This window comes from Coleofasciculus sp. E1-EBD-02 (genome assembly GCF_040218245.1).
Lineage (GTDB): Bacteria > Cyanobacteriota > Cyanobacteriia > Cyanobacteriales > Coleofasciculaceae > Coleofasciculus.
Genome location: NZ_JAVJQN010000153.1, coordinates 1 through 41,246 on the forward strand (window position 1 = coordinate 1; position 41,246 = coordinate 41,246).

Consider the following 41,246-nt stretch of genomic DNA (forward strand, 5'->3'; position numbering starts at 1 on the left):
ATGGATATAAGTCCAAAGGGCAGTTGCGAAAAACCCCTGAGCTTCGACAGGCTCAGCTACCGCGTAGTCTCAGGGGTAGGAAGCAGAAACTCAAATCGTGAGGTTTGGGAATCCCTCGTCTCCGGCGAGGGAGGATGTCAAGCACGAGATTTTTCCGCTAACCGTCCAAACCACTCCAGGACAAGGTATGCTGAAAGACTGATAGTGTCATGCTTGCCTTATGCCTGTGCTGAACTCTGCCCCAGCAACCAATTTTCCCCTAACGGCTGTCGTGGGGCAAGAAGCGATTAAATTAGCGCTGCTGTTGGCGGCGGTTGATCCGGGATTAGGAGGAGTCGCGATCGCGGGACGACGGGGAACGGCTAAATCCGTGATGGCACGCGCCCTTCACGCCTTACTCCCGCCCATTGAAGTGGTCAAGGGTTCCATTTCTAATTGTCATCCCAATTATCCTCAAGAATGGGATGATCAGCTTTTAGCCCAAGGCGTTACACCAGAAACCGTGGAGACGGAAATTATCCCCGCGCCCTTTGTACAAATCCCACTGGGGACAACCGAAGATCGCCTCTTAGGTTCCGTGGATGTGGAGAAATCAGTCCAACAAGGGGAACCTGTGTTTCAACCCGGACTCTTGGCACAGGCACATCGGGGGGTGTTATATATTGATGAAATCAACCTCCTGGATGACCAAATCGCCAACCAACTGTTAAGCGTTCTCACCGACGGGCGCAACCAAGTTGAACGGGAGGGGATGAGTTTTCAGCATCCCTGCAAACCTTTATTAATTGCCACCTATAACCCCGACGAAGGACCCCTGCGGGAGCATTTACTGGATAGAATTGCCATAACCCTATCTGCCGATGGGGTATTGGCACTGGATCAGCGAGTGCAAGCCGTCGAACAAGCGATCGCGTACACGAGTTCACCCCAAGCCTTTCTCGGTCAATATAACGAAGACATCGATAACCTGAAAACTGATATTATCCTGGCACGGGAATGGCTCAAAGACGTGCAAATTACATCTGACCAAATTGCTTATCTGGTTGAAGAAGCCCTGCGCGGTGGCGTTCAAGGGCATCGGGCGGAACTCTTTGCCGTGCGCGTCGCCAAAGCCTCAGCCGCCCTAGATGGGCGTCAAACCATCAGTGCTGACGATTTGAAACGCGCCGTGGAATTAGTGATTGTCCCCCGTTCTACCATCGTCCAGACCCCACCAGAGGAACCGCCACCGCCACCTCCACCCCCACCGCCCCAAGATGAGTCGTCTCAAGATCAAGACGAACCCGAAGATCAGGAGGAAAAAGACGAGGAACAAGAACAAGAACAAGAACAAGAACCCCCCAGCATCCCCGAAGAATTCGTCTTCGATACCGAGGGCGTAGTTCTCGACCCCAGTGTCCTCTACTTCGCTCAAATGGCGCAGCGACAAGGAAAATCGGGAACGCGCAGCATTATCTTCTCCGAGGATCGGGGGCGCTATGTCAAGCCGATGCTTCCCAAAGGTGCAGTCAAGCGCATCGCCGTTGATGCCACATTACGGGCGGCTGCACCCTATCAAAAAGCCCGCCGAGAACGCCAGCCGAATCGCAAAGTTATCGTCGAATCGGGGGATATGCGTTCCAAACGCCTCGCCCGGAAAGCTGGGGCGTTGGTCGTATTTTTGGTGGATGCGTCGGGTTCCATGGCACTCAACCGGATGCAATCGGCGAAGGGTGCAGTGATGCAACTGTTGACCGAAGCCTATCAAAATCGTGACCAAGTATCCCTAATTCCCTTTCGCGGCGAACAGGCTGAGGTGTTATTACCGCCTACCCGTTCCATCGCCTTAGCGCGGGGGCGATTAGATCGGCTACCCTGTGGTGGCGGTTCCCCCCTGGCACATGGATTAACCCAGGCGGTGCGCGTCGGTACGAATGCCAAAATGTCGGGAGATATCGGTCAAATCGTGATTGTGGCGATTACCGATGGACGCGGGAATATTCCCTTAGCCCGTTCTCTGGGTGAACCCCTACCCGAAGGCGAAAAGCCGGATATTAAAGGGGAATTATTGGAGATAGCCGCAAGAATTCGGGCAATGGGGATTCAGTTATTGGTGATTGATACCGAAAACAAGTTTGTCTCCACAGGGTTTGCAAAGGAATTAGCCAAGCAAGCCGGAGGGAAATACTATCATTTACCCAAAGCCACAGATAAAGCCATTGCGTCAATGACAAAGAATGCGATCGCGGATATGAAATCCGGGTAATTGTGCGATCGGGGAGCATCATCATGTAGGGGCACGGCATTGCCGTGCCCTTACCCCATATTACTGCCCCGCTAACCCACGATGGCGGCGTGGCACACCTTACTTGATGAATTAATCATTAGTCGCGAAACCGTAGGGGCGCAAAGACTTGCGCCCAATTCAATGGTGGAATAGACTTTAACATTGAAAAACGTAAGTAGTCGGACAAAAGAAAACGGCACTGTACTAAGTTTTGTAAACAAGCCTCAAACCCTTACAAAGGACGAATAAGCCCTCATCTCCTGCCAAAAGCCATGGCGAATCTATTAATTATCGAATCAGGCGGTAAGGTCAAAAAACTCAAATCCATTCTCGGTGCTGGCTGGACGGTTAAAGCCAGTATGGGTCACGTTCGGGAATTAGCCGATGATGGTGAAGATTCTCTGGGATTTGATTTGGACGGTTCCCACATCCACTGTCGCTATGTTCCCCGGAGTAGTCAAGCCAAGAAAATCTTATCGGAATTGCGTGGTGCTATTCGCCAAGCTGACCGAATTTACCTGGGGACTGATCCTGATAGAGAAGGGGAAACCATTGGCTGGCATTTGACCCAGGCTTTGCGATTGAAGAATCCGTTACGGGTGACCTATACCGAGATTACCAAAGCCGCCGTCGATCGCGCGATCGCACATCCGAAAACCCTTGATTCTAATTTAGTCGCCGCCGGACGCGCCAGGGATTGTTTGGATAAGTTGGTGGGATATAAAGGGAGTCGATTAGTCTGGCGCTTGAATAACGGCTGCAAGTCCATGGGACGAGTGCAGAGTGCGACACTGCATCTATTGGTGAAGCGAGAACAAGAGATTTTGGCATTTAAACCCCAGGATTATTGGGTCGTCTGGGTGGAGTATCAGGAGGGATTTAAAGCTGTTTACGCAGGTCGAACTTACCCGCAAACGGCGCAACGGCGGAATTCGAGGGATAAAAATAAGACTCAACCGGATGATGCGGGAGAGGAGACGCCAGTATCAGAGGGGACGCGGGTACTCTCTCAGGAAGAAGCCGATCAATTAGTTGCGATCGCACGGTCTCATTCTCATCATGTTGTCACAGTCGAGGGAAAAACGGTTAAGCAATCTCCCCCCGCCGCCTTTATAACTTCTACGCTTCAACAATCTGCTGGTGCGAAACTCAAGCTGAATCCAGAAGTGACGATGAAAATTGCCCAAAGCCTCTATGAAGCTGGGCATATTACCTATATGCGGACGGATTCGGTGGCGTTGTCTCCAGAGTTTTGTCAGGCGGCGAAACAGTGGCTTTTACAGCATGACCCGGATAATGTACCCTCTAGAGTAGCTGCCCATCGCTCTAAATCCGGGGCGCAAGAAGCCCATGAAGCGATTCGTCCGACCCATGTTGAACGCACACCAGAACAATTATCGGTTCAACTGACTAGGGATGAGGCAAAACTGTATGATTTAATTTGGCGTCGCGCGATCGCAACTCAGTGCTGTCAAGCTCAATTGTCTAAAACTCGGATTATCACCCAATCGGGGGATGTATTCTGGGAAGCCAGAGGACAAGTGTTACTCGTACCCGGTTATACTCGTTATTGGCATAATATTGCCGCCGATTCCCAATTACCACGAGTACAGCCAGGACAACCGCTTACCTTAGATAACGCAGGTGCGGATAAGAAACAGACGCAGCCACCCCCACGTTACAGCGAACCTAAACTTGTGCAGGCGATGGAACGGTCTGGAATTGGTCGTCCTAGCACTTATGCGCCGACAATTAAGACATTGAAAGCGCGTAACTATGTGCAGTTAAGTAAAGGGAAATTGCAGCCAACCCAACTGGGGATGGAACTAGATGCATTTTTGGCACAGGTGTTACCGGATCTAATTCAGCCAGAATTTACCGCTAAGATGGAATCGGATTTAGATGCGATCGCGTCTGGGAAATTGGATTGGGAGTGTTATTTAACCGGGTGGAATCGAGATTATTTTGCTCCGGCGCTCAACTCGGCATTTTCCCAAGTCCCAGAGATAGCCAGTCAAACTCAGTGTACCCCCAAGGGTGAATCGAAACGGCGTCCGAGAACGGAACCCACGGATTATTCCTGTCCTAAATGTCAGCATCGGATGACCAAAGTATTTTCTACCTCGAAGAAGCTAAAAGCCGATCATTTCCTCAGTTGCGATAATCGTGAGGGGGGATGTGGGGCGGTAATGTTTTGGAATGGGAAGGTTGGGGCGTATGAGTTACCCCGTTCGGAACGTCCCGTAGCCGCCAAACCCACCAAGCCAGCCAACTTAACCGAATATGCTTGTCCCAAGTGTGGCAAGCCGTTGGAGTTGTATGAATATGAGAAAGAGGGTCAAGCGAAGAAGATGCTGCGTTGTGCAAATCCCAAGTCTCGTCAGGGGAAATGTAAAAATGTGGCTTATTTTTGGACGAAAAAGGGGACGTTTTGGAGTCCCAAGTTGGGCGAGGTGAAAAAGTGACAGAGGATGGCGATGCAGGGCTTGCTGTATTAAGGCGGAAACTATACACTACAAGAGTTCAATCCATTTTTCGACAAAAAGTGCTTTCGTTTTGACACCTAGAGCGCCGATCTACTAATAGTAAAGAGCCTGATTTTCCGTTGAGGATGAGCGCCAGAATGACCGTTTTGCGTTATAGCTGGGATTACTGGACTGGCGCTCTAGATGGGCGATCAGCTTATTTTTTATTTGTCCAAAGTCCAAATTAAAGTGACATACCCCCGCCTCCAGTCATTACTGTTTCTCCAGTGGGCTGCGAGAATCTTTGTGATGGCTCGACAGTCACTACAATTGAAGAGTTACCTGACATGACATTATCTAACGGGATTTCTACGAATACTTTTCCTTGAGGGTCAGGCTTAAATTCACCACAGTAAATTTTTTTCCCGTCGGCAGTTGCCCACAATCGATAAATTTGTCCTTTGGGTAAGGGATCTAGATTTTGGAGTGTTAATACTGCCACCTCAGAGTTTGGTACAATCACCATACTTCCAGAGGCTTGAGGGATTGCATTCGTTCCTTTGAGGGATACCAAGCGGCTACTAGGCTGACGAAGTAACGCGATCGCTTCCTTGTAGCGCGATAGTTCAGCACGAGCAGCAATTACCTCTTGATGTAAGCGATAGCTATATATACTGAGTCCAACTATAACAGAAGCAGCAACACTTCCTGCAACACTAAGCCAAGCTTTTGGTCTTCTCCGAAGTCGGTTTGATACTCTTGCCGTTGAACTCGTATCGCTATCTCTAGCCACTTGTAAAATCTGAGACCCTAAACTTGCAGGAGGCGAAGTTTCCGGTAAAGATAAAGGAAGCAGTGCCAACGTTTTCTGCAAGTGGCTCACTTCAGTCGCTAATTCTGGATGAGATTCTAATAACTGATTAACTGAAGCCACTTCTTCTGGAGTCAAATCGCCAAGGACGTAGCTGGCTAATCGTTCGTTTAATTCTTCAGAGTCTTGAAAGTCTACCATCGCTGTTCCACCAAATCTTGCAATAGTTGTCTGAGCTTTAACAAGCCCTTGCGCTTGTAAGTTTTTACGGTTCCTATCGGCATATTCAAGTCTTGGGCAATTTCTGATTGACTTAAGCCGTCATAGTAAGCCATCTCCAGAATCTGCCGATGATTGGAAGGCAGTTCAGAAAGTGCCTCGCGGACGCGGCTCGACATTTCTTCCAAGGAAGCCTTATCCATCAACGTACTCCAACTTTCAGGCGGAAGGCTGCGAGTCCATCGTTGAAGACGCTGCCACTGGGCTTGCATCTGACGGTGGCGGTCAATTGCTTTTGAGCGGGTTAAAGTTAATAGAAAAACCAGCATAGAACCTCGCTTTGAGTCATAATTACCTCTACGCCTGAGGGCGAGAAAGACTTCTTGGGTTAGGTCTTCAGCTTCTTGTTGGTTGCCTAACATCCGCATAGCGGTGCGGTAAACAACCTCTCCATAGCGTTCGTAAAGGATACCCAAGGCTAACAGGTTCCCCGATCGCAACGCTTGAAATACCTCGGCATCCGTTTGGTTGGATAGCATCATTTAAAATCATTAGTCTTGACATAAAAACCGAAGCATAGTATTAGTTTGCGTCATTGACTGCCGTTTTTGCTCGATTCAAACCTCAAACCTATTGAGCTTGAATTTATTAGTGATACGAGGCTGACGCTCAAAAGGATTTACTCAGGTGGAGTAATTCATCGTGTTGAAGCGCTTGGTGACGAACCGACAATTAGCTTCAACCTGTATGGTGAAACAAACTACGAACAGCGATTTGAGTTCGATCCAGTTAACTGTACTGCTAAGACTTTTTAGGTTAGAGGATGTCCTTTCATGACCGATAAATACGGTTGATATCCGAGGAACTTAACTGATGGGTTGGCATATCTAGCACGAGTTCTCCGGCTTGAATACCCAGAATGCGATCGCTATACTGTTTTGCCAGTTCCACTTGATGAAGATTGCACACAATGGTAAGTCCCTCCTGAGTGCACAGCGATCGCAACAAACCCAAAACAATGTGAGCCGTTTCTGGGTCAAGACTAGCAATGGGTTCGTCTGCTAGAATTAAACGCGCCCGTTGTGTTAAAGCCCGAGCGATCGCCACTCGCTGCTGCTGTCCTCCCGACAAGCGATCGGCGCGTTGAAATGCGACATCCAGTAGTTGCACTCGCTCTAATGCTGCCATGGCTTCATTTAACAAGCTGATGGGAAAAACTCCCAGGAAACAGCGCCACAAGGGTAACTCCTGCAAGCGTCCCCCAAGGCAATTTTCCAAAGCACTGCGGCGACGTACTAAATTAAATTGCTGGGCTACCGTAGCAATTTGAGTGCGGCTATTACGCAAATCTTTGGCGGAACAGTTAGTTAAATCCTGTCCCTGAAACCATACTCGCCCCCCATCAAGTTTCACCAGTTGGAGAATGCACCGCAGCAATGTCGTTTTCCCTGCACCAGAAGGTCCCAAAATTGCGGTAAAGGTGTGGGGTTCGATACAGAAACTGATATCTTTGAGGGCAAGTGCGCTACGGTTGTAAGACTTGGTGAGGTTTTCAACAACAAGCATGATTTTTACATTAACCCAAATCAAGAGTGAAATTTATGCAAGTCAAAGGAATTATACGCGGCAAAACCATTAAACTTTTAGAAGCGCTTCCCGTTCCCGATGGACTGGAATTTTTTATCGAAATCCCCGATAACCTATCCCCTGAACCAGAAGGAAAATGGGAACAGATATAAGCTATCATCGGAGCGTGGAAAGATAATGAGAAAATTGCCGAAATTTTTAATTAAATAGATAGAGGACGTCATTCATAATCTCATCAACATAATAAATTTACAACTTAAAAACTGGTTAGATTCTTGAAATAAAGGCAGAATTACTTGACAATCAATTTAATCAATCCACTCCTCGATAAATTTTGCTTTCTTACGCCAATCGCTTTCGCAAATAAGCACTGAGGGCATCAATTAAACTCACCATCGCTAGAATCAAAATCAAAATGGTAGCAAGTCGGGGAAAGTCTAGTAATTTCAAACTAACCAGTAGTTCGTAACCAATGCCGCCAGCCCCAACAATACCCAAAATTACTGAGGAGCGAACGTTAAATTCCCACAGATATAAGCTAATACCAATGAGTCCCGGCATGGCTTCAGGCAAGACAGCAAAGGCAAACGTGCGGATGCGGTCAGTTCCTGTGGCTTCAATCGCTTCAATGGGTTCCGGGGGAATGGTTTCTAGGACTTCCCCATAAAGTTTTGCCATCGAACCAGTGGTGTGAAATGCGACTCCCAAGACACCTGCAAAGGGTCCCAAGCCGACAATGGAAACGAAGAATAGCGCAAAAATTGCTGTATCAATTCCCCGCAAAAGATTTAAAACAAACCTCAGTGGAGTTGCTAGTAATGGTAACGGCGTGATGTTTCGGGCAACTAAAATGGCTAAAGGAACTGCAACCATAATCGCTGCGCCTGTACCAACAATTGCGATCGCTAAGGTTTCCCAAGTCGCTGTTAAAAAGGACGGGAATTCCGAGAAATCGGGGGGCCACAACCTTGTCAGCCATTCCCCCATGCGCGGTAATCCTGCCCAGAATTCCTTAACAGAGACTTCGGCGGTTTGGAGGCTGGCGACTAGAACCGCTATAGCTAGCAGTCCCCAAAATCCGCGTTGCAGTACGCGCCATAGTCCGCCACGTCGGTTACGTTCAGCTTGCAAAATCGCCTCGTAGTCAGACGGGTGATGCTTTTGGTGTACAGTTAATGGTGTTCGTTTCGTCATTCTAATTTGCCCACCAACTTACCAGCTTCCCGAATCGGTTCGTAATTGCTGCCGTCGGATGCCACAAAACCCGTGTAATTTTCTGGTAATAATTCCTGCGTTTGCTGTGGGGATAGGTTCACCAAGGAATTTTGCAGTTCAGTTTTGATATCCTCTGGTAAGCCACCCCGAATCGCAATCGGGTCATTGGGTAAAGGCTCAGATTGCCAGATAATCTTGAGATTAGATGTATCAATCCGCCCCTCACTTGCCAACACATCCAAGTTGCGGTCATAATCTGAGGCAATATCCACCTGTCCGCTCATGACTGCGATCGCTTGCGCTGCATGGCTAGCTCCTTCACTGTAGTCAAAGACTTCTTTGGGATCGATGCCGCGACGCTCAAATTCTGCGGTAGGAATCAACCAGCCTGAGGTGGAACCCACATCGGCAAGACTCAGTTTCAATTTTTCCCCTGCTTGACTCTGAGCGATTGCCTCCTCCAGGGTATCGAATGGGGCATCAGCGCGAGCCATTAACACAGAATAGTAAGTGGGTTTGCCTTTATACTTAACCGTGGCGATTGCCTCAATGGACGGCTCATTGTGATTGGCAAGCACGTATCCCCATGGACCCAACCAAGCTACATCTAAGGTACGCGATCGCAAGGCTTCAGAAATTCCAATCCAATCCTCCGTAACTATTACCTTAGCTGGCAGATTCACTTGCTCTGCCAATTCCTCAAACAATGGCTCAAACTGGTTGCGATTCTCATTAGGGGTTGGGAAATAAGGACCGACGCCGAACTCCAATTGAGACAAGTCTGCCGCAGGTGCGTTGGCTGCATTTTGGTTCGTCTCCACCTCTGGCTGACTATTACAAGCAACGATGGTGACTAACGTCAGTACTCCTAGAAGAATTGCCTTGAGCCAACGGATATTAGTTAGCATAAAATCCTCCTTAAAACTTAAATTGAAGCTCTGTGAGCAGTTGTGGAATAACTTGGTCGTCATCAAACCCCCGAATTGAGGAAGAACCATTGAAAAAGTGCAGCGTGCCATTCACTTGCAGCCTCACATTCGGGTTAACAAACCAATTGATGCCAGTCGATTTCATCATTGTCTTGAGCAACGGCATAGGAGCATAGGCTTAACCAGATGCCTAACGCCAGTAGATAGCACGGTATTGGTTTCATAGAAGCACTGATTTCTTTTCAGATTTGTCCGTCGAATGAGAGCAGACAACAGCCGAGGTTGATAGCTCGACCCGAACTCGACTCGATTCCTGGAGCGAGGTAATAGAGGACTGCTTTGCCGTCACGAGTGGCTTTGACGAACCCCTCTTGGCGAAGGACTTTAAGGTGGTGAGATAGCAGGCTCTGTTCCAAACCAAGAAGGGCGTTGAGTTCTCCAACATGTTTTGACTCCTCCATGAGAATTTCTAAAACAGCCAGACGGGTAGGGTCTGCTAAAACTTTCAGCCGACGGGCGCAAAAGGATTGAGATGATAGGCTTTTCGAGTTCATGACTCACTTCACCCTTGGGGATGAATAGAACGGTGATTTATATGAATTATCGTTCATATCATCGAGTCAATAAAGCCCTTGGTGAAAATTTGCCAGCTTAACCAACCTACTGAGCGCTCCTGAATCGCCCCGTCCATGAGGTTTATCACCTAAGCTGTTTCGGTATTAAATATCAGCTAAATGAGTTTTTGCTAAAAGCCAGATGAATTGTGGCTGAACCTGTGAGACGAATAGGTCTGTCAGCGCTTCCTTGTACGACTGATATACTGACCGTGAATGTTAACAGCGTAAGGAACCAAGTAGGTCAAACTGCCAGAAATCCATCGTTGTTGATTCATCTGTCCTTTGACTAGCGCTGACCCGTGATTAATTGCAAACAAAATAGAACCAACCACCACAGAAACCTTGAGTGCTGTCGGCATCAACTCTTTATTGAAAAGACACAAACAAAATTCCCTTACAGGTTTCATCTCCCAACTCGATAACGACTACCTTGCTTCAAGATACTCTGAGAGTGGGTTTTAAGTGGCTGGCTCTTGATTGCAGATGCACCACTCGCTGCCCGCAGGTTAACGGAGAAAATTGACTCGCTGAAAAATCAAAAATCTGCAATTTTAACGTACATCAGCTGAAACAGCCTTCTGAATTGCTTCTGAATACAACTTCTTTGGTTTTAATCCAGCAATCTGTTCTAGGACTGTTGTTCCTTTCAATAAAACAACAGTTGGGGCGCTCCGCACACCCAATTTCATTGCCAAATCGGGTTCTTCCGTCATATCGATTGTGACCAGATGAATCTTGCAACTATGGTCAGTCACCAACTTTTCTAATACGGGCGCAAGAGTTTTGCAAGAAGGGCAGTGAGGAGCAACAAATTTAACTACAATCGGTGTTTCAAAATCTTGCTGTAACTGTTTAAGAGCGTTTCGTCCTTGGTATCCAGCGCAAAAAATATTGTTTGTGGAATCTGACATTTTTCTGTCTCCTAGTTGGTTGATAAATCGATGCAACTGTTTGGCAGTTGTCTCCGTGCCAGAGCCAATAATGACTCGATTTTCTACCCTCACTAAATTAGGCTCCCAAAAACCATTGAGTGCCAGTAAACAGGTAGTACGTTCCAGTTAAAATCAGAGCCACACTGCCAAAGTGAATAATTGCCTCGGAATGTTTCAATAATTGCTTGCTTTGTTTTGCCAGTCCGGTAAACAAACTCGCCAGGAAAATCAGCATGGTGTAACCCAAAGCGTAGCTAACCATCGTTAGCGTGCCTAAGAGTTGAGAGCCACTAGCTGCCGCTGCTGCCAGCACCGCAAACAGCACCGGACTGGCACAGGGAGAACTCACCAAAGCAAAGGTTAACCCTACTCCATAAGGTCCCGCCTGGGGGAGATTCACATCCATTTGTGGTAGGGGCAACGTAACTACCCCCATCAACCACAAACCCATCAGAGCCATAATCAGTCCCACGACTACATTGATATAGCCTCGGTACTCCACCATGACGGCTCCCGCAAAGGAGGAGACTAAGCCAAACAGACTCAAAATGGTTACAGCCCCCAAAACAAATAAGCCAGCCTTGGTAAAAGCATCCCAACGGGATTTTATGTTCAACGTGCCGATATAACTGAGGTTGACGGGCAACAGCGCCAGAATGCATGGAGATACACTGGCAAGTAATCCACCAATAAATGCCAAGGGCAATAGCACTAGGAGATTGGCAGTATCTTGCTGGTCGAACCACTGCTGATAGCGGTTTTCAACGAGGGATATCGCCCGTTCGATTGGATGACTGATGACGGGTCCTAGGGTGATAACCAACGCTAGGGAGAGTAATCCCAATCCCCCGTAAATCAACCATTGTTTTGAAACTTTAAAACGTCGAGAAGCCTTGTGATCAGATGATGACCGAGGTATTTGTGCCATGATATTCTCCTTACCTCAACTAATTTTTGGCTAGAGCCGTGTCGAGAATCTGGGTGTAGTCATCCTGATTGGGATTATTTTTGAACATTGCTAAAATGTTGCCAGTCGCTGGGTCAACAATTGCCACGGTGCTAGTTTTACTCTTAGTATCTTCTAGGAATTTCCCCAAACCTAATTTTTCCGCCTTGGCTTGTGTTTCTTCGAGTGTGGCTTTATCCGTTACGTCTAGCACGACAAAGTGAACCTGATCACTGTATTCCTGTTTCAATTGGGTCATAGTGGGCGCAATATTCTTACAGCCAGCACACCAAGTCGCAAACACATCCACTACCACGGGTTTACCCTGAAGTTCTGTAGCTAGGGGATTTCCTACCGATTGAGCTTTAGCAGCACAAGGATTGGCTTTGGATGCACAGGGATTCTCTTTGGCGGCACAAGGGTTGGCTTTAGAGGCACAGGGATTAACTTGGTTAGTAGTACCAGTACCCGTATCCGGAGTGTTAGTCTTAGCGGCGCAAGGGTTAGAGCAAGCAGCAACAAGTCCCAGACTCAGCATTGAAGCAACAGCAAGTGTAGCCAGATACTTAACTCTCATAGAATCCTCATCAGTACGACGGTTTATAGGGAATACGAAGCTGAAGCCAAAAAGGATTTACTAAATTTTTCTATGACATGCAACCGAGCCTCCCAGATGCTGGGTAAAAAATGTTGTACATTGTACAAAATAAATCCTAAAGAAAGGCTGAAAAGCTTGATAGGGCTAGATTATCAGCTTGCGTTATCACCCCAAATACGAAAGAGCCATCTAGTTGGTAAATCCGTTTTGACTTCAGCTTCGTATCCTTTCATGAACACCCACATAAATGGTCTGCTCCTACTGCTATGGCTGCACGGCTGGATGTGGTTCGAGCTGTGGTGGTGCTTTGATTTGAAGCAAGGAAATTTGGAAGAGTGACTTTAAAGGAAGCAGAAACTGAAATAATTTCTATTATTATCCCGGTTCTCAATGAGGTGGGAACGATAAAAGAAGCGCTAGCCAGTACCTATTCCAGTACAAATGTAGAAGCGATCGCAGTCGATGGGGGTTCCACAGATGGTACAGTTAGGCTAGTTCAGTCCTTGGGCGTGAAAGTTTTGTCCGCCCCGGCGGGTCGCGCTTGTCAAATGAATGTGGGTGCAATGGTAGCAACGGGCGAAATTCTGTTGTTTCTCCATGCCGATACTCGCTTACCTCCTGGGTTCGACACGATGGTTCGCGCCGCGCTGCAACCATCAATGCAGAGAGATAGAAAAGCTCCAGTTGCTGGTGCGTTTGCATTGCAGATTGATGCAGCACTGAGAAAATTGCGGTTAATTGAATGGGGAGTAAATTGGCGATTGCGCTTTCTCCAAATGCCCTATGGCGACCAAGCCATCTTTCTCAAAGCAGAGACATTTCACCAGATGGGTGGCTTCCCAGAATTGCCGATTATGGAGGATTTTGAACTGATACGTCGGTTAAAACGCACCGGACGCATCGCGCTTATCCCCACACCCGTTGTTACCTCAGCACGTCGATGGTTGAAAAAGGGAGTGTTTCAAACAACGCTCATTAATCAGATAGTCATTCTGGCTTACTTACTAAAAGTTCCGCCCAAGCAACTGGTTCGCTGGTATCACCATCAACCCAAACTAACTCCAAACCACTGGTTTAGGTCAACTCCCGATCCTAAATCCGCTTCAATAACTCCTTTGTCAACAGAGGCAGGGGAAGAGACAAGAAGTAGCCAAAGAGAGATAGTCCACCCAGATTGGGTATGAGTTAATATCCAACAAAATTTTTAGAGGAACCCAATAATCAATGAGAGGAGGTGTCGTTTTAATTCAATCACAGACGGAGAAATTGAGGGAAGTCCAATGACTCAACTGAGCAAATGCAGCTTGAATTCTAAACACAAACTCATAATAATCAGTGGCTTAGTTATTATCCTGATTGTGGCTGCCCAATCCTTCAACATTCGGGGACTTTTGCAAGCCTCATTACTTTGGGTTGAAAGTCTTGGTGTTTTAGCACCTATTGTTTTTATCGTCATCTACAACTTAGCAACAGTGCTGTTTATCCCCGGTTCTCTCCTGACACTAAAAGGAGGTTGCTTGTTTGGCGTGGTTTGGGGTTCAATCTATGTCACAATTGCGGCAACCTTGGGAGCCGTCTGTGCTTTTTTAATTGGACGCTATCTCTCTCGGGATTGGGTTTGTCGGCAAATTGAAAGTAATCCTAAATTCAAAGCGATTAATCAAGCGGTGAAGAAAGAAGGATGGAAAATTGTCCTGCTGACTCGTCTTTCTCCTATATTCCCGTTCAACCTGCTCAACTACGCCTTTGGTGTTACCCAAGTTTCCCTCAGAGATTATAGTTTGGGTTCTATTGGTATGATTCCCGCCACTGTGGTGTACGTTTACATTGGTTCCCTGGCTACCGATTTAGCCACACTCACTATGTCCAATAAACCTGCCACAAAAGAAACTCAAATCGCCCAGTGGGTAATTCGAGGCATTGGTTTAATCGCTACGGTTGCCGTGACTGTCTATATAACCCACCTTGCTAAAAAAGCTTTAGACGAAAGCGTTGTACAGGAATAAACTCCTATGCTAGTACCAGAAATCGCTAATTTAACCATTCCGCGATACCCCAAGAAAACCATGACTAATACCCATGCGATAAACTCAAAAAAGCGGTTGACACTGGTTTTCTTAACACTGTTTGTAGCTGGCTTCGCCCTGGCAATTTCGGCGGCACCAGTTTTAGCACAGGAATCAGCCAATGGCGGAGGGTTCAATCCTCAAGAATGGCTGCGAAATGCCTTGCAGTGGATTGACAGCCTGGGTGCAGTGGGTGCGATCGCATTTATCCTACTCTACATCATCGCCACCGTCGCCTTTTTACCAGGTTCCATCCTTACTTTAGGAGCAGGCGTTGTCTTTGGTGTTGTATTAGGCTCATTCTACGTTTTCATCGGTGCAACACTAGGCGCTACTGCAGCGTTCCTGGTTGGGCGCTATGTAGCACGGGGTTGGGTTGCCAAGAAAATCGAAGGGAACAAAAAATTTCGAGCAATTGACGAAGCCGTGGGCAGAGAAGGACTTAAAATTGTTCTATTAACGCGACTCTCTCCCATATTTCCCTTCAATTTATTGAACTACGCCTATGGCATTACGGGAGTCTCTCTCAAAGACTACGTTATCGGTTCTGTGGGTATGATTCCCGGAACAATTATGTATGTTTATATCGGTTCTTTAGCGGGTAGTCTAGCCACAATTGGTACTGAAGCTCAACCCGCCAACCCCACGGTGCAATGGGCGATTCGGATTATTGGTTTTATCGCTACCGTTGCTGTCACCCTTTATGTGACTAAAGTGGCGCGTAAGGCTTTAGAAGAAGAAGTTTTAGAGCCTGAAGACAATCAACCTAAGCCCATCAATCCGAATTAGCCAATAAACCAAGTCAGATCTTGAATCTGAATGATGGAGTCATCAAGATGTTAGACATTCATGATAAGAATAATCACGGCAATGGATGAAAATTCCAACCGACTGACTCCTTGATCCTAGTTTACAAACAGAGGTAAGTATGATGACAACTAAAACGGAAACAATGACAGCTAAATTAATGACGGGAACTCAAGTCCCCGAACTTGAAGTCAAAACCCTGGCTGGCAAGCTTTGGAAAATTTCTGAACAGAAGCCCCAAAACTTGACAATGATTGTTTTTTACCGAGGTGTGTTTTGCCCAATTTGCCACTCCTATCTGGCGGAAATAGACCGACTTTTGGGAGATTTTAAGCAACTTGGTGTTGAAGTCATTGCTCTAAGTGGAGATAGTCAAGAAGCCGCTAAACAATCTAAAGATGAGTGGGGAATTCAAAATCTCGCGATAGGCTATGAAGCTAGTCTTGAATTCATGCGTTCCTGGGGACTTTATATTTCAAAAGGTGCTTTTGAAAATGAACCTTCTCTATTTTGCGAACCCGGTCTATTCCTAGTTAAACCCGATGGCATACTTTTCTATGCTGCCGTGAATAGTGGACCCTTTGGTCGTCCACCTATATCAGAAATGCTATCGTCAATCGAATTTGTTCTGAAAAAGAATTACCCGATACGAGGAACCGAATAAATGAATATATTTCAGAAATTATTAGTTTTTTGAAGGAGTAAACAATGTCAAGTTCAGCTTTTCAAAGAGTCAATGTCCCACCGATGGATGACTATAACAAAAAACTGGTGTCTTACGTTCATCCACCTGATTGGGTTAATCCTAAACCTGTCGATTGTTATGATTTAGTTGTGATTGGTGCTGGTACAGCGGGATTAGTGGTAGCAGCAGGTGCAGCGGGTTTGGATGTCGGTTTAAAAGTTGCCTTGGTGGAAAAGCATTTGATGGGCGGGGATTGTTTAAATGTCGGTTGTGTCCCTTCCAAGTGCATTATCCGCTCCTCTCGTGTAGTTGCTGAGATGAAAGAGGCTGGAGCTTTCGGCGTTCATCCTCCAGAAAAGATAGATGTAAATTTTCCGGCAGTCATGGAACGGATGCGGAAGCTTCGAGCGGGAATTAGCCATCACGATTCTGTTCAACGTTTCCAAAAAATTGGCATTGATGTTTTTTTAGGAGAAGGTCATTTTTTACGGAATAACAGGATCGAAGTTGGCGATAAGATTCTACGATATAAAAAAGCTGTTATTGCGACAGGAGCTAGATCTGTACGTCCCTCAATTAAAGGGATTGAAGAAGCGGGATTTTTAACGAATGAAACGGTTTTTTCCCTGACTCAACGTCCCGAACGCCTCGCTGTCATTGGTGGTGGACCAATCGGTTGTGAATTAGCTCAAGCTTTTCATCGTTTGGGTTCTAAAGTAATTCTTTTCCATCGAGGCTCTCATCTGTTGAATAAAGAAGATGCTGATGCCGCAGAAATTGTGCAGAATGTGTTGATTCAAGAAGGGATTCAGTTGGTGCTGAGTTCACAAACAGAGCGCGTGGTTAAAACGGCTGACGATAAAACGCTTTATTATACCTCTGGCAACGGCACAAAACAGTCAGTTACGGTTGATGAAATATTAGTCGGTGCAGGACGTGCGCCGAATGTTGAAGGTCTAAATTTAGACGCAGTTGGGGTAGACTATGATCGCAAAGGGGTGAAGGTGAATGATTACCTGCAAACCACGAACCCCAAAATTTATGCCGCTGGCGACATCTGCATGAAATGGAAGTTTACTCATGCCGCCGATGCCGCTGCACGAATTGTGATTAAGAATACTCTGTTTTCTCCGTTTGGCTTGGGACGTTCCAAACTCAGTAGCTTAGTGATGCCTTGGGTAACCTATACTGACCCAGAAATTGCCCATGTGGGAATGTACGAACATGAGGCTCAGGAAAAGGGGATTGAGGTCAGTACGATTAAGATTCCGTTTAGTGGTGTAGACCGCGCGATCGCAGATGGTGAAGAAGATGGATTTGTCAAGATTTATCACCAGAAAGGTTCCGATACAATTTTGGGAGCAACGATTGTTGCTCGTCATGCAGGTGAGATGATTAGTGAAGTGACTACAGCGATTGTGAATAAGGTGGGTTTGAGTGGGTTATCGGGTGTAATTCATCCCTATCCAACTCAAGCTGAAGGCATTAAGAAAGCAGCGGATGCTTATCGCCGTACACTGCTTACACCGACCTCGAAAAAAATATTGGGATTGCTCACCAAGTTGTCTTAACGCTTCTTAGCTAATTTTGACGACTCTAAAAGCGAAGTTTCACCGTTTAGGTTTAAGGAGTTGAAAGCATTTTGATGAATAGCGATCGCCGAATTTCCATTGTATTACTCTTGCTACGACTGAGTGTTTTTCTGGTCATGCTGATGTGGACTTTAGATAAATTTGTGAACCCTGACCATGCCGCAGCAATTTTCCAGAATTTTTATTTGATTGGTGGATTGAGTAATGTGCCAATTTACATCATTGGGGGGATTCAGCTTATCATTATTCTGGGATTTGTAGCAGGTTTCCAAAAGCGGTGGACTTATTTGCTAGTGCTATTTTTTCATTCTGTTTCCACCTTCTCATCCTTTCGGCAATATTTCGCTCCCTTTGAAAATTTGCTATTTTTCGCGGCTTGGCCCATGCTTGCGGCTTGCTTTGCCCTTTACTATCTCAGAGATTTAGATATCATCTGGACAGTTGATAAAAATTAATTCTCTAAATTTAGGAGAGTAATAATTATAATTTACTACATTTTTAACTCTTGTTTTACAAGAGGCGTATGGTGTTGAACCCATTAACTGAATTTATCTCTAATAATTTACATCACTTGCGATCGCTATTATCTTTACCCCTCTCATCCACTCGTCATTGAGGGAGAATATGTTTACTTTACGATTCCCCAAGGTGAATCGGGTATTAGTCTCTGTCCCCGAAAGACTTAACGACGAGTTGAGGAGCATCTTTCCAATTACTCAGATATCCTAATCCCACCTAGGATCTAGAGTAAATCCTTTTTGGTTTTAGCTTCGTATCTCTGTATAGAACTCCAAAATGGATGGTCTAATACCCAGTGTTTCGGGAATTTGGCGATGTCCGCACCCGCACCCCACTGCTGGTATTAGTCTCTGTCCAAGACAAGACTTAACAACGAGTTGAGGAGCATCCCATGAACAGAGCCATAAAAATAGCCCTCAGTAGTATATCCCTGGTTGCCTTACTTTTAGGAACATTGGTTCTAGAAGCTGGTGGATTAGAAGATTTTAAACTGCGCTACTTCTTCCTCACCAAACATCTGCACGACCAAACCCAAGAACTTGACGACCTCCGCAAGCAAAACGTTGACCCAGAAAAAAATACGCGCATTGACTTAACTCAACTTCTCGATGGAGGACCTCCCAAAGATGGCATTCCCAGTATTGATAATCCGCGCTTCGATACTGCCGAAACGACACCATTTCCCCAGGATGAATTAGTCATTGGTGTAGTCATCAATGGAGAAGCAAAAGCCTATCCCTTTGGGATTATGAACTGGCACGAAATTGTCAACGATACAGTTGGCGGCACTAACCTCACGGTTTCCTATTGTCCGCTGTGCGACACCATTGTTGCCTTCGAGCGGGGAAACAGTACCTACGGAGTATCCGGTAAGCTGTATCAAAGTTGTTTGGTGATGTACGATCGCGCCGATGATACCCTCTATTCTCAACCCTGGGCGATTGGCGTAGTCGGACAAAATGTCAACCGCTCTCTTGAACGGCTTCCAACAGTTAAAACCACCCTTGGGGACTGGCTGGCAAAGCATCCCGACAGTAAAATTCTCTCAACTCAAACCGGTCACAGCCGCGACTACATGAATTATCCCTATGGGGAGTACTACACCAACGACGAACTCGTGTTTCCGGTTCGCAATCAGGATGAGCTGACGCTTCATCCGAAAGCCATTATTAGCTATGTGTGGGAACCAGATCATCAAACCCCAAACAATCGCTTTTCTGGTATCAGCCATCAGTTTCCTCACCAAGAACTCAAGCAAGTGGGTACACAGGTTGTAGATTTCAAGGGTCGGCAAATTCGCGCCCGTTGGGACAATGAACTGGAAACCGTTAGGGTTGAAGAACTAGATGGAACGCCTATTCCCAGTTCGACAGCATTTGCTTTTGTGTATTCAGCATTTTTTACGGAGTAAATGAGGTAAAAACCTCAACTAATTGGATGGGAAAACTAGATGGATCGTCTGGACAATGAGATTGAGTTTCAGCCCAATTCAACCCATGCCCCGATCAATCAATCTCAATATTTTAAGAGATGCCGACCTAAAACTTTAACGATTTTTGAATAGGAGTAGAGATAGATTGACTGATGAGCACCCTCGCCCAACAACTCACCCAAACCTACGGTAAAGGCTGGAGTAAACGACAACTGTGGCATTGCGTTCATTTTGTCGAAACTTTCCCCGACCTGGAAAAAGTGAACACACTGTGTTCAGAATTGAGTTGGTCGCACCTGCGGATAATGGGCAGCATTGAAGACTCCCTCAAACGCGATTTTTATCTCGAACTGGCTCAACTCGAACGCTGGAGTGTCCGCCAACTGCGAGAGCGCATTGATTCCATGCTCTACGAACGCACCGCCCTTTCCCGTAAACCCGAAGATACTATCCGCCACGACCTCGACCAACTGCGGAAAACCCGGCAAATTTCTCCCGATTTATTGCTGAAAGACCCCTATATCCTCGACTTCCTCCAACTCAACGACCGTTACCTGGAAAAAGACCTCGAAGATGCCATCCTCCGCGATATTGAACAATTCCTCTTGGAACTGGGGGCAGGATTTACCTTTGTCGCTCGTCAGAAAAAGCTACAGATTGACGATGACGAGTTCTATCTTGATCTGCTTTTTTATAACCGCAAACTCAAACGCCTCATCGCCATTGATTTGAAACTGGGTAGCTTCAAAGCCGAATACAAAGGACAAATGGAACTGTACCTACGCTGGCTTGCCAAATACGAACAAGAACCCGATGAAAACCCACCCCTGGGCATCATCCTCTGTGCTGGCAAAAAGCAGGAACAAATCGAACTCTTGGAACTTGACAAAAGCGGGATTCATGTCGCGGAATATCTCACCGTCCTACCGTCTAAAGCCGTGCTACAAACCAAATTACAACAAGCCATTACCGATGCTCGCCAGCGATTTGCTGCGGCTCACCCAACATCTGCGGAGGACAACCCTAAATGAACGAAGCCGAAACCAGAGCCAAACTGATTGACCCCGCCCTCCGTGCGGCGGGTTGGGGTGTAGTGGACGAAAGCCGTACCCGTCGTGAAGTCATCGCCCCTGGTTGACATATCATATCCTAAGGATTGCCCATAATTGCAATGCTGTAATAACAGGGGTTTCAGGCGTTTTTATTAGAGGTGTTTGACCGAACATGATATCACCCCTTCAGCCCTTAGCTACCCATACTTTGAGTAGCATTGACATTTCCCCCAGCTCCCCCAGCTTCCCCAGCTCCCCCAGCTCCCCCAGCTTCCCCATCTTCCCCAGCTTCCCCAACTCCCTACCCCTACAGATATTTAACTTCCGCTCAACATGGTGCGTAATCGTCCCGGAAGAGGCTGATTACCCGAATCGTGATGGCGCAGTAACTTTAACAAAGGTTCTGGTACAGTGGCGCTCAGATTAATTTGCAACTGGGGACCCGAAAGAGCAAGTCGAATAATCGTTTCATTTTGAATCTCCAGTTCCGTAATCGGTTGACCGTCCTTATACGTCCCATTGTTACCAAAGTTAATCAATTTCCATCGGTTCCCCATACGCCGCAATTCCAGATGGTAACGCGAGACAACCGAACTTCGCAGCACAATATGGTTATCCGCACAGCGCCCTATTTTAATAATCGGTTGATCAGTAAAATGCCATTGTTGAATTGGTACACTATGGGACGGCGATCGCAGTGATACCGTAACAACATTTGGAGCAAGATTTACGCCTGACAAAGATTTATGAATCAATTGATGCACCCCTAAAAATCAAAACTTGATAGTTAGTTTATTCGGCTTACTATTTCTGGAAGCCCACACTCTACTCCTAAGAGTCAGTGTGTGAAGTTGTCCCTTTAATCATGACACGCCTCAGACGAATCGCATAGCGCGATTTACGTCTAGGACATGACTGGGCGGGGAAATGTGACTAGAAACCCTAGATATTCCGTACTTTCCCCGCATCTCCCGCTAACCTGGGAGTTTTGCCTAGAGAGTACGCGATCGCAATAGCCGGATCGCTGTTGGTTATCACCTTAACACTATACCTAACTCACAATTGAGTTAAGATGCTCAGTATCACTTGATAGCTGATAACTTCAGTTTACAGAATCTGACCCAGTTTTTCACACCGTATTATTACGGAGCAAGTCCAAGCCGCTATACAAGAGAATGTTCCGATGCTAGCATACCCATTCAATCATTGAAATTGATGGGATAATTTCCCAGTAATTGTAGCACAAGCTACCAAATCATCCCCTGCCAGGGAGAGTTAGGGAGGGGTCTGACCCCCCAGTTCAGTGACTCCCAGTATCATAATTTTAACTCTGATATAAATTAATAATAACCTAACCTGAATGGCACGTTATTGAAGCCGAATCTGACTAACTTGGATACCAGAAAATGATCCGGTTTGTTAACTCACTAGGGAAAAGACCCCTCCCATGCATGTCAACTTAAAGAGATGGAAAAATTGAAAAAAAGAAGAAAATTCTACATTAAACTGCAACTTTGTATCACCAACTCACGCCCTCGCCCCCTTCCGTATAAGTAAATAGTTGAACCCGTTTTAACGGGTTTAAGCTTTTAGCCCCAACTTGAGTTGAGGGCTGACTTTGTATCACCCACTCACACCCTCGCCCCCTTCCGTATAAGTAAATCATTGAACCCGTTTTAAAGGGTTTAAGCTTTTAGCCCCAACTTGAGTTGAGGGCTGACTTTGTATCATCCACTCACACCCTCGCCCCTTTCCGTATAAGTAAATCATTGAACCCGTTTTAACGGGTTTAAGCTTTTAGCCCCAACTTGAGTTGAGGGCTAACTTTGTATCACCCACTCACACCCTCGCCCCCTTCCGTATAAGTAAATCATTGAACCCGTTTTAACGGGTTTAAGCTTTTAGCCCCAACTTGAGTTGAGGGCTGACTTTATATCACCCACTCACACCCTCGTCCCCTTCCGTATAAGTAAATAGTTGAACCCGTTTTAACAGGTTTAAGCTTTTAGCCCCAACTTGAGTTGAGGGCTGACTTTGTATCATCCACTCACACCCTCGCCCCCTTCCGTATAAGTAAATCATTGAACCCGTTTTAACAGGTTTAAGCTTTTAGCCCCAACTTGAGTTGAGGGCTGACTCTAAAATCATCAAGCTACCCTGATTAGCCCCAGGTTTAGAGGTAAAGTATTGACATGATTGTCTACACAAGGAGATGAGTTATGGTCGCGACTCGCGAAGTGATTATTCCCACAGGTATGGAACTCCTATATGAAAAGTATCACTATTGTCCGGGTATTAGAATCGGAAATACAGTCTATGTCTCCGGTCAAGTGGGTCGCGACGAAAACTTACAGGTGGTTGAGGGAATAGAAGAACAGTTTATCCAGGCGTTTGAAAATGTCAATAAAGTTCTTTTAACCGCAGGCGTAACCTTTGAGGATGTTGTCGAACTTGTGACCTATCATGTCACAAGTCCAGCCTCTATTCCAGCTTCAAAACCACTAATGATTCCTCATTTACCGCTGTTTATGGAAGTAAAAGATCGGTATTTTATTGAGAAATATCCGACTTGGACAAAAGTAGGTGTCACCGCCTTGTCTGACCCTGGACTCATCGTGGAAATCAAGTGTACAGCGCTGCGATAAAATCTAAGCTGTCAGTCTGAAACAATGGAGAATCGCCGCCATAGAAGGATGCCAACTAACAATAAGTATGGCAAAGTAGACAGCAAAGCTCAAGACGTGGTGCATTTTCATGAAATTTCGATCCAAACGTGCTGAAAAAGGCTCAATTTCTGCAACAGATAAAACAATTCCCATAAGGTTACTACATCCTAACTATCCATTCTCCACCACCCGTTTCCCGTTTTTTTATGGCTGGATTATCGCGGTGGTTTGCACGATTGGGATCATTATGAGTATTCCGGGTCAAACTGTAGGAGTGAGCGTTTTCACGGATCATTTGCTACAGGCGACGGGTGTATCACGTTTGGAATTGAGTAATGCTTACCTGGTGGGAACCTTAACCAGTGGTCTCCTATTACCCATGGGGGGAGTGTTGCTTGACCGCTTTGGCGCACGAGTTATTGTAGTGGGTTCGTCTCTGTGGCTAGGGGGAACACTCTGTTATTTGAGTTTGTGCGATCGCATCGCTATCGTTGTCAATAGTATACTACCCCTTGATCATTCAGCCATAGCACTGATAATACTCGGACTTGGCTTTACCAGCCTGCGCTTTTCCGGTCAAGGAATGCTGACAATGACCAGCCGTACCACCTTAGGCAAATGGTTTGACCGTCGTCGTGGGTTTGTCTCCGGTACAACTGGTGTATTTGTCTCATTTAGCTTTTCCATTGCACCGTTAATTCTCAGTACCTGGATTAACGGTTTCGGTTGGCGATATACCTGGGTAACAATGGCAGCGATTGTGGGGATTGGCATGGGATTTGTTGGCTGGATGTTCTACCGAGATAACCCGGAAGAATGTGGTCTGGTTATGGACGGAGACGCCACAACTCCAGCCACCACCGGAGACACTTTTGGTGAAAACAAGATACGAGATTTTACTCGTTCTCAAGCGCTGCGTACCCGAATTTTCTGGGCAGTCACGTTAACCTTATCTTCTCATGCTTTAGTCGTTACCGGGATTACCTTTCACATCGTTGATATTGGCGCGGAAGCCGGATTATCGCAAATCCAGGCAGTATCTCTGTTCTTACCCATGGCAATTCTCTCCACTATTGTCGGATATTCAATGGGACTAAGCGCCGACCGAGTTCCTTTGAAATATCTATTCTTGTTCATGATTGTGTTTCAAGCTATCGGCTTTACTTGTGCCGCAAACCTGGGTATAGGCTGGTTACGGGGACTGACAATTGTGGGATTAGGTGCAAGTGGCGGCTGTTTTAGCACCTTATCCACGGTAGCTTTGCCAAGATTCTTTGGTCGAATGCATTTAGGGGCTATTTCTGGCGTTCAGATGATGAGTATGGTATGCGCGAGTGCGATCGGACCTTCATTCTTAGCTGTATTCAAGGATCAATTGGGTTCCTATCAACCCGGTCTCTACGCTTGTACTATACTCCCAGCAATTACACTGATTCTGATTCTTTTTTCCCATAATCCACAGCAGTAAAATTACGGCAAATCTAGCCAGCCTTAAGCAAGATCCCCGACTTCTTGAAAAAGTCGGGTATCTGAACTTATTCACATCAATAAAAAATTGCATTCCTGCGAGGGAGGAAGACAAAGGATGCTTCGCTCTTGTTGCACGGAAGGGAGAGAATTCAAAGCCTCTCTCCTTGCAGGAGAGAGGTTTGGAGAGAGGTTTTACAGACCCCGTGAAAAGCAAGAAATGCTATCCCCTCATAATCCCAGAATTTCATAGGATTTTTCGACAACTTCATCGGGATCAAACGGCTTAGTCATATACAAATCCGCCCCGACTTGTTGCCCTTTTTCTTTATCAAACTCTTGCCCCTTTGCCGTTAACATAATAATGTAGACATCTTTAATATCCAGATTATTTTTAACGGCATAACAGACATCAAAACCATTCATCTTAGGCATCATCACATCCAGAAACACTAAATCCGGTTTTTCCGTTTTAATGGTTTCAATTGCCTCTTCGCCATTTTCCGCAATCAGGACTTCTACGCCTTCATCTTCCAACTCCTCTAAAGTTTGTGCCATTAACAGGCGAATATGCGGTTCATCATCAACAATCAAGACTTTCTTATTCATCTTAATAGATCACTTCAAATACATCTACAGGCTTTTTCTTACCCTTAACTTGCACAGTGCCAACTTCCTTAAAATCAAACAGATTATAGGTAACATCATAGACACTGCGACACACCAAAATTTGTTCCCCTTTGGCAATGGATTGTAGACGAGAGGCAATATTGACTTTATCCCCAATAGCAGTATAATCCATGTGCTGAGGAGAGCCAACATTTCCCACAATCACTTCCCCTGAACTGATACCAATTCCGGTAATAAAATTTTGGCGAATCCAAGGAACCGGAATAGCTTTGATCCGCTTTTGCATTTCAATTGCTGTTTTAATCGCACCTTGCTCACTGTAAACTAAGCGAGAGGGAGCGCCAAACATTGCCACAATCATATCACCCACAAACTTATTAACCGTTCCGCCATAGCTGAAAATGACATCAACCATGTGGGTAAAATATTCATTCAAGTATTCGACGATTAGTTCCGGAGGTAATTCCTCACATTTCGTAGTAAAATTTCTAATATCTGAAAATAAAATGGCAATATCCCGTTTAGCTGGCTCAAACGAAAAATCATCTTTTTCTTCCAGAATGGCTTCAACGACTTTAGCAGAGACATAACGTTCGAGATTACTTTTAATCCGCTCTTCTTTGAGTTTTTGTTCATGCAACATTGCATTTTCAATGGCAGATGCTGCTTGCGAGGCTAAAGCCGTCAATAACTTTAAATCAGCCGCCGTATAATTAATTGGCTCTTGATGACTAATATTAATCACCCCAATGATACCATCTTTGGTTTGCAAAGGAGCGCAAATTAGAGCGTAAATTTGATTCCGACCTTCGACAAATCGAATATCTGCCTGCACATTATTAATGATTTCGGCTTTACCCGTCAAAATTAAATTACCAGCGATTCCTTTCCCCAATGCCAAGGGCGCTTTTGGGTCATATTCTTGACCAATGGCAGCGACTAACTCAAACTCACTCGTGTCGGGATTTAATAACATGAGTGAACCACTGGTGGCTTTAATTAATCGCGTGGCTTCATCAATGATTAAGTTGGCAACTTGTTTGAGATCAAGGCAAGCGGTTAACCGTCCTGATATATTATAAAGCATGTTAATCTCTTTATATTTATCCAAGGTTTCCCGCGCCAGCATTTTTTCCTGAATTTCTTTATTGGCAATATAACTCAGGAGGGACGCCAATGATGCGGCTTTTTCACCCCCTGTGATCCAACCAATAATATCATCAGCCAGCTTTACCGGATAATGTCCCAATTCCTTTTGATTTTCTTCACCAAAAAGGAGACGACCCTGGGTATCCTGAATCAGAATCGGTGTCTCCATGACCGCACTCATTTCCTTGATCAGAGATAAAACATCCTTTTTATTCAGCAACTTCTTTAGACTGATGGTTACCATCTGCTTTTTCATTCGCTAATAAGAGAAAAAATACATTTTCCAGTCCCTTTTCAAAGCGCAGGGTTTTGACAATATTATATCGTTCCGACAACTCAGAATTGACAATAATCATATCCGGCTTAACGGAAATAGCTTTTTCTTTAAAATCTTCCCCATCAAAGACCTCAATCACATTATATCCCCTGGTGGTTAGGACATCAGCCAGAGTTTTAACGGTGGATATATTTTCATCAACGACTAATATTTTCTTTTTAGAACTTCCTTGAGCAATTAAAGAATCAATTTCCTGAAGTAATTGTTCCGATTCAAAGGGTTTAGTGATATACTTGTCGATTCCTAATCGATAACCTCGTTCATGGTCTTCAATAATGGACAAAATAATAATGGGAATGTCCATGGTTGATGGGTCATTTTTCAATACAGCAGCAACATCAAAGCCATTCATTTCCGGCATCATCACATCCAGAGTAATTAGATCCGGTCGTTCTTGCTTAACGAGTGCGATCGCTTCTAGACCATCTTTGGCTTCCCGGACTTGATATCCCCGTGACTCAAGTTCTTGTCGCAACAGTTGACGAATTAAGGCTTCATTATCGACCACCAGTACTGTTTTATTGGGAGTCTTGTTCGTGGATGATTTATCAGGAGTGACCGTTACTTGAAGCTGCTTAACCAATGTGTCCATATCCATCATATTTACTTGGACAGGTAGATTAGTATGAATGGGAAGAGTAAACGAAAATGTACTTCCTTTTTTCAGTTCACTTTCGACCCAAATTCTGCCACCATGATGTTCAACAATTTGCTTACATATCGGTAATCCTAGACCCGTTCCTTTCGGTTTATCGGTTAACGTATCCCCAACTTGCTTAAATTTTTCAAAGACTTGGGGCTGATCAGCGGGAGCAATACCCATACCTGTATCAATCACACTAATAATAATTTCACTATGCCTTTGTGTCGCTCGGCAGGTTATTGAGCCTTTTTGAGTAAACTTAACAGCATTGGAAATTAAATTAATCAGAACTTGAATCAGTCTATCTTTATCCCCAGAAATTTCTGGAAGCTCAGTTTCTACATTTTTAATAAATTGAATGTGTTTAGTCTCAAATAACGAGGATGTCGCCGCGATTGCCCGTTCAATAATCTCGTTAACCAACAACGGCTGCATATTCCAATCGACTTTCCCGGCTTCCATTTTGGCAATATCGAGAACGTCATTAATTAAAGCTGTCAACCGTTCTCCTTCCGAGACAATAATAGTGACATTATCTTTGACTTGGCGAACAGTTCGATTAATTTTCTTGTTGTCGGTTTGGATTTGGGGGAAAATGACATCTTCTAGTTTTTTCTTAATAATTTTGGTAAATCCCAAGACAGAAGTTAGCGGGGTTCTTAATTCGTGAGAAACGGTAGAAATAAAATCCGTTTTCATCTGATCCACTTCTTTTTCAACGGTAATATCTCGAATCAGGATAACTGAACCCAGAAACTCCTCAACTGCACCATCAGCCAAAGCCACTTTATCAATGGCGGTGGCTACAGCTTTACCAATACGTCCCCCCGCTAGATCAATTTCTGCGGTAAAGACTTCGCGGTGATGGTTTTGGGTTTGGGTGACTAATTCCACTAACTCGCTGTTTAATATATCTTGACCCTTTTTATCCGTAATATCAAGTTCTCCTAACCCTAACATCCTGAGGAAAGCGGGATTGAACTGAGATATTTTTCCTTGAGTGTCAGTAACCAGTAAGCCATCGACTAAATTATTAATAATAGCCGTCAAATGAGCGGTTCTTTCTTCAACGCGACCTTCGAGAATTTGATTAATACTTTCAACATGCTGGCGAGTATCTGCTTCAGTTTTCTGTAAGCGCTTGGCTTCCGATTCAGCTTGTTTTAAGAATTGTTCGCGGACGTAGACTTTAACCGCCATTGAATTGAACAGATTTGCCAAACGTCCTAACTCATCTTTGCGAGTATCATCCAGTTGAATATTCAAATCTCCAGCCGCAATTCGTTCCGTTGCTCCCATCAACTCAATTAAGGGATTCGTAACTTGGCGACGCAGGACAAAATAGAGGACTAACAGTTCAAGCACAAGTGCGACAATCCCTAACCCCAGAATAAAGCCGGCTGTGTCTCGGGCGGGTTTGGCTAAAATTGACTGGGGAAAAACGGTAACTAAATACCAATCCGGTTCATCAATTCTGGCGACAGCTAAGTATTCATTATCTTTAGGATTTTCAATGATGATTTGATTGGGGGTTATGTCTTTGACCAATTGAAAGATACGCTGAAGGTGGGGGTCATCGGATTCAAGAATATTGAATTGCCCCTTTTTTTGTTTAATTTCCTCGATTTTATCGGGATGAGCAATGAGATGACCATCCCCGCTAAACAGAATATTATAACCGCCCTCCGTGTGATCCTGAATCATGCGATTCATCAGTTGATTCAGAGTCAAATCATGTCCAATTGTGGCAATATGTTCACCATCTAAATTAACAGGTGTTTTCACAGAGACAATCCAATCTTGAGCCTGCGGATCGTAATAAAGTCCTGTCCATACCGTCTTTGACTCTGCATTGGTTTGGGTTTTAGCACGATAGGCTTTTTTCTCGTTTTGTAGATTAAGTTCAGTCGAAGCTCGTTGCACCCAGGGCGTTCCGGGCCAATAGATGGCGATAATATTGTCGGGGCTAGTAATGTAGGTATTGATAAAACGATGATGCCAAACTGAGCCATAGGTTGTGGTTAAGTTGTAAAAGGCAAGAACTCGCTGTCGAACCTCTGCATCAATGACTAGGTTTTCATCGATATAAACCCCCGCCTGCTCAAGAGTGTCAAACTTTTCCGGGGGCTGATCTTGAGGTCGATTGCGAATCACCCCATCAGACCATTCGACAAAGAGTTGATCGAATTTAGTGTAGGAATTATAATCGGGTTCTTTTAGGTGCTTTAGTAATTCTTGTTTGAGCAGCGTATGATTATCTACAGCGATAGAGAAGAGAATGCGTTCCCGCTCACCTCGTTCGTACACATGTTTTTTGACCCGTTCCAATGCTTCAGATTCAAAAAACGATAAGGTGTGAAAATAACTCCACGTCGTTAATACAACAATAACTCCAGCAATCCTTAAGGCTACATTAACCAGCGTTCGCCGTGTGATCGATTGTTGCCCGAAAAAGAGAGGAAAAGCCATTTTAGAGTGGATGAAGGTTTAATACAGACAGTTCTAAGGTTGATGAGATGGGATGCGGGAAGCCAGGGAGCAGGGGTGGAGGGGCGCAGGGTAGATTTACCCCAATTGTTCGCATTTTTTAGATAGATTGTCTTTTGAATTTTGCACGACTCCCCCAGTTTTTAATCCACTGAATAAGATTCAGATGTTTCTTGAGCAACAATTTTGTAACAACGAAGAATCATGAAAGTTTATTAATATCTACATCATCTTGATCAGATATCCGGATGAGTAATCGGTTCAATCTATTTCACTCTCATCATCGCTAAAACATGGACGCCTAGAAATTACCCATTGCCCGTTCCCTGTTCCCTGACAACCCCTACGATGAGCTGAACAGAGGACGCGCCCCCCTGTTGTGGGTTAAATTAAGAAATAGAAAATTGGACGACTGACAACGATTGCTGCCGAACTGGGCGCAAGATCACCATGAAACGCTATTTATCCCGCCAAGTCTTACCTGTATTCCTCGCGATCGCAGGAATTATCTCATCTACCAGTATCTCCCATTCCCAGAGTGATTTGCCCTGCTACCTAGAAGACAGCAACGGCAATGTCATTGATCTGGGACACCTTTGTGGTAGTGGTAGCAGTACACCCTCAGTGATTCAAGTTCCCATTAAACGCCGATTGTCCGGAATTCCGGTCGTTGATGTTCAATTTAATGGCAACCGCCGCTTTGAAATGCTCTTCGATACAGGGGCGTCTGGAATTGCCATTACCCCTCCAATGGCACAAGTCTTAAACGTTGCACCCGAAGGCGTCGTTATCACCTCCACGGCGGGTGGCAAAGTCGAAGTTCCGCGAGGTCGCGTCAATTCTGTCGCCGTCGGCGGTATTGAAGTCACGAATCCGGAGGTGACGATTAATCAATACCTCGATATCGGACTATTAGGACAAGGATTTTTTGGTGTCTACGATGTGACGATTAAAGAAAATGTGATCGAACTTAGATATCGGTAGGGATGAATGTTGAGGCAAGTAGGGGCGGGTTTAGGGACTTGTGTTTTGCTGTTGATCGTAACGTTGATTCAAAACCCGCCCCCATCAAGTGCGATAATTATTTGGTAAGTAGGTTGGTGGAAATAAACTTAACTAGATTAAGTTATGTAAACAAGTCTAAAACCCTTACTGTTCCCTGTTCCCTGTTCCCTGTTCCCTGTTCCCTAATCTCCACCGCTAACTTTAATTGTGTCCACCTACTTATATGACCAATGACTAATGACCAATGACAAAGGACAAATTACCAATGATGTGGCAATCTTTCTGGAGTCGTCGTGTTTGGATCGCTTTATTCAGCACATTAACCCTACTCAACAGTGCATGTAGTAATAGTGAGGCGGATACGGTTGCAAGTCCTACTCCGACGCAAGCCGCCAGTCCGGTTTCCACCCCTTCCGCTTCTCCCTCGCCCAAACCGCAAGCCTCAAAACCCCAACCACCGTCACCCCCTCAATCAGACACCTACGAAGAAGCCATTGATGTGGCAACAAGTGCGGTGACAATTAGTCAATCAGCGGTGAGTCGAGAGGATTGGAATTTAGTGGCAAATCGTTGGCAAGAAGCCATTCAGTTATTAAAAGCTGTACCCGCTTCCAGTCAGCACCACTCAACCGCCCAACAAAAACTATCTCAATACCAAAACCTGCTGGCGGATGCCAAACAACGATCCATACCGCCACCGCCGAAACCGAAACAAGGAGATAGTAGTCCCCAGTTTTTCTCGATACCGATTAAAGGAAAAGTCCGGGGTATTCCCATTATCGAAGTTACCTTTAATGGTCAACGGGAATTTGATATGCTGTTTGATACCGGAGCAACAAATACGCTAATCACCCAGACGATCGCGTCCTCACTAAACTTAAAACCGGTTGGGTTTACTCAGATGAGTGTTGCTGATGGCGCGGTTGTACAAATGCAAGTGACAATCTTGGACTCCATCGAAACTGATGGTCGTCTGAAACGAGATCTTGAAGTCGCGATCGCACCACCATCCATGCCTGTTGGACTGTTGGGACATGACTTTTTTGACGGCTATGACATCACCATCAAAGATACTGTGATTGAATTTCGCAAACGTTCATAAGTGGGTTGTCCTTTGTCATTTGTCCTTTGTAAAGGTTTAAAGAAGTATTCTACAAATGACTAATGACCAATGACCAATGACAAATTACCAATGCCGAATCCATTTCCGGGGATGAACCCCTACCTCGAACAAGCCGACTATTGGTCAGATTTTCACAACCAATTGATCGCGTCATTAGCGAGAACACTGATTCCCAAGCTATTGCCCAAATATCGGGTAGTCACAGATAAGTGGGTGTATAAAATTGCTGGATCGAGTGCGATCGCCATTGGTAGACCTGACCTTACCGTACAGCAGCGCCGTACCCAGACATCACCCATCTCGGCAATTACCACGCGATCGCAATCCACTGTTCAACCGATTCAGGTGGCTGTTCCCCTCCGCCAAGAAATTCGGCAATCTTATATTCAAGTTAAAGATGCCGCCACAAAAGAGGTTGTCACGGCAATTGAAGTGCTATCTCCCGCTAACAAAGTCGGAGACGGTCGCCAAAAATACATAGCCAAACGGCAACGGATACTCGATAGTCTAACGCATCTAGTCGAAATTGACTTATTACGACAAGGGCAAGCTTTACCTCTAGAAAACGATAGCATTCACAGCCATTATTGTATCTTAATCAGCCGCGCCAATACTCGTCCTTTGGCAGATTTGTACCCATTTAATCTCCGCGATCGCATTCCCCCTTTCTCACTACCCTTGCGCCCTGAGGACAGCGAACCTGTGGTTGATTTACAAACGTTGATTAATGAACTCTACGAACAGTTAGGATATGACTATTTTATTGATTACAGCAACAGTCCACCGTCGCCTTGGTCTCAGTCTGATGTAGAATTTTGGCTTAATCCTTAATACCAATTCAGTGAAAAATAAATTCAGGACTATTACTAAAAATCCATTCATTCCTGGGTAAACAAATAAACTTCATCCTGCTGATAACTTAATTGAAATGTCGGTGTATTTTGTAACCGTTCTAACAATTGATTAACCACCTCTGGACTACTTCCCCAACCCGGATGACGCTGATTCAATAGTACATAATCAAATTGCCCTAACTCCGTTGTTTCCGCACCAACTGTTACCAACTTAACCACAGGGCGGTGGGTTAAATGGGGAGCAACTTGGGCAGGAACTAAAACCCCACCTTTAGTTTGAATTTGAGCAATGGCTTCCCTTGTCGCTTGCCAAGTATCGATGGATTCCAAATATCTCGACCAAAAATAACCAAATTTGGCTAACGCTAAAAACGCGACAAATGACCAGATCATCATGCTTCGCGGGTGACGTAACCATCCCTTTCCGGCGGCTAATGTAGAAATGACGGCTAATAATAGAAAAGGCAATGCAGGTAAAGAGTACTGATGAATTAAATCTTTTTGAGGTTGGTAGTCAGTGATTAGATTAATAATCAACGTGGGGACGGCACTGACTAAAGGGGTTAGATGCTGGGGTGAAAGTCCCCAAATCAGGGGTGAGAACAGCAACACTAAATATTCCAGGTTGGGCAAAGTAAAAATTCTTCCCAATACTAACCCCGGTTTAAGAAGCAGATTTTTTGCGATTTCTAGAACCGAGTCTCCTAAGAAAGCATAGCGCCCGACTGCTTCAACACCATTAGGTCTAAAGGCGGGAATAGTCACTTGAGTGGCAATTAAAAACCAGGCAATTCCTGCCCCTAACGCAATCCCACCACACCACCGCTTTTTCTCAAACACCAACAACCAAAACCCCATGGCGGCTACCGTCAGAGATAAAGCATCCCGACACGCCAAAATCAAAACAATTGCCCCACAAAACCAAATCTTACGATTCAGCCGCGCCGCCAAAACTGCACCTAAAAAAGCGGGTAAAGCGATAACTTCGGCATGGAAATCAAATAGATTGAGATTAAAAATTAATGGATACAGCAGATAGACGATTGCCATTGCTGTTGCTTGGGACTCCTTTAACCCTGCTTGACGGGCGAGATAAAAGGTTGGTAAAGCACCGACGGCTAAAGCAATGGCTTGCACCGCAAACAACCAATGGACATCGGGATGGATTTTGTATAGCAAGGCGAGTCCATAAAGAATCCAATCTGCGTGACCGCCCATAAAATGGTAACCCCAGAAGGAAACAATGGGGGTTTGTCCCTGGCTAATCAGGTAAGTCGCCTGGTCAAAATAGCCCAAATCAAAAGCAGTAGATTGAAATAGGGCGTGTCGTAAGCTGCTGCATATCAATAAGATTAAAGCACTTACCGCGATCGCAGACCTAACCGTATTAAGAGACCGACTTGTTGCCATACTACTTGCAGGGAGTTAAAATTTACCTCACCACTATTCCCCTAGAAGGGCAGGTTTCGTCAAGTTATCGGACTTATCGGTCAAACCCGCCCCGACACCCCACACCCTACACCCCACACCCTACCGACTATTCAAGTCGCTTACCCACCCCTTCAGTTCCCTATCTCAAAATCCCCGAAATAGGATTAACCCAGTCTGAAATAAACCGATCACTACACCCAAAATCCCGCCTAAATTAACAATCGCTTGCAATTCATTTTTGACAATCACTTTAACGGCAACTTCTAAGGATTCCGGTGATGTACCTCTTACCCGCTCTACAATAAGCTGATCAATGGATAAAATTGGAATAACTTGAGTCACCAGTTTTTCTAAATCTTCTTCCAGATAACGCTCCAAAATTAATGCCAGTTCTTGACTAATTAATTCCATTGAGCTGCTCATAATCGCCGACTCTCGCAATCGGTTTAAAATTAATACCGCGACCTTTTCCCAATCAATGGATTGACTTAAACCTTGCAAAAATTCACCGCCCTGCTCTCGAATATAAGTGCGTACTGCATCCCGCATGGTTTTGCGTAACTGTCGCACTGTAGACACAGGCAAATTTTGTAGAGATAGAGTTTGCAGCCATAACTGTAACCGTTCACGGGCACCCAAGGCGGTCAATAATTCTTGCAGACGCGCATTGCTTTCCTCTTTTTCATCTAAGCAATAGGTTCGCAAACGGGTTAGCGTATTGCGTAGCCCAAATAAATTGGCGACAATCCAATAGGTGCCACTTGTCTTCTCGCGAAACCCTTCATCAATGATTTGGATATTGCGATCGGTTAAAAAATCAATAATCCCTTGACGCAGCACATCAGGCGGTAATGCCACTTGCAAAATCCACTGGGAAAGCTGTTGTGCTTGTTGCTCATTCAGTTGAAACTCCAGCAAAATTTGATCAAAGATTTGGTTAAGCTGGGCTTCTAAAAAATCCTCGCGACGGGCTAAAACTTTGAGTAAACGGGGCAAGGATTCTCCTAATAAGTCGTGGAGAATAGCCGCAAGAATCTTCGCTGTTTTCTGTTCCTTATCTAACTGGACTTGTTGCAACGTCAGATTGAGCATCCACAGAATTGCCCCACGCACCCGTTCCCGATGCAGTAGACGCCGTGCTAGTCGTTGCATCTCCGACGGGGTTAACAAAGAACCCATGATGGTATCGGATACCCGTTTCGCTAACCGTTCCTGGTTATCGGGAATTAAACCGGGTGTAAACGGTAACCGCCGCTTGCCAATGTAAATGGGGCGGTAGGGACGGAATAGCATTTTAATTGCTAAATCATTAGTGAAATAGCCAATAATTCCCCCCGCGATTGGAGGTAAGAATAGCAGCCACAGGTTCGATAAATTCAAAACAGCAACCGACGTAATACAGAATGGACAAGCAAGGATTGGTGGAAAGGGTTGACTTGGGCGTTTTATAATCCCCAATCCCTGATCCCCATTGTAGGCTCTACGGTTCAAGGGGCGTTTCATTCTTCGGATAAATCACGAGGGCTTTCACCTTCGCTATTTTGTAAAAAAGCTAAACGACACCCGACACCCCTACACCCTGTCAATTCCTCAAGTCGTTTACCCACTCCGTCAAAACGCTACGGTTTCCGGACGACCAAAACGCCCATCATTCCCCCAGCGATGGGATAGTGCGTGGCGTGGCTAAATCCAGCCTGGTGAGCCAGTTCAACCTGCTGTTTTCCGTTGGGGAATCGCTCTAAGCTGGGAGTGATGTAGGCATATTCTTCCTCTAAGCCCAAGGATTTGGCACGGGGTACGACGATTGTGTCGAGATACCATTGCTGAAACTGACGTAGGGCTGGGTGTTGAGGACGATGAAAGTCTAGGATAGCTGCCTTTGCCCCCGGTTTGAGGACTCGGTACAGTTCTCGCAAACAACCGGGAATATCGGTAACATTCCGCAAACCATACCCCATGGTGGCACCGTGGAAAAAATTATCCTGGAAGGGTAAATCGAGAGCATCGGCTTCAATCCAGTGAAGGGTTAAGGGGGGATAATGATAAGTTGCCCTAGCTTTTGCGATCGCGAGTAGCCGAGGCGAAAAATCAACCCCATACACTTGACCCGTTGCGCCTACCTCTCGTGCTAGCAGTTCGGCTAAATCGCCACTTCCGCAGCATACATCTAACCCAATCTCACCGGGTTCTAAGTCGCACCACTTCACCGCCATCTTTTTCCAGATCCGATGTTGACCTAAACTTAACCACTGGTTGAGTTGGTCGTAAACTGGGGCGATGCGATCGAATAAATGGCGAACTTCTGAGGGGTCATTTGTCATTTGTCATTTGTCATTTGTCATTTGTTAGGGAATGGGGAATGGGGAATGGGGAATAGGCAATAGGGAGTTAAAACTCGGTCAGGGCGGGTTTTGAATAAACTTTATCATCAACCGCGCCACAGAAATCCCTAAACCCGCCCCTACAGATTCAACACTCAGCGACTGGTTGCGATCGCTAAACCAACCTGCTGGGCGGATAGGTGAATCAGTTTTAGCTCATCTTCACTCAATTTACGCGCCTGTTGTTGCCATTGGAGGGAGAGTAGAGCTAGGAGTTCGCTGCGGTGGACAATTGGAATCAGCAGGTGGGCTTTAATGCCAATTTTCTGGTAATACTCTGTGGCGTCTTGGGGAGTTGCACCCGGGGTGTTAATCCAGACTTGCAATTGGCGATTAGCGATCGCGTCTGGCAAAAGGGGATCGGATTCTAGGGGGTTGACAAGGGATTCATCTTGGCTGTGTGTACCTTTTACATCTATCAAATGATCATCTTCTACGAGTTGCAGGATACAGATGTCTGTGCCAAAGCTGTCGCTAAAGATTTTGGCGATTTGGGGCAAGCTGGTTTCTAGGCTGTCTGAATCTTGCGCCACTTGCACCAGGGTTTCCATGAGCGCCATTTGAGCATGGGCTCGCTGCAATTCCTCGGTGCGTTGCTTCAGGAGTTCGTAGGTTTGAACTGCCCGTTCTACAACGGTTTTGAGTTCGTTTGGGTCCCAGGGCTTGGTAATATAGCGATAGACTTGTCCAGCATTAATGGCTTCCACTAAGTCTTCCACATCCGTAAACCCGGTTAAGATAATCCGCATGGTATCCGGAAACTGGGGGACGGTTTTGCTCAAAAACTCCGTTCCCTTCATTTCTGGCATCCGCTGATCAGAAATAATTACGGCGACTTCTCCCTCATTGGAAAGGATCGAGAGGGCTTGAGCGCCACTTTCAGCCCTGAATACGTTAAAGTGACGCCGGAAGGTGCGGTAGAGGAGATCCAAGTTATCGGGTTCATCATCCACCACAAGCATTTTCGGTTTTTGCGATCGCTCCAAACTCATGAACTGACGAGTGATAGTATCAAAATTAGGGTTCACCTTGTCCATAACACTACAACAAACTCCAAGTGAGTAAGTTTGAACTGGCGAGCCACAAGGGTAAGGCTATTTTGGTCTGTCCTGTTGCCCAATAGATGTAAACTGTCTTAACCTTAAGCTTTTTATCTAACCCTAGCTAGTTTTTGATTAAATCTATTACTATTTAATCACGAGAAAATTGAGACATCTGATAACTCAAAAAATACGGCAAACTTTTCTTCCCATTATGACTGAAATATCACCTGGAAATCCTCACCATAATCCTCAAGCTCACTCAGAGACAGTAGATGCTGATGCACTAATTCAGTTGCTCAGGCGCAAAGAACGTAACTGGGTAGAGTGGGGACAAGCGTGTCAACAACTCCAAAGTGCTGGCTATAGTTCCCAAGCCGTTTTTGAACAAACGGGGTTTGAGCCAATTCAACAGAATCAAGTCATTGTAGCATCTCAGGTCTATGAAACGTTAGTCAAAGCGGGAGTGTCGGAGGCAGTGCGATCGCGCTTTGATCGGACGGGGAGTGATATCCTCTATGAGTTGCGGATTCTCACCCAACCGGAACGAGCCGCCGCTTCTGAGTTTATTGTTGCCAGAAATCTGGATGCTGATGGTGCCCGTGAGGTGGCAAAAGCGATGAAAGAGTTGTCGCGTCGCCGTAGCCTACCGGAAGGATTTTCAGATCATCCGGGTGATGCTGTGGCGTACCAATACTGGAAACTTGCCCAACAACAGCAGAATTTACAAGAGCGATCGCGCTTAGTCGCACGAGGGTTAATGTTTGCTCATAGCCAATCGTCGCGGGAAGAAATTGAGCAGTTACTTACAGAACCTTTTGCAGGGAACCGCCGTCGAGCGCCCCGTTTGCCCCTCTATCGCGTGGAAGCGAGCGAACAATTACCGCAACTGATCCCATTGGTGGGTGAGTTTCCGGTAACGACTGCTGAGTTCCATCAAGTGGAGGCGGTGAAGACAAAGGGGGCGTTTCAGATTGTGGATTCTGCCCATCAGCAACAGATTGTCGCCATTCCCGGTTGGCAAATCGTGGCAAAGGCACAAGAGCCTGTGGCAATTTTGGGTAATATCACTCAGATTCCTAAGCAGGAGAATCAAAAATCGGAAGCAGTGTTGCTAATTGTTGACCGCAAAACACCAGAATGGGATGCCGATAATTATTATATGGTTGATCAATCGGGGACATTGGCAATTGAGTGGTTTTCGGAACAGCCGGATATACCGTTACTGGGACAGCTAATTCTGGTGTTACGTCCCAAGAAAATTCTCGATGAACCGTTGAGTCGGGATCTATGGCAAATTGACGAATAAGTCATTTGTCATTCGTCATTTGTTATTTGTCATTCGTTGATTAGGAACTCTCTCCCCCTGCTTCCCCCGCTCCCTCAGCTCCCCCAGCTTCCAGACGTGCCATGGCACGTCTCTACTTCCCCTCGAAGTGATCGGTATCACAGGGCTACCGGAGGGTTATCACTTTCTGTTTGTAAAATTTGAGGAAAATTAACATAACTTGACTTGAGCAATGTTGTGCGGTGGCTGTCTATGCAATCTCCTATTCTTCTTCCGGGCGCTCTCTCGGAACTCTTTGCCCAAGCGACCAGTTCTGGTTACATGACGAAAGCTGACCGCTATGGACTGATGGCAGCGATTTTAGGCGAAGATCTCAGTACAGACGAGAAATGCGTTATCGATCGCCTACTGCGGGCGGTACGGCGAGGACGGCTGCATTTAGCAGATGAACTGTCTGCTGTGCTGACGGATTCCCATATTTCTTTCTCAGCGATGGTTTTAGCGGGCGGGCAAAGTTCTCGCATGGGTCAGGACAAAGCTTTGATTCCGATCCAGGGTACGCCATTACTGAGACAGGTTTGTACCATTGCCCTTAAATGTACTCGTGAAGTTTTTGTGGTCACTCCTTGGCCCGAACGATATCGAAATATCCTACCGAAAAATTGCCATCTCATCCAAGAAATGCTGCTTTTGGGAGAAGATCAATCCCATGGTCCTTTGGTCGCATTTGCTCAAGGATTAACTCAAGTGAAACGAGATTGGGTGCTTTTACTCGCCTGTGACTTACCCCAACTTCAAGTTGAGGTTTTGCAAAATTGGGGTAGTCAGTTAACAAATACTCCCAAAGAGGTAATGGCTGTACTCCCCCGAAGTCCCAAAGGATGGGAACCCCTGTGTGGTTTTTACCGACGCCAATGCTTACCCCAATTAATCGATTATATTAATCAGGGGGGGCGCTCCTTTCAAAAATGGCTGGCACAGCATCCTGTTCAGGAACTTCCAGTTCGCGATCGCCAGATTTTATTTAACTGTAATACCCCAGAAGACTTGAAAGTGATCAATTAGCATCTGTCGGGCTGCCTGAGATAAGGGTCGCAGCGACTGCCACGATAGGGTATTCAGTATTTATACGTATTTAGTTGATATCAAAATCATCAAATAAGTATCTACATATCAATTTTTCTGCTGTACTCATAAAGATAAACAAACCTCAACTTCCTACTATTCTCCCTCTTCTTTGCTCTGTTCCTCTCGCCTCAGTACACTACTTATTCATTAATCTTTAACTACGTGTTTATACGGAACTTTTTAAAATAGGTTGCCGTAGCTTTTTTTAGTGGACTATGCTGATACGCAAGCCCAAAAAAGAGGCTGTGTCACTAAAAAATAGAAAAGGACATGAAAAGACATTTATTCGCCAGTGTTATTATCGGGACGTTAGCCTTGAGTGCAGGTGAGGCGAAAGCTGCCACGATTACAATTGACTCTTTTGATGATGGGTTTCAACATATCTCTGCGGCTAGTAGTACAACATTTAATTCAACGATTTATCTTAGTAGGGGGTTTGGGGGAGTTGTAAGACCCACGCTGTAGTTTTAATTCAGCGTTGGGATACACAACTCCCCCAAGTTAATTTTACGGGATTCAATCTCTCTAAAATTAACATTTAATAGTACACCACTAGCTAATAAAATGTTATATAATGGGGGGATGCTGACATTTAACTATAGCTACCGAATCTATCCAGATGCCGCTCAAGAACAACGGTTGATTGAGTGGATGGAAATTTGCCGACGTGCCTACAACTATGCACTAGGGGAGATAAAGGATTGGTGCAATAGTCGCAAATGTTTGATTGATAGATGTTCTCTAGAGAAAGAGTACATCATTCCAGCCGATGCTAAGTTTCCTGGCGAGGTTCAACAGCTTAACAACTTGCCTAAAGCTAAGAAGGAATTCCCCAAGTTAAAAGAGGTTCCCTCCCAAGTCCTTCAGCAAGCGATTAAG

The 41,246-nt window shown here is 45.5% G+C and carries 38 protein-coding genes and 3 pseudogenes; 22 read left to right on the plus strand and 19 right to left on the minus strand.

Translation table 11 applies throughout. From position 1 onward, the window contains the following. Positions 1-220 precede the first annotated feature (220 nt). Complete coding sequence (gene bchD, locus RIC07_RS24655) at positions 221-2,245, plus strand: magnesium chelatase ATPase subunit D (RefSeq protein ID WP_446396812.1); 2,025 nt, start codon at positions 221-223, stop codon at positions 2,243-2,245. Positions 2,246-2,538: 293 nt separating this feature from the next. Beyond that, entirely contained in the window at positions 2,539-4,731 is a 2,193-nt protein-coding gene (gene topA / locus RIC07_RS24660; protein WP_446396813.1) for a type I DNA topoisomerase, read from the plus strand. Positions 4,732-4,975: 244 nt separating this feature from the next. On the opposite strand, the gene RIC07_RS24665 is transcribed toward topA, so the two are convergent. Both RIC07_RS24665 and RIC07_RS24670 read right to left on the minus strand, forming a co-directional pair. After that, positions 4,976-5,743, minus strand: coding sequence for an anti-sigma factor (locus tag RIC07_RS24665; RefSeq protein ID WP_446396814.1), 768 nt, complete (start codon positions 5,741-5,743; stop codon positions 4,976-4,978). Next, the gene (locus tag RIC07_RS24670) at positions 5,737-6,300 is read right to left on the minus strand and encodes a sigma-70 family RNA polymerase sigma factor (RefSeq protein WP_446396843.1); all 564 of its coding nucleotides are present in this window, start codon (positions 6,298-6,300) and stop codon (positions 5,737-5,739) included. The genes RIC07_RS24665 and RIC07_RS24670 overlap by 7 nt, the downstream gene beginning before the upstream one ends. Before the next feature lie 156 nt (positions 6,301-6,456). Here RIC07_RS24670 and RIC07_RS24675 point away from each other — a divergent pair. Next, positions 6,457-6,576 (plus strand): annotated as a pseudogene (locus RIC07_RS24675) (cupin); the annotation flags it as partial. A gap of 16 nt (positions 6,577-6,592) precedes the next feature. Here the strand turns inward: RIC07_RS24675 and phnC are convergent. Continuing rightward, complete coding sequence (phnC, locus tag RIC07_RS24680) at positions 6,593-7,327, minus strand: phosphonate ABC transporter ATP-binding protein (RefSeq protein ID WP_446396815.1); 735 nt, start codon at positions 7,325-7,327, stop codon at positions 6,593-6,595. 35 nt (positions 7,328-7,362) lie between these two features. On the opposite strand from phnC, the gene RIC07_RS24685 reads away from it, so the two are divergent. Beyond that, positions 7,363-7,500 carry a hypothetical protein gene (locus RIC07_RS24685; protein ID WP_446396816.1) on the plus strand — a complete coding sequence of 46 codons (138 nt, stop codon included), beginning with the start codon at positions 7,363-7,365 and terminating at the stop codon, positions 7,498-7,500. 190 nt (positions 7,501-7,690) lie between these two features. On the opposite strand, the gene phnE is transcribed toward RIC07_RS24685, so the two are convergent. The 8 genes from phnE to RIC07_RS24725 all read right to left on the minus strand — a co-directional run bounded on the left by phnE (position 7,691) and on the right by RIC07_RS24725 (position 12,564). Continuing rightward, a complete protein-coding gene (gene phnE, locus RIC07_RS24690; RefSeq protein ID WP_446396817.1) occupies positions 7,691-8,542 on the minus strand; it encodes a phosphonate ABC transporter, permease protein PhnE in 852 nt (283 codons plus the stop codon). Beyond that, positions 8,539-9,471, minus strand: a complete 933-nt coding sequence (locus RIC07_RS24695) for a phosphate/phosphite/phosphonate ABC transporter substrate-binding protein (RefSeq protein ID WP_446396818.1) — start codon at positions 9,469-9,471, stop codon at positions 8,539-8,541. Before RIC07_RS24695 ends, phnE begins: the two co-directional genes overlap by 4 nt. A 10-nt stretch (positions 9,472-9,481) precedes the next feature. Then, positions 9,482-9,640, minus strand: a complete 159-nt coding sequence (locus RIC07_RS24700) for a hypothetical protein (protein WP_446396819.1) — start codon at positions 9,638-9,640, stop codon at positions 9,482-9,484. A 94-nt stretch (positions 9,641-9,734) separates the two neighbouring features. Further along, a complete protein-coding gene (locus RIC07_RS24705; protein WP_446396820.1) occupies positions 9,735-10,046 on the minus strand; it encodes an ArsR/SmtB family transcription factor in 312 nt (103 codons plus the stop codon). Between the two features lie 239 nt (positions 10,047-10,285). Continuing rightward, on the minus strand, positions 10,286-10,468 hold the full coding sequence (nrtS, locus tag RIC07_RS24710) for a nitrate/nitrite transporter NrtS (RefSeq protein WP_446396821.1): 183 nt from the start codon (positions 10,466-10,468) through the stop codon (positions 10,286-10,288). A gap of 192 nt (positions 10,469-10,660) precedes the next feature. After that, positions 10,661-11,020: a thioredoxin family protein gene (locus tag RIC07_RS24715; RefSeq protein WP_446396822.1), complete on the minus strand. Its 360-nt coding sequence runs from the start codon at positions 11,018-11,020 to the stop codon at positions 10,661-10,663. Positions 11,021-11,117: 97 nt separating this feature from the next. Continuing rightward, complete coding sequence (locus RIC07_RS24720) at positions 11,118-11,969, minus strand: cytochrome c biogenesis protein CcdA (protein WP_446396823.1); 852 nt, start codon at positions 11,967-11,969, stop codon at positions 11,118-11,120. Between the two features lie 19 nt (positions 11,970-11,988). Further along, positions 11,989-12,564 carry a TlpA family protein disulfide reductase gene (locus RIC07_RS24725; protein WP_446396824.1) on the minus strand — a complete coding sequence of 192 codons (576 nt, stop codon included), beginning with the start codon at positions 12,562-12,564 and terminating at the stop codon, positions 11,989-11,991. 356 nt (positions 12,565-12,920) lie between these two features. Here RIC07_RS24725 and RIC07_RS24730 point away from each other — a divergent pair, with 356 nt between their 5' ends. From RIC07_RS24730 to RIC07_RS24770, 9 genes and pseudogenes are all read left to right on the plus strand, one after another. After that, positions 12,921-13,769, plus strand: a complete 849-nt coding sequence (locus RIC07_RS24730) for a TIGR04283 family arsenosugar biosynthesis glycosyltransferase (RefSeq protein WP_446396825.1) — start codon at positions 12,921-12,923, stop codon at positions 13,767-13,769. A 96-nt stretch (positions 13,770-13,865) separates the two neighbouring features. Further along, the gene (locus RIC07_RS24735; RefSeq protein ID WP_446396826.1) at positions 13,866-14,591 is read left to right on the plus strand and encodes a TVP38/TMEM64 family protein; all 726 of its coding nucleotides are present in this window, start codon (positions 13,866-13,868) and stop codon (positions 14,589-14,591) included. Between the two features lie 60 nt (positions 14,592-14,651). After that, entirely contained in the window at positions 14,652-15,440 is a 789-nt protein-coding gene (locus tag RIC07_RS24740; RefSeq protein ID WP_446396844.1) for a TVP38/TMEM64 family protein, read from the plus strand. Positions 15,441-15,603: 163 nt separating this feature from the next. Then, positions 15,604-16,122, plus strand: a complete 519-nt coding sequence (locus tag RIC07_RS24745) for a peroxiredoxin-like family protein (RefSeq protein WP_446396827.1) — start codon at positions 15,604-15,606, stop codon at positions 16,120-16,122. Positions 16,123-16,166: 44 nt separating this feature from the next. Then, complete coding sequence (locus RIC07_RS24750; RefSeq protein WP_446396828.1) at positions 16,167-17,714, plus strand: mercuric reductase; 1,548 nt, start codon at positions 16,167-16,169, stop codon at positions 17,712-17,714. Positions 17,715-17,788: 74 nt separating this feature from the next. Continuing rightward, positions 17,789-18,190 (plus strand): hypothetical protein, encoded by a 402-nt coding sequence (locus RIC07_RS24755; RefSeq protein WP_446396845.1) that lies wholly within the window; start codon positions 17,789-17,791, stop codon positions 18,188-18,190. Between the two features lie 455 nt (positions 18,191-18,645). Then, positions 18,646-19,665, plus strand: a complete 1,020-nt coding sequence (locus RIC07_RS24760) for a DUF3179 domain-containing protein (RefSeq protein WP_446396829.1) — start codon at positions 18,646-18,648, stop codon at positions 19,663-19,665. Between the two features lie 179 nt (positions 19,666-19,844). Next, positions 19,845-20,717 (plus strand): annotated as a pseudogene (locus RIC07_RS24765) (PDDEXK nuclease domain-containing protein); the annotation flags it as partial. Beyond that, positions 20,714-20,821 (plus strand): annotated as a pseudogene (locus RIC07_RS24770) (type I restriction endonuclease subunit R); the annotation flags it as partial. The pseudogenes RIC07_RS24765 and RIC07_RS24770, both read left to right, overlap by 4 nt. 234 nt (positions 20,822-21,055) lie before the next feature. Here RIC07_RS24770 and RIC07_RS24775 read toward each other — a convergent pair. Further along, positions 21,056-21,493, minus strand: coding sequence for an FHA domain-containing protein (locus tag RIC07_RS24775; RefSeq protein ID WP_446375118.1), 438 nt, complete (start codon positions 21,491-21,493; stop codon positions 21,056-21,058). A 1,464-nt stretch (positions 21,494-22,957) separates the two neighbouring features. On the opposite strand from RIC07_RS24775, the gene RIC07_RS24780 reads away from it, so the two are divergent. Both RIC07_RS24780 and RIC07_RS24785 read left to right on the plus strand, forming a co-directional pair. Then, entirely contained in the window at positions 22,958-23,383 is a 426-nt protein-coding gene (locus RIC07_RS24780; protein WP_446396830.1) for a RidA family protein, read from the plus strand. Between the two features lie 109 nt (positions 23,384-23,492). Then, a complete protein-coding gene (locus tag RIC07_RS24785; protein WP_446396831.1) occupies positions 23,493-24,872 on the plus strand; it encodes an MFS transporter in 1,380 nt (459 codons plus the stop codon). A gap of 230 nt (positions 24,873-25,102) precedes the next feature. Here the strand turns inward: RIC07_RS24785 and RIC07_RS24790 are convergent, their stop codons facing one another. From RIC07_RS24790 to RIC07_RS24800, 3 genes are read right to left on the minus strand one after another with little or no spacing between them, the layout of a single operon-like run. After that, positions 25,103-25,480, minus strand: a complete 378-nt coding sequence (locus tag RIC07_RS24790; protein WP_446396832.1) for a response regulator transcription factor — start codon at positions 25,478-25,480, stop codon at positions 25,103-25,105. A 1-nt stretch (position 25,481) separates the two neighbouring features. Then, positions 25,482-26,894: an adenylate/guanylate cyclase domain-containing protein gene (locus RIC07_RS24795; RefSeq protein ID WP_446396833.1), complete on the minus strand. Its 1,413-nt coding sequence runs from the start codon at positions 26,892-26,894 to the stop codon at positions 25,482-25,484. Next, complete coding sequence (locus RIC07_RS24800; RefSeq protein WP_446396834.1) at positions 26,860-30,099, minus strand: response regulator; 3,240 nt, start codon at positions 30,097-30,099, stop codon at positions 26,860-26,862. Before RIC07_RS24800 ends, RIC07_RS24795 begins: the two co-directional genes overlap by 35 nt. 468 nt (positions 30,100-30,567) lie before the next feature. On the opposite strand from RIC07_RS24800, the gene RIC07_RS24805 reads away from it, so the two are divergent. The 3 genes from RIC07_RS24805 (at position 30,568) to RIC07_RS24815 (ending at position 33,076) form a co-directional block, all read left to right on the plus strand. Continuing rightward, on the plus strand, positions 30,568-31,101 hold the full coding sequence (locus tag RIC07_RS24805; protein WP_446396835.1) for a retropepsin-like aspartic protease family protein: 534 nt from the start codon (positions 30,568-30,570) through the stop codon (positions 31,099-31,101). Between the two features lie 265 nt (positions 31,102-31,366). After that, complete coding sequence (locus tag RIC07_RS24810; RefSeq protein ID WP_446396836.1) at positions 31,367-32,224, plus strand: retropepsin-like aspartic protease family protein; 858 nt, start codon at positions 31,367-31,369, stop codon at positions 32,222-32,224. 69 nt (positions 32,225-32,293) lie between these two features. Then, positions 32,294-33,076 carry a DUF4058 family protein gene (locus tag RIC07_RS24815; RefSeq protein WP_446396837.1) on the plus strand — a complete coding sequence of 261 codons (783 nt, stop codon included), beginning with the start codon at positions 32,294-32,296 and terminating at the stop codon, positions 33,074-33,076. 47 nt (positions 33,077-33,123) lie between these two features. On the opposite strand, the gene RIC07_RS24820 is transcribed toward RIC07_RS24815, so the two are convergent. The 4 genes from RIC07_RS24820 to RIC07_RS24835 all read right to left on the minus strand — a co-directional run bounded on the left by RIC07_RS24820 (position 33,124) and on the right by RIC07_RS24835 (position 37,948). After that, entirely contained in the window at positions 33,124-34,509 is a 1,386-nt protein-coding gene (locus RIC07_RS24820; RefSeq protein WP_446396838.1) for a DUF2079 domain-containing protein, read from the minus strand. A 165-nt stretch (positions 34,510-34,674) separates the two neighbouring features. Then, positions 34,675-35,910: a DUF445 domain-containing protein gene (locus RIC07_RS24825; RefSeq protein ID WP_446396846.1), complete on the minus strand. Its 1,236-nt coding sequence runs from the start codon at positions 35,908-35,910 to the stop codon at positions 34,675-34,677. A gap of 239 nt (positions 35,911-36,149) precedes the next feature. Beyond that, on the minus strand, positions 36,150-36,851 hold the full coding sequence (gene ubiE / locus RIC07_RS24830; RefSeq protein WP_446396839.1) for a bifunctional demethylmenaquinone methyltransferase/2-methoxy-6-polyprenyl-1,4-benzoquinol methylase UbiE: 702 nt from the start codon (positions 36,849-36,851) through the stop codon (positions 36,150-36,152). A 155-nt stretch (positions 36,852-37,006) separates the two neighbouring features. Further along, a complete protein-coding gene (locus RIC07_RS24835; protein ID WP_446396840.1) occupies positions 37,007-37,948 on the minus strand; it encodes a response regulator in 942 nt (313 codons plus the stop codon). A 217-nt stretch (positions 37,949-38,165) separates the two neighbouring features. On the opposite strand from RIC07_RS24835, the gene RIC07_RS24840 reads away from it, so the two are divergent. The 4 genes from RIC07_RS24840 to RIC07_RS24855 form a co-directional block, all read left to right on the plus strand. Continuing rightward, positions 38,166-39,260, plus strand: coding sequence for a RuBisCO accumulation factor 1 (locus RIC07_RS24840; protein ID WP_446396841.1), 1,095 nt, complete (start codon positions 38,166-38,168; stop codon positions 39,258-39,260). Between the two features lie 456 nt (positions 39,261-39,716). Next, positions 39,717-40,304, plus strand: a complete 588-nt coding sequence (locus tag RIC07_RS24845) for a molybdenum cofactor guanylyltransferase (protein WP_446396847.1) — start codon at positions 39,717-39,719, stop codon at positions 40,302-40,304. A gap of 333 nt (positions 40,305-40,637) precedes the next feature. Next, positions 40,638-40,832 carry a hypothetical protein gene (locus tag RIC07_RS24850; RefSeq protein ID WP_446396842.1) on the plus strand — a complete coding sequence of 65 codons (195 nt, stop codon included), beginning with the start codon at positions 40,638-40,640 and terminating at the stop codon, positions 40,830-40,832. Between the two features lie 117 nt (positions 40,833-40,949). Then, positions 40,950-41,246, plus strand: a 297-nt coding sequence (locus tag RIC07_RS24855; RefSeq protein ID WP_446396848.1) for a helix-turn-helix domain-containing protein, incomplete at its 3' end; no start/stop codon positions are given.

Bases quoted from the DNA above. Each gene is read 5' to 3' on its own strand.
- bchD (WP_446396812.1), top strand. From the start codon at position 221: ATGCCTGTGCTGAACTCTGCCCCAGCAACCAATTTTCCCCTAACGGCT.
- topA (WP_446396813.1), top strand. From the start codon at position 2,539: ATGGCGAATCTATTAATTATCGAATCAGGCGGTAAGGTCAAAAAACTC.
- RIC07_RS24665 (WP_446396814.1), bottom strand. From the start codon at position 5,743: ATGGTAGACTTTCAAGACTCTGAAGAATTAAACGAACGATTAGCCAGC.
- RIC07_RS24670 (WP_446396843.1), bottom strand. From the start codon at position 6,300: ATGCTATCCAACCAAACGGATGCCGAGGTATTTCAAGCGTTGCGATCG.
- phnC (WP_446396815.1), bottom strand. From the start codon at position 7,327: ATGCTTGTTGTTGAAAACCTCACCAAGTCTTACAACCGTAGCGCACTT.
- RIC07_RS24685 (WP_446396816.1), top strand. From the start codon at position 7,363: ATGCAAGTCAAAGGAATTATACGCGGCAAAACCATTAAACTTTTAGAA.
- phnE (WP_446396817.1), bottom strand. From the start codon at position 8,542: ATGACGAAACGAACACCATTAACTGTACACCAAAAGCATCACCCGTCT.
- RIC07_RS24695 (WP_446396818.1), bottom strand. From the start codon at position 9,471: ATGCTAACTAATATCCGTTGGCTCAAGGCAATTCTTCTAGGAGTACTG.
- RIC07_RS24700 (WP_446396819.1), bottom strand. From the start codon at position 9,640: ATGATGAAATCGACTGGCATCAATTGGTTTGTTAACCCGAATGTGAGG.
- RIC07_RS24705 (WP_446396820.1), bottom strand. From the start codon at position 10,046: ATGAACTCGAAAAGCCTATCATCTCAATCCTTTTGCGCCCGTCGGCTG.
- nrtS (WP_446396821.1), bottom strand. From the start codon at position 10,468: ATGCCGACAGCACTCAAGGTTTCTGTGGTGGTTGGTTCTATTTTGTTT.
- RIC07_RS24715 (WP_446396822.1), bottom strand. From the start codon at position 11,020: ATGTCAGATTCCACAAACAATATTTTTTGCGCTGGATACCAAGGACGA.
- RIC07_RS24720 (WP_446396823.1), bottom strand. From the start codon at position 11,969: ATGGCACAAATACCTCGGTCATCATCTGATCACAAGGCTTCTCGACGT.
- RIC07_RS24725 (WP_446396824.1), bottom strand. From the start codon at position 12,564: ATGAGAGTTAAGTATCTGGCTACACTTGCTGTTGCTTCAATGCTGAGT.
- RIC07_RS24735 (WP_446396826.1), top strand. From the start codon at position 13,866: ATGACTCAACTGAGCAAATGCAGCTTGAATTCTAAACACAAACTCATA.
- RIC07_RS24740 (WP_446396844.1), top strand. From the start codon at position 14,652: ATGACTAATACCCATGCGATAAACTCAAAAAAGCGGTTGACACTGGTT.
- RIC07_RS24745 (WP_446396827.1), top strand. From the start codon at position 15,604: ATGACAGCTAAATTAATGACGGGAACTCAAGTCCCCGAACTTGAAGTC.
- RIC07_RS24750 (WP_446396828.1), top strand. From the start codon at position 16,167: ATGTCAAGTTCAGCTTTTCAAAGAGTCAATGTCCCACCGATGGATGAC.
- RIC07_RS24755 (WP_446396845.1), top strand. From the start codon at position 17,789: ATGAATAGCGATCGCCGAATTTCCATTGTATTACTCTTGCTACGACTG.
- RIC07_RS24760 (WP_446396829.1), top strand. From the start codon at position 18,646: ATGAACAGAGCCATAAAAATAGCCCTCAGTAGTATATCCCTGGTTGCC.
- RIC07_RS24780 (WP_446396830.1), top strand. From the start codon at position 22,958: ATGGTCGCGACTCGCGAAGTGATTATTCCCACAGGTATGGAACTCCTA.
- RIC07_RS24785 (WP_446396831.1), top strand. From the start codon at position 23,493: ATGAAATTTCGATCCAAACGTGCTGAAAAAGGCTCAATTTCTGCAACA.
- RIC07_RS24790 (WP_446396832.1), bottom strand. From the start codon at position 25,480: ATGAATAAGAAAGTCTTGATTGTTGATGATGAACCGCATATTCGCCTG.
- RIC07_RS24795 (WP_446396833.1), bottom strand. From the start codon at position 26,894: ATGGTAACCATCAGTCTAAAGAAGTTGCTGAATAAAAAGGATGTTTTA.
- RIC07_RS24800 (WP_446396834.1), bottom strand. From the start codon at position 30,099: ATGGCTTTTCCTCTCTTTTTCGGGCAACAATCGATCACACGGCGAACG.
- RIC07_RS24805 (WP_446396835.1), top strand. From the start codon at position 30,568: ATGAAACGCTATTTATCCCGCCAAGTCTTACCTGTATTCCTCGCGATC.
- RIC07_RS24810 (WP_446396836.1), top strand. From the start codon at position 31,367: ATGACAAAGGACAAATTACCAATGATGTGGCAATCTTTCTGGAGTCGT.
- RIC07_RS24815 (WP_446396837.1), top strand. From the start codon at position 32,294: ATGACCAATGACAAATTACCAATGCCGAATCCATTTCCGGGGATGAAC.
- RIC07_RS24820 (WP_446396838.1), bottom strand. From the start codon at position 34,509: ATGGCAACAAGTCGGTCTCTTAATACGGTTAGGTCTGCGATCGCGGTA.
- ubiE (WP_446396839.1), bottom strand. From the start codon at position 36,851: ATGACAAATGACCCCTCAGAAGTTCGCCATTTATTCGATCGCATCGCC.
- RIC07_RS24835 (WP_446396840.1), bottom strand. From the start codon at position 37,948: ATGGACAAGGTGAACCCTAATTTTGATACTATCACTCGTCAGTTCATG.
- RIC07_RS24840 (WP_446396841.1), top strand. From the start codon at position 38,166: ATGACTGAAATATCACCTGGAAATCCTCACCATAATCCTCAAGCTCAC.
- RIC07_RS24850 (WP_446396842.1), top strand. From the start codon at position 40,638: ATGAAAAGACATTTATTCGCCAGTGTTATTATCGGGACGTTAGCCTTG.